Raw genomic sequence first — 56,545 nt, 5'->3', positions numbered from 1 at the left:
CCGCCGCTTCACCGCAACAGGCAGCACCCCGAGGCCACGACAGCCAGCCCGCACAAACCAGACCCCACCCCAACAGGTGTCTAGATCGGGAAGTGGCCGCGGCGCCAGCGCCAGTGGCGGCCGGCCTTCAGGTGGTCCACAACGGCGCGCTGGAGCACGGTGCGGCGCGGCAGCTGGTCGAGCGGCGTGGTCAAGCTACGGAACACGAACCGCAGCACCTCGACGTCGGCGTCCAGCCCTTCCGGCTCCTCGTACGGCTCCAGCTCGAACCTCCGCTGGAACCGGACGATGTTGGAGTCCGCGGGCAGGTACTCCTGCAGCTGCGGGTCGAGCAGCCACGAGCCGCAGGAGAACGCCGTATAGCGCTCCTCGGGAAAGTGCCGAGGGAAGAACGCGCGGGCCTCGTCGAGCGACGCCGTGACCGCCTCCGGGGTCATCGGGCCCGAGTCGGGGATGTGCAGGTCGATGGCAGTGCCGCCGCGCTGGTGCTGCAACCGGCCCAACTCGTAGAGGCCGCCGCGCGCGTGCAGCGTCAGCCAGCTCTGCATGACCGGCCAGCCCTCGCGGTGCATCCGCCGGTCGACCGCGAGGTTGCGGCCCAGGTCGGCGAGGGTCGCCCACGACACGGCGTCGGCGATGTCATGGTCACGGTGGTACGCCCGGACGACGTCGACCAGGGCCAGGTACGCGTACACGTAGAGATGCCGCCAGGCGGGTCCGCGTTCGCGCGCCAGCTCGGGGCCGGGCGACAGCCAGCCGTGGCCTCCGAGGTCGGCGCGGACCAGCGCGATCGAGCGGTCGAGCAGCCAGCGCAGCTCCGGAGTCCACAGCGGAGAGCCGGGGTCGGGCCAGCCCGCCATGATCTCGGCGGCGTCGTCCGGCTGCACCGCGAGCCGGTCGAGGATCGCGGGCGCGTCGGCCTTGGCGGGCAGCGGAGCCGACGGCCGGTCGCCGGCGAGCCGGTGCACGCGGTCGACCTCCTCGACGGGTACCCCGAGCAGGGCGGCGTTGTGATTCAGATCCACGGGGGCGACCCTACCGGCACCGTCCGGCGCGCCGGGCCCTTCGCCCTGACGGTCGAGATGTGCCGAATACCGCGTCGGCTGCCGGACCGGCGGCCTTGAATAGGGAAAACATTGCCTGAGAGGTAGAAAGTGAATCGGTCACGTATCACCACGCCCGTGCTCGTCGTGCCGGCACTGCTTGTCGCGCTTTCGTCATGGCTGCTCGGCGCCCGGCCGGCGAGCGCCTCGACAAGTTCCCCGCCCGGCGATCAAGTCCTGGAAAGCGTGCTGGTCACCGGGATCGGCGAGGTGTTCGGCGAGCCCGACGTGCTCACCGCCGACTTCGCGGTGGAGGCCGACGCGTCCACGGTCGGCGAAGCTCTGGATCGCGCCACCACGGCGGCCACCCGCACGCGCGACGCGCTCGTCCGCGCCGGGATGGCCAGGGCCGACCTGCAGACGTCGAACGTCGGCATCAGCTCACGACTGAACGACGAGCAGGAAGTCATCGGCTACACCGTGAGTCAAGGGCTCACCGCGACGATCCGGAACCTGCCACGGGCCGGCGCGCTCATCTCCGCCGCCACCGCCGCCGGCGGTGACGCGGCGAGGTTGAACGGCGTGTCGTTCGCCATCGAGGACGACACCGCACTGCTCACCGAAGCCCGCAAGAAAGCGTTCGACGACGCCCGCGGGAAGGCCGAACTTTACGCGCGCGAGGCGGGCCGGCCACTCGGCCGGGTCGTCAAGGTGAGCGAGGCGGCTCCCAGCTACGAGGTGCCGATGGGGCAGAACAGCATGGCCGCGGCGGACTCATCGTTTCCGATCGAGCCCGGCCGGCAGCAGCTGACGGTGACCGTCACCGTGGAATGGGCCCTCGACCCGCCGCCGGCGGGTTGACAGAGCTTTCCTCCGCGACCCGAATGATGGTCTTGCCGGGTGTGCGGTCGCGGGAGGCGACCGCGGAGGCCGCCTCCGACAGCGGTCGCACGGCGCCGACGATGGGCTTGAGCTTTCCCGCCCGGACCCGCTGGGCGAGGTCGATCAGCCGTACGCGGTCGGGTTCGACGATGAAGAAGATGGCTCGCCCGTCCTTGGGCCGGACGGCCGGTGGCATGGCGATGCTGACGAGGGTGCCGCCCGGGCGTACCAGGTCGGCCGATCGCGCGAGGGTGTCGCCGCCGGCGACGTCGAACACCACGTCCACCTCGCCGGCCTGCGCGAGCTCGTCGGCGTCGAGGTCGAGGAAGGTCTGCGCGCCCAGGCCGAGCGCGATGTCGCGGTCGGCGGCCCGGCCGGTGCCGATCACGCGGGCGCCGACCTCTCGGGCGAGCTGGACGGCGATCGAGCCGACGCCGCCCGCGGCGCCGTGGACGAGGACGGTCTGGCCGGTCGTGAGGTGGGCGTGGTCGAACAGTCCCTGCCAGGCGGTCAGTCCGGAAATGGGCAGCGCCGCGGCCACGGTGTGGTCGATGTCGGCCGCGAGAGGGGCGAGGTTGCGAGCCTCGACCGCGGTGTATTCGGCCAGCGATCCGTTGCGGGCCCAGTCGGTCGGTCCGAAGACCCGCTGGCCCACGGTCAGGCCAGTGGTTCCGGGGCCGAGCTCGACCACGGTTCCGGACAGGTCGTGCCCGGGGATGCTGGGAGTCCGGTCACGGCCGGCGCGATCGGTCCAGGTCGCCGGCCAAGTGAGCTCCCCGGGGGGTGAAGCCCGCGGCGTGTACGCGAACGATGACGTCGTTCTCCGCGGCATGGGGGTAGGGCATCTCGGTCAGGGTGAGGCCGCCGACTCCGGCCTCCCGGTCGTTCACGGTGATGGCGCGCAAGTTCGAATCCTTTCAGCTCGGCCAGGGCGAGCCGACAATGCGCTCGACTGTCGTCGTGCGCTGGAAGCCGGGAATGAAGTGCTCGAGGACGTCGGAGTTCACGGTGCCGTTGGTGGTTTCCGGGCGATTCTTCAGCCCCTCGACGTACGTTCGCAGGAATTCGTTCTTGAAGTCCCCTCGTGGATGAGCGGCGAGGATCTCACTCAGCTGATCCTGTTCCAGTTCGTCCCGGCCGAAGCCGACCACGTCGGTCAGGACGCCGAGATAGGTGGCCGCGATCTCCGGAGCCATCCGGCCGGGGATGCCGGGCGTGGTGTGCAGCGCGATCGCCGTCCAGACCCGTTCGGCGGCGGCCGGCGAGAAACCCCGGTCCAGGAGGAATTTGCGCGCGTGGTCGGCGCCATCGAGCTCGAAGCGCTGCTCGACGCCGGAAAAGGGGGTCGACAGGCCCGTGTCGTGGAAAATGGCCGCCAGGTAGAGCAGTTCCGGGTCCGGTGTCACGCCCAGCTGGTGAGCGTGAAGCAGGCCGAAGAGGAAGACCCGCCGGGAATGGTGGTAGATGAGGGAGCTGGTCGTGTCCCGGACCAGCCTGGTCGCTTCGGCGACCGCCGCTGTCCCTGGAATCTCCAGCCCCGCGATGACCTCTGGCATGTCACCCATGCTGCCTGTCGACCGGCCCGCGGCGCCGCCTCGGAGCCACCTTTCGACACGTTGATGGTCGCCGGGTCCGACCTCTATCCGCGCGCCTGCGTCCCCGGCGAACTGGCCGAGGCCGCCCGGATACCGGCGGCTGTCGCCGGCCGGGTCGCGTCGGTCTGCACCGGGGCGTTCGTCCTGGCCGCCGCCGGGTTCCTCGACGGCAAGCGCGCGACCACGCACTGGAAGGTCACGCACGAGCTCGCCGCCACATGAGCACCCGGCACCTCACCCGGCTCTTCCACGACGAGATGTCCACGACACCAGCCCGCTACGTGGAAAATATCCGTTTCGACCTGTCCCGGGCGTTGCTCGACCAAGGCCACACCGCGACGCAGGCCGCGGCCATCGCCGGGTTTCCCAGTTACGAGAGCATGCGGCGGGTCTTCGCCCGGAAGCTGTCCATCAGCCCCGCCGCCTACCAACGCCGGTTCAGCACGGCCCGCCGAGCCGGCGCGGAGTAGCCGCAAATGCGCGCGACCGGTCAGTCCAGAGGACTTTACGGTGCGGGTCGTTGCCGCACCTCGGTCCGCGGCGCGAGCTGCACCGTCCAGGTTCGGGCGGCCCCGACGGCCTCCATGGCCCGGCAGAGGAGATCGCAGCCCATCTGCGGCGTGCCTTCGGCGAAGCCGCGATTGATGAAGCTGATCGCTCTCTGGTGGTCGCCCTCTTCGAGGGCGTCCTCGAGCCCGGCGGCCAGGACCGCGGCGAGAGCGGCGTGGAAACTGTCCGCGCCCTTCTCGCGAAGGGTCTTGGTCGGCGGGCGCAACGCTGGTGCAGTGACCGCGGGCGGGGCTAACACTTGGGTCGTTCTCCTCTGCAGGACGCCTCATGGACGCGGCGGTGGCCGGGCGGCACACCGAAGTATCGATGACGGTCGGATCGCTCGGCCCTCGAAACCGAAGGCTGTCCAGTAGGACTGCCGCGACCTGCGCAGCACGCCCGGTAGGCGCTGGCTCGTCATCGACATCGACGAACTGATCCACCACCTACCCTACCCGCACTTCAGGCGGGGCTGCCCGCTGCGGACTCCGGGATTTGACCACATGCCGGTGGTCCGGATCGTCCACGCCCCACGGTGCCGGGCGGTGCGGGAGGAATTGTGTGGTACCTTTACCCCGTTGCAGTTTTGATTTCCGTAGACGTTTTCGGCGCCTGATGGGTTATCTGAACCCATCCAGGCGCTTTTCCGTTTTTCGTGTCGGTTCGGCGCGGGTGATCAACACGGCGGCGTACGAGTCCGCGACGTGCGGTCTCGAACAGCCTGCGAAGGAGCAGACATGGTTACAGGCGTCGTGAAGTGGTTCAACGGTGACAAGGGCTTCGGGTTCATCAGCCAGGACGGCGGCGGCCCCGACGTCTTCGCCCACTTCTCCGCGATCTCGGCGAGCGGTTTCCGCAGCCTCGAAGAGAACCAGCGGGTGGAATTCGACATCACCCAGGGCCAGAAGGGCCCGCAGGCGGAGAACATCCGCACGCTCTGATCCACACACTTACGAACGGCGGCTCGACTGGTTCAGCGAGCCGCCGTTCGGCATTTCCCGGCCGGCCGTCGACTACGAAGCAGCGGCGTCGCCGTAGCGCCGTTCCGCACGCTGAATTATCGACAGACTCTCCGGCCGCTGCTCGCGCCCTCGCTGCCGGCCCTGGTCCCAGCGGGCCACCCAGGCCCGCAGCCTCGCGAGCAGCTGCGGAATCTCTCGCGCGGGAACACGCTTTGCTTCGACAAGACTCACGACACGCGAGACGAAGTTGCTGTCCTCGCGCACACCGCGGGCACGCGACATGGACATGCCGATGAAACACCAACGCAGGATCACGTCGTCCGCTCGCGATCCCCAGTACCCCAGCCGGAAGTTACCCGCCAGGTTCATCACCATCAGGTCCAATTGGGAAGAGCTGGTGGGATCGCCGGGCTCGACCGCATGGTCCATCACCAGCTCGGCGCGATCGAAAATCTCCCCCCAGAACGCGGCATACTCCGGCCGATCGCCGACGAGGCGGATGAGGGTGGTCAGCCGCCACAGGGAATCCGGGTCCGAAGGGTGCCGCCCGACCCAGCGCAAAATGGCGGCGCAGATGTTCCGGCTGATCAAATTTCTCTTGAGGAGCAGCTTGGACACGTAGACGATGCCGTCATCCGCATCGAGATCGGCCCATCCGTCGATCGCCTGGAGCAGATCCGCCGGCACCTCGACGAAGTCGGACCGCTCGAACAGCCGGTGCAGCACGAAGCTCACGCCCGGATTGCGGATGTGCTCCATCACCCACTGGACGGCGTGGGCGACGACCGCTCCCGCCTGATCACCCAGATCGGCGCGTTCCAGCAGGGCCCTGATCACGAAGTCGACGTCGGAGACATGCTCGTGCTGCCGCACCCACCGCACGGCTTCGCGTACGACGGCGCCCGCCCGATCGCCCAGATCGGCGCGTTCCAGCAAGGCCCTGATCACGAAGTCGGCGTCGGAGACATGGCCATGCTGCTGCACCCACCGCACCGCCTCGGCGACGATGGCCTCCGCCCGATCACCCAGATCCGCCCGCTCCAGCAACGGACCGAGGACGAAGCAGGCATCGGCATCGTTGCCGGGCTGCTCGACCCATCGCACCGCCTCGGCGACGACGGCGTCCGCCTGATCACCCAGGTCCGCGCGCTCCAGTAGCGGGCCCAGGACGAAGCCGGCGTTGGAGACGTTGCCGGACTGATGCACCCACAGCACCGCGTGGGCGACGACGGTGGCCGCCCGATCACCCAGATCGGCGCGCCCCAACAGGGCCCTGATCGCGCGGGCGCCGCCGGACGTGGGGCCGTGTCGTTCCACCCACTGCACCGCCTCGGCGACGACGGTGGCCGCCCGATCACCCAGATCCGGCCGCTCCAGCAACGGACCCAGGACGATGCCGGCATGGGAGACGTTGCTCGGCTGCTGCACCCACAGCACCGCGTGCGCGAAGACGGTTTCCCCGAGATCACCGAGATCGGTACGGTCCAGCAGCGCCCTGATTACGAAGGGACCACCGGATGTGAGGGAATGCCGTTCGACCCACCGCACCGCCTCGGCGACGACCGTGCCCGCCCGATCACCCAGATCCGGCCGCTCCAACAGCGGAACCAGCACGAAGCCGGCATCGGCATCATCGGCGGACCGCTTGACCCATCGCACCGCCTCGGCGACGACGGCGCTCGCCTGATCACCCAGATCCGCCCGCTTCAGCAACGGACCCAGGACGAAGCCGGCGTTGGAGACATTGCCGGCCTGCCGCACCCACTGCACCGCGTGGGTGACGACGGCGTCCGCCCGATCACCGAGATCGCTACGGTCCAGCAGGGCCTTGATCACGAAGCCGCCGCCGGACGAGAAGCGGTGTCGTTCCACCCACTGCACCGACTCGGCGACGACGGTGCCCGCCCGATCGCCCAGATCCGTCCGTCTCAGCAACGCGCCCGCCACGAAGCTGGCGTCGGAGAGATGGCGATGCGATTGCAGCCACTCCACGGCGCCGTCGATCAGCCGACTCGCGTCTTCGGGAGCAACGATGCGCAGGCCCTTGTAGAACACGTGCCGGGCATGAGAGGTCCCGGCGTGCTCGGACAACCAGGGACCCATCAGGCTCGACCATCGGTCGATTGCCGTCGCCGCCCACGGCGGCCCGTCGAGAACCGAGCCCAGGGCGTAGCCACCCGGGTCCGGATCGTTCTGCAGGACCTGGCCGACCTCGCGATCATGACGTCGCATCCAGTCGTCACAGAACGCGCCGAGGTCGTCGGCCCGGCCGTCGAGATCGAGGTCGCGGAGCAACCGGCCGAAGCTGACCGCGAACCTGCCGACGGTCCTGGCGTCATGCAGGCACGGTGTCAGAACGTCCTCGGCGACGGCGGGATTGATGCGGGCGCTCGGGGCCTGCAACAGGGTCTGTTCCAGAAGCTGATCCGTCACGAGATCGTGCACCACCACCAGGGTCGTGCCTTCGACCTCGAGCCAGCCCATTTTCAGCAGGACGTCGACGAGTTGCCCGGCCCGCCACCTGTCCAGCCCATTTCGCTCGAGGACGCTTGCCGCCGCCGCCTCGACCGCGGGCCGCTTCTGCGGACAGGCCGCCGTCAGCGCGGCGCTGGCCTTGACGAGCGGCCCGGCCTCGGAGACGTCCAATGCCGACTGCGGTCGCGGTGTGGCTAAGTCGTCCTCCTCCAGGCGCCGCTCCAACCAACCAAGCAGATCACCGGTACGCAGCCTGAGCAGGTCCCCGGAGAAAGTGTCGTCGAGCACCCGGCGCTCGATCTCGCGGGCGATCAGCATGGCGACGATGGGACGGGAGCCACACGCGGCAACCAGCCGGTCCTGCCCGAGCTCGGCCAGCGCCGTCGGCGCCTCCACGGCGAAGATGTTGCTCCGGACCGCCGTCGTGTGTTCGCCGTCCACCCGCAGCTCGACGTTGTCGAAGAGCCGGCGCACATGATCGCCGGCGGCTTTCAGGAGCCAGCCGGGGCGGGCCGATGCCAGCACCCCGACCGGAATGCCCCTGCTCTTCGCCTCGGGCAGCAGCCGCTGCCGGAGCTCGGGGAGATCGATGCCGCGGCACTCGTTCAGGTAGTCGATGACCACGACGGCCGGCGTGGAACTGCTGAAGATCGCTTCGGCGAGATGCTCGTTGGTCGCCAGTGGTTCGCCGGGCATCACATGCAGCGCACGCCAACCGGCCAGCTCGGCCAGTTTCGCGACTTCGAAGCAGGTACGGCTCTTGCCGCTGCCGGCGGGACCGACCAACAGCACACCCCGGTCGTTCGCCCGGCTCTGAAGGCTCTGCAGCAAATTCGCCGGGTTCGAGACGTGATCGCGGCCGGGGTTGACGAACGGCAGTCGCTCATCGGCGAGATTCCGCCGCATACCGACCAGGCCGGCGAGGGCCTCGCCATGGGAAAGCACCGGAGCCATCCGCGGCCCCGATGACGGCACAGACACCGGCAGGGGCCCGGAGAGCACGCCGTCTTCCGCGAGTGTCTCGCGAAAACCGGGCCGGTCGAACGCCAGCGCGATGTTGGAGGCGTCGGCGCTGCTCGTGCCCGCACGCCGCAACCGCCGCGATATCACGCCGACGAGGAAGCCATCTCCGGTGAAGACCGCCGCCCCGGAGAAACCGTTCCACGGGTCGCCCTCGGCCTGCGCGTCCAGCGGCGCCGCGGTGGCGAGACTCAGGTCGAGCAGGCCCGACTTGGCGTTCGACAGGAGCTGGATCGTGCCGCTGACCTGCCTGGCGTCGCGAACGTTGCCGTTACGGGTGGCGAAGTGCGGATAGCCCACGGCGTCGAAGGCCGGCCGCTCGACGCGATCCGGCAGTTGCCCGAAGGCGACCGGTGCGATCTGTCCCGAGGGCGATGGGTCCAGCCGGAGGATGGCGACATCGAGCCCGTTGTCGCCGCGCCAGACAAGCCGCGCGGGTAGGAACTCGCCGCCGGGAAGGCGAACACCATGGTCGGCGGCGTCCGCCGGAAAGAGATGAGCAGTCGTCAGGACCAAATGGGTGCTGATGCGGTACCCACTGCCGTAGTCGCGTCTGCCGGAAGACGTGGACGTGGAGAGGACCTCGGCGACGCGGGCCCGCTGCAATCCCCGTTCAGACATGCGAGCGCCCGATCAGTTCGGGACCTCGGCCACCTGATCCCCGGTCCAGACCTCGCTGCCGTCGGCCATCGCCGGGTGCAGCTGCAATTTGACCGTGTGCGTCGTGGTCGAGGTGTCGGTCGCTTTCAGCCCGGCGTTGACGACCCAGAACTTGACGTCAGCCTTGCCCTCGAGGGCCTCCGCGACCGCGACCTGGAACTCGATGTCCACCGTGCCGAGCCGGAACCGGACCGGTTGCCCGTCAGCGTCCACCATCGATTCGGCCAGCTCGCTCCGCAACGCCCGGATGGCATCCGCAAGTCCGATTTCAGCCACGCGTCTCACTCCAGCCGTCGAACGACAACTCCAGCCCGCGAATATACATGCTGACTCTTTTGGGGTATTCAACCGAAATTGCAGGCCTAACGGGACGAGCGGGTGAACAACGCTAGGTGCAGCATCTCGCGGAGCCTCTCCCCCACCTCGGGCCGCCCCGCGAACGCGTGATCGGCGAGCGCGCCGCCCGCCATCGAGAAGGCCAGCATCACGTCCTCCACCGCGCTTTCACCCGTGACGAAGCGTGCTTTCACCCGTGACGAAGGAGGTGAGGACGCTCGCGCGGCACGAGACTGGGCGTTCGGTCCGGATCAACCGCACGAGGGGGACGGCATGGACGCGCTGCTGGGGACGCTGGCCGAGACGGAGCTGGCGGTGGTGCGGGAGGTGCGGCCCGACCGCCTGACCAGCATGGACGAGGACGAGCTGATCGACCTGCACGCGCGGGCCCGCCGCCAGCGCGACAAGTACGTCAAGCAGTACCGCCGCCGGGCCGCCGCGAGCATCGAGGACGCCGGCGGGCGCGGCAAGGCCCACCCGCGCAACGCCCGGGCCCGCGCCAAGGCCGAGCTCTTCGAGAACATCCTCGCCAGCGTGAGCCGTCAGCTCGCGGTAGCCGCCCAGGCCAGCGCCGACGCGCTGCACGCCGAGCGCATCGCCGACGAGCAGGCCCGCCCGGCACCGCCGCCGCCCCCGGCGCCCCGCCTGGCCCCGCAGCGCTCGACCACGCGCCCCAAGTCGCCCGACCTCCAGAAGCGCCGGGCCTCGACCCGCGCGACGAACGCCCGCCGCCAGGCCCGCCGCGACAGCACCTGACCGGCCGCCCCGCCGCGACAGCACCTGACCCGCCGCCCCGCCGCGACAGCACCTGACCCGCCGCCGCGGCCCGGCCGTACATGGCCTGCCGCACAACCAGCAATCATCCTAGGAGGCTAGGCAATTAGATGGGGCAACCAGATGAGGCCGGTCAAATGAAGGAGGAGACACAAAAAGCGAGGAGCCCTAGCTCCCCGCCACTCTTAACGTATATCGCAACCGGGGGCTTGCGGCAAGACCCCGGTCACGGCGCAGAATCGTCGTCCTGAGCAGTAAACCTGCGGAAATGGGGGCTTCGCGTATTGCGACCGGAAACGACCGCCAGTGTCTTCGACCTTCCCGCACGCCTCGCCGCCAAGGCGGATCCCGCGCTCACCGCCGCGGACGAGAAGCATTTCGCGGCGATCGCCGCCAGCCTCGAGCAGTCGATCGCCGACCTGACCGAACGCCTCGAAGCCGAGAAACGCGCCCCCGGCGGCATCGGCCGCCGCGCGCTCGACCGCGACCAGGAGATCCGCCGCCTGACCGCCCGCCTGCGCACCCTGAGCCGCTACAGCCTCGACCTCTGCCTGGGCCGGATGGATCCCGCCGACGGCGCCGAGCCCGTCTACGTCGGCAGGCTGGGCCTGACCGACAGCGACGGCCACCGGCTGCTGGTCGACTGGCGCTCCCCCGCCGCCGAGCCGTTCTTCGGCGCCACCCACGCCAACCCGATGGGCCTGACCACGCGCCGCCGCTACCGCTGGACCCGGGGCCGCATCACCGACTACTGGGACGAGGTGTTCACCCCCGAGGACCTGCGAAACCCCGAGGGCCTGCGGAACAGCGCCGCCCTCGACGACCAGTCCGCGTTCATCGCCAGCCTCGGCGCCAACCGCTCCGGCCGCATGCGCGACGTCCTCGGCACCATCCAGGCCGACCAGGACGCGATCATCCGGGCCGGGTCGAGCGGCGCGCTCGTCGTGGACGGCGGTCCCGGCACCGGCAAGACCGTCGTGGCGTTGCACCGCACCGCGTACCTGCTCTACTCCGATCCCCGGCTCGGCGAGCGCCATGGCGGCCTGCTCTTCGTGGGCCCGCACGAGCCCTACCTGGCCTACGTGGCCGACGTGCTCCCCAGCCTCGGCGAGGAGGACGTGCAGACCTGCACGCTGCGTGATCTCGTCCCCGCAGGCGCCACCGCGACCGAGGAGAAGGACCCGCGGGTCGCAAGCCTCAAGTCGTCGGCCGCACTGGTCCGGGCGATCGAGGCCGCCGTCCGCTTCTACGAGGAGCCCCCGGTCAAGGCCATGACCGTCACGGCCGGCGATGCCGACCTGCGGCTGAGCGCCGCCGACTGGGCGGAGGCGTTCGCGGTCCCCGGTCCGGGCACGCCGCATAACGAGGCACGCGACGAGGTGTGGGAGGAGTTGCTCACCGTCCTCGCCGACCGCTACGAGGGCGAGGAAAACCATGATTTCGTACGGGCTGAGCTCGCGCGAAACCGCGAGTTGGCCGCGGCCTTCCACCGCGCGTGGCCGCTGCTCGACCCCGAGGACATCGTCGCGGACCTGTGGTCGGTGCCGGCCTACCTCCGCAAGTGCGCCCCCTGGTTGAGCAACGACGACATCCGTACGCTCCAACGCGCCGACGCGAAGGCCTGGACCGTCGCGGATCTGCCCCTGCTGGACGCGGCCCGGCAGCGCCTCGGCGACCCGGAATCGTCGCGCCGCCGACGACAGCGGGACGTCGCGGCCCGCGAACACCGCGCTGGCATGGCCCGGGTCATCGACGACCTGCTCGAGGCCAACACGTACGACGACGGTGAGGGCCTGTGGACGATGCTGCGCGGCGAGGACATGCGCAACTCCCTCGAGGACGACACGGTCCTCCCCCGCGCCGAGCCCGACCGGCTGGACGGCCCGTTCGCGCACATCGTCGTGGACGAGGCGCAGGAACTGACCGACGCCGAGTGGCAGATGCTGCTGCAGCGCTGCCCGTCGCGCAGCTTCACCATCGTCGGGGACCGCGCCCAGGCCCGGCACGGGTTCGCCGAATCGTGGCGGGAGCGGCTCGAACGCGTCGGTCTCGACCGGGTCGCCGTGGCCTCGCTGACCATCAACTACCGGACGCCCGAGGAGGTCATGACCGAGGCCGAGCCGGTGATCCGGGCCGTGCTGCCCGATGCCAACGTGCCGGTCTCGATCCGGCGGAGCGGCCTGCCCGTCGTACGCGAAAGTGTCGTCGAATTGCGGAAGATCGTGGACGCCTGGCTGGCCGGGCACGCCGAAGGTGAAGGGGTCGCGTGCGTCATCGGGGACCCCGGTTTCGCGGGGACGGAACGCGTGCGGTCGCTGACACCCGAGCTGGCGAAGGGGCTCGAGTTCGACCTGGTGGTCCTCGTGGATCCGCAGCGGTGGAGCGCGGTCGACCAGTACGTCGCGATGACGCGCGCCACCCAGCGGCTCGCCATCCTCACCAGCGACCCCGCCTAACCAGCGACCCCGCCTAACCAGCGGCCGGCCTAACCAGCTGACCACTCTTCGGCGGTGAGGAGCGGCACGGGCTCGGGGCGCTCCGCCGTCGTGGTCAGAGCGATGCGGCGGCCCTGTTCGGCCGAGCGGAGCAGCGCCGTCATCGCGTCGAGCACGTGCAGCGCCAGCGCCCCCGACGCCCGCGGTGACCCGGCCGCGATCTGATCGATCAGGCCGATGCCCCGGGTCGCGCCCACATAGCCGGCCGAGACCGGAACCGAACGCCACTCGGAGGCGCCGAGCTCGAAGACGCGCACGTCCCCGTCGAACTTGTTGGGATCGGGGACGGCGATGGTGCCGGTCTCGCCGTGGATCTCGAGGGGCGCGGCGGTGGTGTGGACCGCGTCGAAGCTGGTGGTGATCGTCGACAGGGCGCCGCCGGCGTGCTCGAGCACCCCGGTGACGTGGGTCGGCACCTCGACCGGGATGCGCTCCCCGGTGCGCGGGCCGGTCCCGATGGTGCGGGCGTCGCGGGTACGGCTCGCGGCGCCGGTCACCGAGCGTATCGGGCCGAGCAGGTGGACCAGGGCCGACAGGTAGTACGGGCCCATGTCGAGCAGCGGCCCGCCGCCGGGCAGGTAGTAGAAGTCGGGGTGTGGGTGCCAGCGCTCGTGACCGGGCGTCACCATGACGGCCGACGCGGCGACCGGGCGCCCGATGCCGCCGCCGTCGATGAAGGCCCGCGCGGTCTGGATTCCGGTGCCCAGGACCGTGTCGGGCGCGCACCCGACCGTCAGCCCGGCGGCGGCCGCCGTCTCGACGATCGCGGACGCGGCGGCCAGTGACGCGGCGAGCGGCTTTTCGCCGTACACATGAAAACCGTGACCGATGGCACCCAGCGCAACCGAGGCGTGCGCGGCCGGGACGGTCAGGTTGAGCACCGTCTCGACGTCGCTGTCGAGGAAAGTTTCGATCGGCAGGGCGCGCGCCGAGGGCAGAGCGGCGGCCACGGCCGCCGAGCGGGCGGGATCCAGATCGGTCACCGCGGCGATGGTCACCCTCGGGTGACGGGCCAGCGTCCGCAGGTACGCCTGGGAGATGTACCCGAGGCCTACGATCCCGACGCGGTGCGGCTCGCCCACAGCATGCCCCTCTCGATGACGGCGCGGACGTTCGGGTTCTCGAGGACGTCGAGGCTGTGGCCGGGCGTGGTGACGACGATGCGGCCCTCGCCCCATCGGCGGGTCCAGATCGCCGGCGAGGTGATCGGGCGGTGCCACGGGTGCCAGGGCCGGACGGGGTGGGTGGTGGTGGCCAGGACGTCGATGAGGTCGTCGTGCAGGACCCAGTACTGCTCGGTCTCGAGCTCGAAGTCGTCGAGCCCGGCGGTGATCGGGTGCTGCCTGCCCAGATCGGTCACGTTCACGGAATAGCGCAGGAAGTTGTCCGTCTCGGTGCCGCCGCACGACGCCGGCTCCTTGCTCGGGTGGGTGGCGAACTGGCCGCCGATGAGCTGCAGATAGTCGGAGGAGGCGCGGAAGGAGTCGGCTATGCCGCCGTGCCAGCCGGTGAATCCGGTTCCGGCCTGCACCGCCGCTCGCAGGCCGGCCACCTCCGCGCGCTCGATCGTGGACATCGTCAGGCACTGCACGATCAGATCGGTATCGGACATCTCGGATTGATCGGCATAGATTGCCGGGGACTCTTCGATCCGTACGTCATAGCCGTTGTTCTTGAGGAACGGGACAAACAGCTCGGTCGCCTCGACCGGCCGATGCCCCTCCCACCCACCGCGCACCACGAGAGCTTTCACCCCTCCTGCCTACCAGATCTCTCAGACATAGACATTTCTCGATGTGAGGGTTAACTTTCCCGGGAAAGCGCTTGCCTATCATCCACCGAGTAGGGGAACGCGAGAAAATGAAACGTGTCAGCATCCTCGCCGCCGCGGTCATGCTCGCCGCGGCCGGCTCCACCGCCGTGGTGGCCCAGGCCGCCGAGACGGCTCCCGCCCCCGCGCCGACCACCGAGAACCTCGACCGCGGCCTCATCAGCATGCGGACCACCGGCGGCAACTTCCTGTCCTGGCGGTTGCTCGCGTCCGACCCGTCCGGAGTTTCGTTCGACGTCTACCGCGGCGCACAGAAACTCGTGACGACCTCGCACACGAACTTCACCGACACCGCGGCGCCCGCCTCCGCCTCCTACCGGGTCGTGCCCTCGGGCGTGTCCACGCTGGCGGCCGCCGCACCCACCGCCACCCTGGCCGCGAGCTCGATGGACGTCCCCATCCAGGTCCCGTCCGGCGGCACCACCCCCGACGGCGTGTCGTACACGTACTCCGCGAACGACGCGTCCGTCGGCGACCTCGACGGCGACGGCGCCTACGAGATCGTCCTCAAGTGGGACCCGTCCAACGCCAAGGACAACTCGCAGTCGGGCTACACGGGCAACGTGTTCGTCGACGCGTACAAGCTCAACGGCACCCGGCTCTGGCGGATCGACCTCGGCCGGAACATCCGCGCCGGGGCGCACTACACCCAGTTCCAGGTGTTCGACTACGACGGCGACGGCAAGGCCGAGGTCGCCATAAAGACCGCCGACGGGACGAAGGACGGCACCGGCGTGGTCATCGGCAGCTCGTCCGCCGACTACCGCAACTCCTCCGGCTACGTGCTCTCCGGCCCCGAGTTCCTGAGCGTCTTCAACGGCCAGACCGGCAAGGCGATGGCCACCGTCGACTACGTGGTGGCGCGCGGGACCGTCTCGGCGTGGGGCGACTCGTACGGCAACCGCGTCGACCGTTTCCTGGCCGGCACCGCGTACATCAACGGCTCGTACCCCAGCCTGATCACCGCCCGCGGCTACTACACCCGCACGACGATCGCGGCCTGGGACTTCCGCAACGGCGCGCTGACCCGCAAGTGGTCGTTCGACAGCAACTCCTCGACCAACGGCTCGAAGTGGACCGGCCAGGGCAACCACCAGCTCTCCGTCGCCGACGTCGACAGCGACGGCAAGGACGAGATCATCTACGGCGCGATGGCCGTCGACGACAACGGTTCCGGCCTCTGGGTGAACGGGCAGGGCCACGGCGACGCCATGCACGTCGGCAACCTGATCCCCTCCCGGGCCGGCCTCGAGGAGTTCAAGGTCGACGAGAACAGCGGCAGCCTCGCCGCCTGGATGGCCGACGCCCGCACCGGCGCGATCATCTGGTCGAACCCGTCCTGCGGCTGCGACAACGGCCGCGGCGTCTCGGACGACATCTACGCCGGCAGCCCCGGCGCCGAGTCGTGGTCGTCCGCGGTCTCCGGCCTCTACAGCAGCACCGGCCAGAACATCGGCCGCAAGCCGTCCAGCGCCAACTTCGTGATCTGGTGGGACGGCGACGCCCAGCGGGAGCTGCTCGACGGCACCCACATCGACAAGTACGGCACCAGCGCCGACACCCGGCTGCTGACCGCCAGCGGCGTGCACTCCAACAACGGCACGAAGGCCACCCCGTCGCTGCAGGCCGACATCCTCGGCGACTGGCGCGAGGAGGTCATCTGGCCCACCACCGACAACACCAAGCTGCGCATCTACAGCACCACCGACGCGACGAGCATCTCGCACGTGTCGCTGATGCAGGATCGGATGTACCGCGAGGCGGTGGCCTGGCAGAACACGGCCTACAACCAGCCGCCCCACCCGTCCTTCGCGATGAGCAACTGAGGCTCTCGCGGCGGCCGTCCCCGGTTCGGGGCGGCCGCCGCGGTATCGGTGAATGCGGCCGATGAGCGGGCCGATGGTGGTTGGCTCGAAGGCATGGAACGTCCACGGGCGCCCGCGCCGGAAGGCGGCGTGCCGGGGCGCCGGCCCGGTGATGCAGCTGAGCCTGGCCGCGGATCCATCGGTCGCCTCGATCACCACGTATCCGGCCCGGCGCAGAATTTGTGCGGCGATCATGCGGATGTCGTCGTCATCCTCCGCCAACACCAGGGTCGTCATGCTGACCTACGACGTAGGTAAATAGCCCGCCCGGATTCCCCCGACGGGGTGAATCCGGCCGCGCCTTGCGCCGAAGCGTCATGATCGGTCAAAGGAGGACCGGCCATGGCCCGATACAAGATGCTTTTCGGCCTGCTAGCCGTCCTCGCCCTGCTCGCCGCCGCCGATCCCGCGCCCGCCCGTTCCGGCGGCGGTTTCTCGGCATACACCAACATCGCGTACGCGTCCGCGCAGCCCGCCGGATCCCGCGGCCACCTCCTGGACCTCTACGTCCCCGACCGCCCCGGCCGGTCGGCGCGCCCGCTGCTGATCGTCATGGGCGGCAGCGGCTGGTACGGCGACGACGGCAAGGCGTACGCGAAAGATGTCGCCCCGTTCTTCACCGCCGCCGGTTTCGTGGTGGCCGGCGTCTCCACCCGCTCGAGCCGCCAGGCCCGCTTCCCCGCGCAGCTCCATGACGTGAAGGCCGCGATCCGCTGGCTGCGCGCCCACTCGAGATCCTTCGGCATCGACCGCCGCCGCTTCGCCGTGATGGGCGACTCCTCCGGCGGCTGGACCGCCGCCATGGCCGGCCTGACCGGAAACGATCGATCGCTCGAGGGCCACGTGGGCGTCACCGGCTTCCCCAGCGACGCCCAGGCAGTGATCGACCTCTACGCCCCCATCGACTTCCGTCAGATGGACGCGCACATGATCCCCGGCGCGTGCGCCACGTTCAACAGGTCGTTCGGCCTCACCAACTGCCACGCCGACCCGCATTCCCCCGAATCGGCGCTGCTGGGCTGCCCGATCCTCACCTGCCCCGCTCAAGTGCAGAAAGCCAATCCCGTCACGTACGTCACTCGCACCGCCCCGCCGTTCCTGATCGCCCACGGCGGCCGGGACCTGCTGGTGCCACCCGAGCAGAGCGAGCTGTTGTTCGCCGCCCTGTCGGCCGCCGGCGCGCCCGCCACGCTGTACCTGACCCCCGGCGTAGGCCACAGCAGGGGAATCGTCTCGTCCGCACACCCCGAGGCAACCGTCCGCCGGACTCCGGCCGCGGGCCCGGCGTCGAGCCGCCCCACGCTCGAGACCATCGAGCGCTTCCTGCACCAGGCGCTGAGGCTCTGATCCCGCCCGTTTCGCGCAGCGTTGATGAGGGTCTGGCGCCGTGACACCGGCCGGGCGAGGGCGTATCAATGGCCACAGCGCCGTAGCGGCGCCCCACTCGGTCGGCGGCACGGGGGAAGGCTCATGGTGGAGAAGGTCGGGGCACGGTTCGAGGTCCTGGACGAGCGTTTCGCGCGGGTCAACGGCGACGAATGGATGGAGCGCATCTTCGCCGAGGGCCGCTGGACCGAAGGCCCCGCGTACGTGCCGGCCGGGCGATACCTGGTCTTCAGCGACATCCCCAACGATCGCGTGCTGCGGTGGGACGAGACGACCGGCGCGGTCGGCGTGCTCCGTCAGCCGGCCGACTACGCCAACGGCCGCACGCTGGACCGGCTCGGCCGGCTGGTGAGCTGCGAGCAGGGCACCCGCCGCGTGACCCGGGTCGAGCACGACGGATCGCTGACCGTGCTGGCCGACCGGTACCGGGGCGGGCGGTTCAACAGCCCCAACGACCTGGTGGAGCATTCGGACGGCAGCATCTGGTTCACCGACCCCAGCTACGGCATCGACAGCGACTACGAGGGCAACCGCGCCGACACCGAGCTCGACGGCTGCCACGTCTACCGGATCGGCCCGGACGGCGCCGTCCACCGCGTCGCCGACGACTTCGACCGGCCGAACGGGCTGGCCTTCAGCGCCGACGAAGGCGTCCTGTACATCGCCGACTCGCGCCGCAAGCACATCCGCCGGTTCACCGTCGCCGACGGTGGCGTCCTGTCCGGCGGCGACGTCTTCGCCGACTGCGACGCCGGGACGTTCGACGGGCTGCGCCTCGACACCGAGGGCCGCATCTGGGCCGCCGCCCACGACGGGCTGCACTGCTTCGCGCCGGACGGCGCCCTGCTCGGCAAGCTGCACGTGCCGGAGATCGCCTCCAATCTGGCGTTCGGCGGCCCTCGCCGCAACTTCCTCTTCATCACGGCCACGTCCTCCGTCTACGCCCTCAAGGTCAACATCAACGGCGCGACGTATCCACGCTGAGCCAGGGCCGGGCCGGTGTCGCCGAAGGGCGATACCGCCGATGGCAGGCGGCGAGCAAGATGGGCCTCATGACTGGTGACGCTCCCACCGTGCCCAACCCGCTGCAGCCCGTCGACGAGAGCTGGCAACGCGGACTCGCCATCGTCGCTCATCCCGACGACCTCGAGTTCGGCACCGCCGCCGCCATCGCCCGCTGGACAAGGCAGGGCAAGCACATCACGTACGTCCTTCTGACCAGTGGCGAGGCCGGGATCGACGGCATGGACCCCGCCGACGCCAAGGTGACCCGGGAGGCCGAGCAACACACGTCCGCCCGGATCGTGGGCGTCGACGACGTCGAGTTCCTGGGGCTGCCCGACGGCGTACTCGAATATGGTCTTGATCTTCGAAGGACGCTCAGCCGGGTGATCCGGAAACACCGGCCCGAAATCGTGATCACGGGCAACTTCCGGGACAGCTGGGACGAAGGCGGCAACGCCCTCAACATGTCCGATCACATCGTGACCGGCCGGGCCGTGCTCGACGCGGCACGGGACGCCGGGAACCGGTGGGTCTTCCGTGAGCAGATCGAACAGGACGGGCTCGAGAAGTGGGGCGGCGTTCGCGAGGTGTGGGCGGCCGGCTCCCCCAAGTCGACGCACGCCGCCGACACCACCGACACCTTCGACCTCGGCGTGCAGTCGCTCGAGGCGCACGCCGCCTACCTGCGCGGGCTCGGCGCCGGCGACTTCGACTCCGAGGAGTTCCTCGATGGCTTCTCGCGGCAGACCGGCGCCCGCCTGGGCACGAAGTACGCCGCGAGCTTCGAGGTGTTCAAGCTGATGCTGTTCTGAACCGACGTGTCTAAACGGACGTGGCCATCGGGCCGCCCAGCCAGGCGGTCGCGTCGGTGAAGGCCGCGATCAGGTCGATGTCGCCGCCGGAGTGGTCGGCGTACGCGCGGTGCAGGTTGAGCACCAGCCGCTCGGCGTCGGCCCAGCCGGCGAACTCGCCCAGATCGGCCTGGTTCGCGGCCTCCAGCGGCGACAGGTTGCGCGTCATGGCGTCCTCGGCGATCGCGAGGACCAGGCGGTAGTAGCGGCGGTGCTCGTCGAGGACCCGCTCGATGCCGGGGCCTGCGAGCACGGGCCCGTGGCCGGGCACCAGCACCGTCGGGCCCAGGGCGGCGAGCCAGTCGATCGCGGCGAGCGCGCCGGTCACCGAGCCCATGAAGACGAGCGGCGTGAGGCCGGAGAAGACCAGGTCGCCCGAGTAGAGCAGCCTCTCGGCGGGCAGCCAGGCGACCAGGTCGCCGGTCGTGTGGGCCGGGCCGCCGGGGTGCATCAGCTCGACCCGGCGGCCGCCGGCGTGCACGGTCAGGCCCGACGACGTGGTGACGTCGGGCAGGCGGCGCGTCACCGGGCCCCAGTCGGGCACCGGCTGCCAGAACGGCGGGCAGCCGTCGATGACCGGGTCGATCCGCAGGCCTTCGCGCATGCGCTCATGGCCGATGATGACCGTCTCGGCGGGAAGCAGGCTGTTCCCGTACGTGTGATCGCCGTGCTGATGGGTGTTGACCGCGATCTTGATCGGGGCGCCGCCGGTCGCCGCCCGCACGGCGTCGAGGAAACGCGTGGTGCGCGCCGCCGTGGCGCAGGTGTCGATCAGCAGCACACCGTCGTCGCCCGCGACCACCCCGGCGTTGTTGATCCACCAGGTGCCGTCGGGCTGGACCCAGGCGTACGTGCCGGGCGTCAGTTCCTGCAGCTGTGCGGCCGGAGTGGTCATGCGATCGAGGCTATGCCACCAGCCCGCCCCCGCACGGGCACCCGTTCCGCAACCGGCCCCACCTGTACTGTTGTCATGCGGCAAATCAGGGGACTGCCCGCCGACCCCGTCCTGCGCGCGCTGGCGCTGGCCGGCGTGCTGCTGGTGCCGTGGTTCCTGTTCGGGCCGTTCCCCGCCGTCACCAGCTGGCTGATGCAGGCCTGCATCGACGTGCTCACCGTGCTGCTGGCCTCGCGGCTGTACCGCATGCCGGGGATCGGCCGGCACGGCCGCCGTTTCTGGGGCGCGATCACCGCCGCCATGGGGTGCAGCGCGATCGCCGACACCTACCAGACGATCCTGGTGGCCGGCGGGCACCCGGCCTCCGACGTCAGCCCCGTGCAGAGCGGCTTCGTCGTGAGCGGCATGGCCATCGTGGTGGCCACCATGCTGTTCCATCCGCTCGGCGGCACCGGCCGGCAACGGCTGCGGATGTGGCTCGACGCGGCGACCGTGCTCACGGCGGTCGTCGTCTTCCTGTGGTACTTCCTGCTCGCCGGCCGGGTCGCCGACAACCTCGCCGCCGCGGCCACCGCCGCCGTGATGCTGCTCGTGACGTTCGGCCTGATCAAGCTGATCTTCAGCGACTCGGCGCCGTTCCACCGCAACGCCGGCATCGTCGGCATCGTCGGCGTGACCGGCACCGCGGTCGGCGCGCCGGTGGCCGTCCTGCTCACCGGCCATTCCGACGCCCGCGTGCTGTACCTGGCGCAGCTGATCCCCTGCCTGCTGGTCCCGTTCAGCCTGCGCATGCAGGAGGTCCTGAACCGCCGCCGGGCCGGGCGCCGGGTCGCGGTCGCGCGTCAAGGTTTCTCCCGTCTTCCGTACGCGGCGGTGGCCGGCACCCAACTGCTGCTGGTGGCGGCGCTGGCGGCGTTCGACCCGGACATGCGGATCTGGGGTGTCGCCGCGGGCGTACTGGTCAGCACCGGCCTGGTCCTGGCCCGCCAGCAGGCCGCATTCCACGACAACGAGCAGCTGGTCACCGAGATCAGCGCGAGCCGGGAATGGTTCAGCGCGCTGGTCCAGCAGGCGTCCGACCTCACGGTCGTCGTCAACGAGGACGACACCATCCAGTACGCGAGCCCGGCCGCCGAACGCGTGCTCGGCGCCCAGGCCGGCGACCTGTCCAGCGAGACCCTCGGCACGCGAATGCACCCGGCGACCAGCCGATCCTGGACGCCCTCAACGAGCAGCTGGCCGACGGCTCCGCGGAGGCCGACCTGCGCCTGCTCCAGGACGACGGCACCCATCGCTGGCTGCACGTCATCGCCACCGACCTGCGCGACAACCCGAGCGTGCGCGGCATCGTCTGGAACGGCCGGGACATCACCGACGCCCGTCGCCTGCAGGACGAGCTGCGCCAGCAGGCCACCCACGACGCGCTGACCGGCCTGGCCAACCGGGTGCTGCTGCAGCAGCGGGTGCGTGAGGCCGCCCCCGACCGGGATATCTGCATGCTGCTGATCGACCTGGACGGCTTCAAAGAGGTCAACGACTCGCACGGCCACCACGCCGGCGACGAGGTGCTGGTCACGGTGGCCCGCCGGGTCACCGCGCTGCTGGGCCGCGCCGGCACGGTGGCCCGGCTGGGCGGTGACGAGTTCGCGGTGCTGCTGCCGGCCGCCGACCGGTCGCGCGCGCAGATGCTGGCCGACCTGATCGCCGCGGCCGTGGCCGAGCCGATTCAGGTGCCGGGGGCGGTGGTCACGGTGGGCGCGAGCGTCGGGGTGGCATGCGGCAAGCCGACGGACGCCGACGGCCTGTTGCGCGACGCCGACGACGCGATGTACCGCACCAAGCAGTCTCGCCGCACTGCGGCCTAGCTCACGCGGCGCTGCGGACTTCCTGGAGCATCGCGGTGATCTCGGCGGGTGGCAGGGGGCGGGCGAAGAGGAAGCCCTGAGCGTGGCGGTAGCCCAGCTCGTACAGGCGTTGCGCCTGTTCCGGCGTCTCGACGCCCTCCGCGACGGTCCGCAGGCCCATCGTCTCGGCGATGCCGGTCAGGGCGGTCACGATCGCCTCCTGTTGCGGGGTGCCGCCGAGGCCGTCGACGAACGACTTGTCGACCTTGATGGCGTCGACCGGGCAGGTGCGTAGCAGGCCGAGGGACGAGTGGCCGGTGCCGAAGTCGTCGAGGGCGATGCTGACGCCCAGCTCCGAGAGGGCGTTCACGGTGGCCAGGGCCCGCCCGCCGCCGAACACGGCGGTCTCGGTGATCTCGATGGTGAGCTGCTCGGCGGGCACGCGGCGGCGGGTCAGCGCGGCGGCGACCAGGTCCGGGAGCCCGGGGTCGAGCAGCTGCCGGGCCGAGACGTTGACGGCCACCGACCGTAGCGCGCCGGGGCCGTGCTCGCGGCGCCACGCGGCGGCCTGCGCGCAGACCGTGTCGATGATCCAGGCGCCCAGCTCGACGATCAGCCCGGTGTCCTCGGCGACGGGGATGAATTCGGCCGGGGAGACGACGGCGCCGTCGGGGCGGGTCCAGCGGATCAGCGATTCCACGCCGGTCAGCCGGCCGTGGGGCAGCTCGACGATCGGCTGGTACAGCATGTGGAACTCGCCGGCGGTCAGGGCCCGGCGCAGGTCGGCGGCGATCGTCGCCTGCCGGCTCAGCCGGCGCTCGAGTGAGGCGTCGTAGCGGACCAGGCGGCCGCCGGACGCCATCGCCGCCCGCAGGGCCAGCTCGGCCCGCCGGTACAGGCCGTCGGCGTCGCCCTCGGCGATGCCGACGAACACGTCGACGAGCACCTCGTGACCGGCCGCCTGCAGCGGCTCGGCGCCGGCCGCGAGAAGCCGGCCGGCGAAGTCCCGCGGGCCCGCGGCCGGCAGTTCCCCGGCAAGCGGGCTCCCAGCAGGCGGGTCTCCGGCAAGCGGGCTCCCAGCAGGCGGGTCTCCGGCAAGCGGGCTCCCAGCAGGCGGGTCTCCGGCAAGCGGGTCTCCGGCAAGCGAGCCCTCGGCAAACGGGCCCTCGAAAGGCGGATCCGCTAGCAGGGGGTCCCCGAAGAGCAGGACCCCGAACTCGTCGCCACCCAGGCGGGCGACCACCGCCCGGTCGTCGGCGAGCTGGGCGAGCCGTGTGAGCCGCGACGCGTACGCGATCAGCAGGGCGTCTCCGACGTCGGGCCCCAGCCCGTCGTTGAGCGCCCGGAACTCCCTCAGGTCGATCAGCACGACGGTGCGTGCCCCGGCGACGGCGTCCGCGAAGTACCGGCGGTTGACCAGGCCGGTCAGGTCGTCGTGCATCGCCTGGTTCGCGACCGTGCTCAGCAGGGTGGCGTTCTCGGCGAGCGCCACCGCCTGGCGGGCCACCACCAGCAACAGCAACAGGGTGGTCCCGCCGACCTGGACCACGCTCAGGTGCCCGGTGCGCAGGAAGACCGTGGCCAGCAGCAGGCTGGTCAGGCCGGTGGCGACCAGCGGAACGGCGGTGCCGCGCCGGGGCGTTGCCGGAGGCGCCATCCGCACGGGGACAACGGCGGTGTGCCGACGCTGGGCGCCGGCGGCGAGCACTCCGAACATGCCGACGAACGGCAGCACGGCGGCGCTGCCGTTCAGGTGCGGCCACGGGCTCAGCAGCGACATCAGGACGGTGGACAGCGGGCCGCAGAGCCCGACCGGCGCCAGCCACCAGAGGGCCGCGCGGGGCACCGGGCTCCGGCTGGCCGACATGATCTTGATGACGACCACGACGCCGGCTACGGCGATCGCCATCATGGCGATGTTCAGCCACCACGCGGACGCGGTGAGGCCGAAGCGGTCGATGAACCAGCCGACGTACTGGGAGGCGGCGATCCCGGCGGTGACCGCCACGACCGCCACATCGAGCACGGCGGTGGTCAGCTGTCGCCAGCTGCGTCCGCCGCCGGGCAGGCGCAGCATCGCCGCGATGGCCAGGATCGTGCCGATGACGTACAGCAGCAGGGTGCGCGCGCCGATCGGCGGCATCCCGGAGTAGTCGGTGGCGCCTACGTCGACGGTCTGGCTCAGCGCGGCCACCGTCACGGCGCCCATGCCGTAGGACAGACGCCGCCAGAACGTGCGCAACGCCCCATCGGTCAGCGCGGCGGCGCCCCGGAAGGCGGCGACCGCGAGCGCCGGGCCGCCGACAGCGGGCAGCCACACCAGCAGCTTCGGGAAGCCGGCCCGGGTGCCCAGCGCGATCAGCAGGATGTCCGCCACCGCCAGCACGACGGCGACCGGCACGAACCAGCCTCGCCAGCGGTTCACCACCTCGCCCCCTCGGGTTGTCTGCCATCAAGATCGGCAGGTACGGGGTCGAGTTGACTGTGACGTGCGCCTAACCGGAGTGGGCGAAGCCGAAGCCGGCGGCGCGCAGCTTGGCCGAGCTGACCGGGACCGCCGGTGTCGCGATCCCGGCCCGGTAGGTCACAGGGGGCCGGCCGCGTCGGGAACCACGGTCAGTCCCGCGCGGGCCACGATCTCCTGCAGCGCGGCCACGTGCGCCTCGAACGCGCGCCGGCCGACCGGCGTCAGCCGTACCGCGGTGCGCGCCCGGCGGCCCACGAAGCTCTTGTGGATCTCGACGTAGCCCGCGTCCTCGAGGGTCGTGAGCTGCTTCGAGAGCGCCGAGTCGGACAGGCCGGCGGCATCGCGCAGGTACTGGAAGCCCGCCCACTCGGTCGCGGCCAGCAGGCTCACCAGCGACAACCGGGTCGGCGCGTGGATGAGCTCGTCGAAGCCGGGCGCGGTCACCGCGACCCCGCCAGCGGCCGCGACATCATGAGCCGCCGCAGGAACCCCATGAGCAACGGGCCGCCGACCGCCAGCCCGATCGCGACCGGGATGGTGGCGAGCGTCGCCGGGAACGGCACGCCGGCGGTCTCGAGCGTGAGCCCGAGGCCGAGCCCCACCCCGACCATCAGGGCGCTGAACCCGAAGATCGCCACGAACCCGCGCACCCCCAGCAGGGAGGCCCTGACCTGCACCCGCGCCCGCCGCACGACCATCACGATCAAAATCGACAGGCCTATGGCGTACGCGACGGAGCCAAGCGCGACGAGCCACGGCCGCTCGCTTTCCACCGCGGCCACGAAAGGCACCATGAGGACGCCTATCGACGGCCAGAACCACGAAGGGACGGAACTGGCGTCGATCGCCTGGGATCGGCGCACCCGCACCTCGGCGAGGGCGAGCTCGGCATCGATGGGATCCATCATGACTTCCCCCTCAGGCATCTACTTTCCTAATTGGAAAGTCTATACCGATGGGAAACTACTTTCCAAGCCCTTCGATGTGATCGGCAGTGTCCGCGACCCCATCGCGGATTGCCGTCATCTGCCGAATGCCGAGATCCGGGGCATACCAGCCATGGCGCCCCAGCTTCGTCGGCGCGCTGTGCCGTTCGCGTTCCGCCTCCGGCTCCGCGACCTCGGCGGCGTAGAGGGGCCGCCTCCTGACGCAGCAGCGGGACGGCGTCTCGGCCTCAGGCGGAATCGCGGGCGATGACCTCGCCGCGGGTGGGGGTCAGGCCCTCCGTGTCGAGGCCCAGGGCGGCGCGGGCCGCGCGGCGGCCGTGGGCCTCGGCGTCGATGTGGATGGTCGTCAGGGCCGGGGTCGCCAGGGCGCCGTACTCGGTGTCGTCGAAGCCGATCACGGCCAGGTCGGCCGGGACGGACACGCCGAGGTCGTGCAGGGCCGTGAGGGTGCGCAGGGCCGTGTCGTCGTCGTAGCCGGCTATCGCGGTCACCGACGGGTGGCCGGCGCGGAAGGACGCGAGCGCGTCGGCCCCGGCGGAGCGCGGGCGCGGCACGACGAGGGAGACGAGGGGCGGAATGCCCGACGCCTGGGCGGCCTGGTCGGCGAAGCGCAGGCGCACCTCGCCCAGGGGCGGGTCGGCCGGGGTGGCCAGGGCGATCCGGCTGTGGCCGCGCGCGGCCAGGTAGCGGATCTGCATGGTGGCGTGGGCGGCCAGGCCGTCGTGCCGGCAGCCGCCGACGTCGTCGAGCTCGTGGCCGGTGCGGTAGATCTCGCCGAAGCGCAGCACCGCCCGGGGGCGGATCGCATCGAGGATCTGCCTGGTCGCCGCGTCGGTCGGCGGTCCGTGGCGCACCAGCAGGACGTGGTCGTGGGCGGCCAGCTCGTGGTCGAGGCCGCGGATGTAGCTGCGCGAATAGTTTCCCTCGAGGCCGCTCTCGATGTGCAGCACGACGATGCGGGACGCGCCCTCGCGCAGCGCCCTCGCGATGCCGTGCGGCTTGTAGCCCAGGTCGCGGGCCGTGCGCAGGACGCGCTCGCGGGTGGCCGGCGAGATCGTCTGGTTCGGGGTCTCGTTGAGCACGAAGCTGACCGTGGCCCGCGAGACGCCACTTGCGGCGGCCACGTCCTTGAGCGTGGCGCGGCGGGTCTCGGTCATGGCTGAACGTTACCGGGGCTTGTCATTCCCCGAAACATGCCTGTAGCTTTCGTCACTAGCTCGATTTAGTGCTAGCTCGATTAAGTGCCCATCTACCAGGAGGAAGAGTGAACCTTCAGGACGGGATCGACAAGGCCGGCTCACCGATGCGGATGCTCTGGAAACCGGGCGCGCAGCCGTGGAACCCGGAGGTCGTCGAGAAGGAGTACGTCGGCTGGCGCGATGAGCAGAAGGCCTGGCACGAGGGCGTCGCGATCTCCGACCTCTCCCACCACATGTACGACCTGTTCATCGAGGGGCCCGACGCCACGAAACTTCTCGCCGCGGTCAGCGCGAACAACTACGAGAAGTTCGCGATCGGGCAGGCCAAGCAGATCGTCCCGGTCAACGCTGACGGGCTCATCGTCACCGACGGCATCCTCCTGCGGCGCGGCGAGCAGGAGTACACGCTCAGCGGCGTCCCGGCCTCCCAGCACTGGGTGCAGTGGCACGGCGAGCGGGGCGGCTACGACGTGAGGTTCCGGACCGACCCCTCGTCGGCGTTCCGGGCGCCGAGCGGCGACCCGGTCCTCTTCCGCTACCAGCTCCAGGGGCCGCAGGCGCAGGAGCTCGTCGAGAGCGTCTTCGGCGGGCCGCTGCCGCCGACGAAGTTCTTCCACACCGCCGACGTCACGCTCGACGGCCGCACTTTCCGCGCGCTGCGCCACGGCATGGCCGGGCAGCCGGGTTACGAGTTCATCGGCGATGGCGCGGACGCCCCGTACGTGAAAGAGGCTCTGCTGAAAGCCGGCGAGAAATTCGGGCTCGTGCACGTCGGTGCGCTGGCCTACACGACAGCCTCGGTCGAGAGCGGCTGGATCCCGTCGCCGACGCCCGCCATCTACACCCACCCCGAGCTGGCGGAATACCGTCGGTGGCTGCCGTTCTTCGGGATCGAGGGGCAGCGCCCGCTGCACGGAAGTTTCTACTCCGACGACATCGAGGACTACTACGTCACGCCCTACGAGCTCGGCTACGGCCGCTTGATCCACCTCGACCACGAGTTCCTCGGTCGCGAGGCACTGCGAAAGGCCCGGGATTCCGTACGGTTCCAGAAGGTCACCCTGGTCTTCGACAACGACGACGCGCGGGAATTCCTCGAGGGCGACAACGGTTTCGTGCTCAGCTACGCCCGCAACCGGATCGAGACGAAGGACGGCCTGGCCGGGACCACGTATCACACCGCCTCGCTCGCGCCCTACGACGCGGTCATCGCGCTCTCGCTGGTGGACGCCGAGCACGCCACCCCCGGCACGCGGGTCGAGGTCGTCTGGGGCGACCACCCGGGCGCCGGCACCCCGGCCGACGCCGAGCTGGGCCTGCCCCGCATCCGCGCCACCGTGCAGCCCGCGCCCTACAACGAGCACGCCCGCACCCAGTACCGCAGGGACTGAAAGCATGACCGAGACACCCATCGCGAGCGAACAACGGCTGCTGCTGAGCGACTTCTCGCTGGAGATGACCGGCAAGGACGTCGCCGAACTGCGGGAAGCGACGATCCCGCCCGGCACCCGGATCAACGTCACCTTTCTCGGCAACGAAGACCTCGCGATGCGGGTGGCCGCCGCTCGTGCGGTGAAGCGCCAGGGCTGCGTTCCCGTGCCGCATGTCTCGGCCCGGCGGCTGACCTCCGAGCAGGAGCTGCGAAAGTTTCTCGCGGCCTTGCGGGCCGAGGGCGCCGCAGACGAAATTTTCGTGGTCGGCGGCGATCCGAGCGAGCCGCACGGGCCGTACGACGACGCGCTGTCGGTGATCGAGTCCGGCGCCCTGGAGGAGTACGGTGTCGGCAAGGTGAGCATTACCGGATATCCAGAAGGACATCCTGATATTTCAGACATAGAGCTTTGGTCGTCATTGAGCGAGAAGTACGCGGCGATCACGCGACGGGGTATCCGGGCCGAGATCATCACCCAGTTCGGCTTCGACGTCGACCCCGTTCTGGACTGGATCGAGACCGCCCGGGAGAAGGGCATCGACGCCCCGGTGCGGATCGGGGTCCCCGGCCCGGCCGGCGTCCGCCGCCTGCTGCGCTTCGCCGGCCGCTTCGGCGTCGGCGCCGGCGCGTCGATCGCCCGCAAGTACGGCCTGTCGCTCACCAACCTGATGGGCACGGCCGGCCCCGACCGCTTCCTGCGCACCCTCGCCACCGATTACCACCCGGCCCGCCACGGCAAGGTCGGGCTGCACTTCTACACGTTCGGCGGCCTGCGGGCCACGTCGGACTGGATCACGAACTTCAGGAAGGAGGGCTGACGTGACGATCACCCAGGAAGCCCCGCTTCAGGCGCCGTCGCCCACACATACCCACAACCAGGCCTCGCTGATCGTGCACGGCCGCGACCGCACCGGCATCGTCGCGGCGGTCGGCGCGGTGCTGAGCAAGCACAAGGCCAACATCGTTTCGCTCGACCAGTACAGCGACAACCCCCACGGCGGGGCGTTCTTTCAACGTACGGTGTTCAGCCTCGACAACCTCAAGGCGGCGCTGCCGCACATCGACGACGACCTGAACTCCCAGCTGGGCAAGGGATTCGAGCTCGAGTTCCGGCTGCGGGACCTGTCCATCCCGCACCGGGTGGCCATCTTCGCGTCGAAGGCCGACCACTGCCTGCTCGACCTGCTGTGGCGGCACCGCCGGGGCGAGCTGCCGATCACCATCGCCATGGTGATCTCGAACCACCCGGACACCGCCGGCGAGGTGCGCGCGTTCGGCATCCCGTTCTTCCACGTGCCGTCGGCCGGCCCGGACAAGTCGGCCGCCGAGGCCCAGCACCTGGGGCTGCTCAAGGGCAACGTCGACTTCATCGTGCTGGCCCGCTACATGCAGATCCTCTCCGGCGGCTTCATCGGCAAGGTGGCCGTGCCGATCATCAACATCCACCACTCGTTCCTGCCGGCGTTCATCGGCGCCGGGCCGTACGCGCGGGCCAAGGAGCGCGGCGTGAAGCTGGTCGGCGCGACCGCGCACTACGTGACCGAGGACCTCGACGAGGGGCCGATCATCGAGCAGGACGTGGTGCGGGTCAGCCACGCGCACACCGTCGCCGACCTGCAGCGCCGCGGCGCCGACGTGGAGCGCGACGTGCTGTCGCGGGCGGTGCTGTGGCACAGCGAGGACCGCGTGATCCGGCACGAGAACCACACGATTGTCTTCGCGTGATGACCATCAGGAACACAATGGACACTCCATGACACCATGAGCGTCGATGAGCACGACGCCCTCCCCCGCCGAGCGGGCCCGCAACGGCATCCGATCCTGGGTTCGCGCCACCGGCGCCGGAGTGCGCCGCGCGACTCCGTACGCGATCCTCGCCTTTCTGTCCGCGTCGGCGGTCGCCCCGATCGCCGGCGCGGCCCTGGGCGCCCCGGCCGAGTACTCGGCCGCGCTGAACCAGCTCGGCGGCATGGGCAGCAACTACCTCGCCGACGCGCTCGCCACGACGGCCGCCCGCATGGATCCCCGCGAGCAGGACTGGCGGGACGCGGTCGCCGAGGAGCTGCTGTCCCGCCTGGAGGCCGGCGACACCGGGCTGCGGGACGAGCTGACCGCCCTGCTGCACGCGATCGGCGCGGTCGAGGCCACCCTGCTGGCCGCCGACGCGGAGAGCAGGCAACAGTTCGCCGCCGCCTTCGAGAGCCTCCAGGCCCTGGCCGTGGACACCCGGCGGGTGCTCGACGAGATCCGCCTCGGGCTCAACCGCCAGATCGAGGAGCAACGGCGCGACACGACCCGGGTGCTGGGCGCGCTGGCCGCCACGACGTCGCTGATCCGCTCGCTGCGCCCCGGCTCGACCGAGCCCTCTTCACCCGGGCGACATCTCGGAGATGTCGCTCCCTATCCCGGCCTCGCGTCCTTCGACATCGGCGACGCGCCCTTCTTCCACGGCCGCGAGCAGCTTGTCCGGCAGCTGCTGGGCCGCCTCGACGAACACCTGCTCGGCGGCCCGCCCCTGGTCGTCGTGGGCGCGTCCGGGGCCGGGAAGTCCTCGCTGCTCAAGGCCGGCCTGCTCCCCCTGGTCGCCGACGACGGACTCGGCGAGGGCAGCGGCGCCTGGCCCTGGCTGATCATGACGCCCGGCGCGACCCCGCTCGCGACCCTGCGCGCCGGCCTGCCGCCCGAGGGCCGCCGGATCATCCTGGTCGACCAGTTCGAGGAGCTGTTCACCCAGTGCCCCGACCCGGCCGAGCGCGCCGCGTTCGTGGCGGCGCTCACCGCCGTACCCGAAACGCTGGTGGTCATCGCGGTTCGCGCCGATTTCTATCAGCAATGCACCGAGCTGCCGCCGATGGCCGCCCTGCTCGGCCCCGGCCAGGTCGTGGTCGGGCCGCTGAGCGACGACGAGCTGCGCCGGGCCATCGCCTCCCCCGCCCGCGACGCCGGACTCGCGGTCGAGCCCGGCCTGGTCGAGGTGCTGCTGCGCGACTACGAGCCGGGCGCGCTGCCGCTGCTCGCGCACGCGTTGCGCGCCACCTGGGAGCGGCGCGAGGGAGACACCCTGACGGTGGCGGGCTATCACGCGACCGGCGGGATCCGGCGGGCGGTCGCGGCGAGCGCCGAGCGGGTGTACGCGACGCTGGACGAACCCGGCCGCGAAGCGCTGCGCGCGGAGCTGCTCGGCCTCGTGACCGTTGTGGACGGCCTCGCGGTGCGCCGGCGGGCAATGCTCGCCGAGGTGACCATGCCGGTGCTGCGCCCGCTGATCGCCGAGCGCCTCGTGACGGCCGGCGACGACACGGTCGAGATCAGCCACGAGGCGCTGCTGGACGGCTGGCCCCGGCTCGCGGGCTGGCTCGCCGGCGCCCGCGAGGAGATCCTGCTGCGGCAGCGCCTCACGCAGGCGGCGCACGACTGGGCGGCCGCAGGCGAGGACCCGGACGCCCTGTTCCGGGGTTCCCGCCTGGCCGAGGCCCGGGAGTGGGCGTCCGGGCGAGCGGACCTGCCCGACCCGCAACGCCGCTTCCTGACCGCGTCCGCGGCGGCGGCCGAGGCCCGCCAGCTCGCCGAGCGGCGCACGACCCGGCGGCTGCGCCGGTTGGTGGCCAGGCTCGCGGTGGCGCTGCTGCTCGTGGTGGCGGGTGGGCTGGTCGCCCTCGACCAGGGCCGGCAGGCCCGCGCGAGCGGACGGCTGGCGACCTCGCGGCAACTGGCAGCCGAGTCGCGCAACGAGCACTGGCCCAAACCGCTGTCCGCGGTGGACAAGGCACTGCGGGCCTGGGAGATGTCGCCGACCCCGCAGGCCCGCAACGCGCTGATCTTCGCACAGCAGACGCAGATGATCGGCCGGCTCGGCGGCCGCACCGGAGCGGCGGACGTGGCGGTGAGCGGCGACGGCCGGTTCGTGGCGGTCGGCTACCTGGACGGCGAGATCCAGCTGTGGGACGCGGCGAAGCTCCAGCGGATCGGTCCGGCCATGCTTCACCCCACCGAGCACGAAAGGGAGAACACGAACCTGCAGTGGCTCGCGTTCTCCCCGAATGGCAAGTACCTCGCCTCGGCCACGATCGAGAACCGGGGCGTTGCCCTGTGGGACGTCACGACCGGCACATTGCTGCGCCGGTTCGACGCGTTCGGCGCGGTCGCCTGGCTGCCCGACTCCTCGGCCCTGCTGTCCACCCGCTCCGGCGTCACGACGGCGATGATCGGCGAATGGAATCCGGCCACCGGGGCGCTGCGCAGGTCGATGCCCGTCCCGGTGCCGCCGGGACTCGGCCTGGCGGTCAGCGCCGACGGCGCCTATCTGGCCCTCGCCGGCCCGGCCGGCGGCGCGCTCCTGGACCGTGCCGGGGCGACCACGCTGGCCCGGATTCCGGACGCCGCCGGCGTGTCTTTCTCGGCCGACGACACGCTGTTCAGCGTCGGGCTGAAGGACGGCAGCCCGGCCGAGGCGCGGCATCCCTCGACCGGGTGGAAGGTGGAGTACCTCACCGCCCAGAGCGGCGCGTTGCCGCAGCCCGCCACGCACCTGGCCGTCGACCCGGCCGGCGGCTGGCTCGCCACCGGCTCGAACGATCCGGTGATCCGGATCTGGGACCCGCGCACCGGCCGCCTCCGCACGACGATCCCGGCGGACGCCGACGAGGGTCCGCTCGGGCTCGCCTACGGGCCGGACGGCTCGCTCGCGGCCGCCTTCAACGACGGCCAGGTGCTGGTCTACGACAGCCGGCAACGCCTGCGCCGCACCCTGCGGGTCGGCGCCGGCCTCTTTCCGGGAAGCCTGGCTTTCTCCGCCGACGGCGCCATGCTGGCGGTCGCCACCAATCCGCTTGCCGCCGCCACCAAGCGGAACGACAAGGTCCAGGACGGCGACGAGCCCGATGTGATCGTGTGGGACACCCGCACGTACGCGAAGGTCGCGGAGCTGAGGCTGCCCGGCCACCTCTCCATGCAGCCCGCCTTCACGCCGGACGGGAAATACCTGCTGGTCACCTCCAACCGCAGCGATGCCGAGAAGCGCCAGCAGAACGGCGCAATCTGGCGCTTCCGGACGCCCGGCCTCACCCTCGTCGATTCGCGGGAGATGCCGTCGCACCCACTCAATGAGATGGCCGTCGACCCCGGCTCGACCACCGTCGCGGTCACGGTCGATCGGACGGCCCGGCTGTTCACCGTGGACGGTCTCGCCCCGCTGCGGGACGTCGGCACGCAGACGGCGCCGACCACCCGGGTCGTCTGGTCGCCCGACGGCCGCCTGATCGCGACCGCCACCGACACCACCGACGGGCTGATCCTGCTCTGGGACGCCGCAACCGGGGAGCAGGTGGCCGAGGTGCGCGGCAACAGCAACAACTGGGGGCAGATCCGCTTCACCGCCGACAGCCGCACGCTGATCGCCGGGCTCAACGATTGGACGGTCGGGATCTGGCGGCTCGACCCCGATGACGCCGTGCGGCGGCTCTGCGCGATGGTCGCCCCGGCGGATCGGGCCGGCGGCAGGGAACCGCCGGCCCTCTGCCGCGATTAGCGCCGCAGGCCGCGGAAGGCGGTGACGAAGGTGCTCGACGGGGTGCCGATGCCGGTCACGGTGTCGTAGCCGGGCGTCACCTTCAGCGAGCCGTCGTCGCCGAGGGTGGTCAGGCACGGCTCGGACTCGGCCTCGCCCATGCAGTAGCGGACGCCCGCCATGATGGGCGGGTCCGCGGGGTCGACCGGGCGGATGTCGTGGAACGCGCCGGTGCGGGCCAGCCGGTACAGCGCCGGGTTGACGAAGCCGAGGGCGTGGCCGGTGGCCTGTTTCGCGTCGGCCTGCAGCGCGGCGAGGATCGGCGACGAGCCGCTCGTGCCGCCGCCGGAAGGGTGCTCGCCGTACACCGGCGGGCCCGGGTCGGGGCCGGTGTCGAAGGGACCCGTCCCGCGCTCGGCCGCCCCGGCGGAATAGTCCGGCGCGGTATAGCCGACCAGCCAGTACGTGCCCGCGTCGGCGGCCACGTCGGGGACGACCCGGCTGCCGCCGGCGAGCCGGTCGGGCACCACGCCCCGCTGGTAGGCGGGCTCGGCCAGCTTGGCGCTCAGCCCGCCGCCGGCGCCCATGTCCAGCGTGCCGGGAAGCGCGGACGTGTACCCGTCCGGTCCGATGCCCGCGACGGTGTCGCCCCAGCCCCACTCGGCGAGCCGCCGGCCGTCGCGGCCGAGCGCCAGGCTGGTGCCGCCGACACCGGTCGCCCACGGGTCGGAGGTGGGGAACGGCACCTCGCCCTTCCCGGTCTCGTTGCCGTAGTCACCGGAGGCGAAGTTCATCCCGATGCCCTCGATCGCGCCCTGCTGGAGCATCAGTTCCCACCCGGCGATCAGCGCCGGCGAGACACCGTCCTCCATCAGCGGCCAGGAATCGGTGACCACGTCGGCCAGGTGGTCGTCGACGATCCGGTAGTACGCGTCGAGCTGCGAGTAGCCGTCGTACTTGCAGCCGTCGCTGACGAACACCATCTTGGCGTCCGGGGCGATGATGTGGATGGTCTCGACGTCGAGCGCCTCCTCGGGGTTGTCGCCGTCGGGCCACTCGCTGCAGTCGAAGTCGGCCGGGAGGTTCTCCGAGTACTGGCCCGGGGCGAAGCCGGCTACCCCGTGGGCGGCGAAGAACCGGTTCGCGTCGGCCTCCATGGTGGGCGAGCGTCCATCGAGGACGACCGCGACGGTGGCGCCCTTGCCGGTGTACGGGCTGCCGGTCACGCCGTACGCCTGCCTCATCTGCTGCGGGGTGTAGCCGCACACCTGCGTGGGTGCGGTCGGGTGCCCGTACGCGTCGGGGATTTCGACTTTGTGTTCGGCCCACCAATGCGAGCAGGGGTAGGTATCGGCGGCGGCCTTCCTCGGCGCCGCCGCCTTCTTGGGACCGTTGTCGATCCAGGTGGTCAGGCCGTCGACCGAGACGATGTCCCGCCCGAACGACGCGGGCACCGAGACGTCGCCGCCGGGCGCCACCGTGCTCGACCAGTCGCCCTCGTAGACCCGGAACGTCGCGCCGAACGCCGCGCCCGCCTCGGCCACGGTCGCGTCGGCCGCCAGGTAGTGGGCGTTGCTCGCGGTCACGGTCATGCCCTGGCCGGTGAGCCAGTCCCGGGCCTTGGCGATCTGCGCGTCGGTGGCGGCGAACCGCTGCCGATAACGCGCCGGGGACAGATAGCGCGCGTACGCGGGGGTGCCCGGGGTGGCCGCGGCCATCGCCGCCCGCGCGAGACCGGCCGGGTCCTGACCGGCCAGGAAGACGCGCAGGTGCAGTTCGGTGTTCGGGTCGGCGGCCGGCCCGGCCTCGCCGAGCTGCCCGGCGATCGGCGACGGAAGCACGACCCGACCCTGCGGCGGGGCGGCGATCGCCGCCCCGCCCGGCACGATGAGCACCCCGCCCGCGAGGGCGACGGCCGCGGCGTGCCACGGATGTAGTGGTTTCATACCTCCATAGATGATCGGCGGCCGCCGATTCGTTGCTACGCGTTGGGGTCGAACGGAATTCCGGCCGGTTCGGAGACGCCGAGCAGGTACTCGAACGAGCCGTCCTTGATCTTGATGGTGGCCGAGCCGAAGTCGGCGGCCATCAGCTTGTCGCGCAGCTCGACGGCCGGCCAGCCGTTCCAGTCGACCAGGGGCGGGTAGCGCCAGTTGTGGTAGTGGTTCTCCGGCGGCTCGTCGTTCGTGTTGGCCAGCCGGAAGAAGTGGGTCGACGCGCCGTCCTTGTGGTAGACGACCTTCGGGTGGCTGCCGTCGAAGCGGACCTGCGAGCGGGCGTACGTGACCTGGGAGCTGTGCTGGGTGGTGGTGACGTAGTCGACCTGGTTGGACGACTGGTTGACCCACGAGATGACGTGTTCCCAGTCGTGCCGGTGGCCGCCGAGACCGCTGCCGGCCACGGCTTGATCCTTCTCGAAATAGCTGGCGTACACGATCGCGCACCAGCCGTTGTTGCACTTCGAGCGGGCGTACGTCTGGGAGTTGTCGAGGTCCCACTGGTCGCGGCAGCTGCCGTTGACGGCGCCGGTGGTCTTCAGACCGCCGTTGAGGGTGCCGTCGGGACCGATCGCGGGGACGGCGTAACAGCCGTCGGTGTCGTAGTCGTAGGCCGGGGAGAACGACTGTTCGTACCCGCCGGCGTTCTGCGGGAGGTTGTGGGGAGGGTCGGCGAAGGCGGGTGTGGCGGGGACCACAATGAGGAGCCCGGCGATTGCCGACGCAACAAAGATCCGGGCGGTGGGACGGGTACGGCGCATGAGTCGGTGACCCTTCGTCGCATTTCGCCGTGATTGGCGATGGTTCCGAGATCGTGACCGGTCGAATCGAGCCGAGTCAATAAGATCCCGTTCCGGAACTAGAGGATCACAACCGGTCACAACGGTTCCGTTGCGTACCAACGGCCGATTGACTATCGCAACGTGAAGATATATCTGTTTCTCTGCGATGTCGGCGCCCGGCAGCGCTCGTTCGTGTGTCTTTCGTGGTTCGGAGGAGTCTGACGCATGCCGGGACAGCCCGCACGCCCCAACGGCAAGGTGCCCGCCTTCAACGGCAAGAAACGCAAGGCGCCTTTCTGGGCTAAAGCGGTCACCACGCTCGGCGCGTTCCTGGCGGTGCTCAGCGTCAGCGGCATCGTGGGCGTCAACTACTTCATGGGCCAGCTCACCCACGACATCCAGACCACCTCGAGCGTCCTCGACGGCGAGAGCGGCAGCAGCGTCACCGCCAAGGGCAAGCTGCCCGACGGCGCGATGAACCTGCTGATGCTCGGCCTCGACACCCGGCAGGGCTGGGAGGAGAAGGGCGAGACGTCCCGCTCCGACACCATGATGATCCTGCACATCACGGCGGCGCACGACCAGGCGTACATGATCTCGATCCCCCGCGACATGGACGTGCACATCCCGGCCGACAGCACGCTCGGCACGAGCGCCCAGATCGGGAAGATCAATGGCGCGTACGCGATCGGGTCGGAGAACAAACGCGGCTGGACCGGCGGCGCGAAGCTGGCCACCAAGACCGTCCACGAGCTGACCGGCATCGACTTCGACGGGGTCGTGGTCATCGACTTCGACGGCTTCAAGGGCATGCTCGAGGCCATGGGCGGCGTGTACATGTGCGTCGACAAGGACGTCTGGTCGAGCCACTACATCATCGTGAACGGCAAGGTTCAGTACGCCGTCGGCGCCGACCCGCAGACCGCGCCCCGGAACGCGCTCTGGTTCAAGAAGGGCTGCCGGAACATGCAGCCGTGGGAGGCGCTCGAGTTCTCCCGCATCCGGCACTCCGCCAACGGCGACTACGACCGGCAGCGCCACCAGCAGCAACTGTTGCGCGCCATGGCCAAGAAGGCGACCAGCGCCGGCATCATCACCAACCCGACCAAGGTGGCGAACATCCTGAAGGCGGCCGGCTCGTCGCTCAAGATGGACACCCACGGCGTCGAGGTCTCCGACTTCATCTTCGGCCTCAAGGGCCTGGCCGCCGCCGACCTCATCCCGATCAAGACGAACAACGGCACGTACGCGAAGTCCGAGCTCGGCAACGGCGAGGGCATCGCCCAGGTCACCAAGGACCTGTTCAAGGCCACCGCCGACGACCAGCTCCGCGACTTCCTGGGCCAGCACCCCGAGATGCTCATCAGCGACGGCTCGGCCGGGTAGGGCCTGTCCTGTCGCTCCCGCGTGAGGGACAGGACAGGCCCTAACGCCAGACACCGTCGAGGCGGCCCGTCCAGCCGTTGAGGATCGGGGCGGGCTCGGCGCCGAGAACGTCCGCCAGCAGCGTCGCGTAGACGTCGCGGAAATCGGTCGTGTATTTCAGGTCGCCCTCGTCGAGGTCGGTCAGGCTGGGCGGCTCGCCGGAGAGGCCGCCCTTCACTCCCGCGCCGAGCAGGAACATCGACGAGGCCGTGCCGTGGTCGGTGCCGTCGGAGGCGTTCGCGGTGACGCGACGGCCGAACTCGGAGTAGACGGCGACGACCACGTTGCGGCCGGCGTCGGTGCGCGACATCCGGCCGGCGAAAGCGGACAGGGGCTTGTCGAGCTTGGTCAGCTGGGATTCCTGGGCCGCCTTCTCGTCGGCGTGCAGGTCGAAGCCGCCCAGCGACACCGAATAGACCCGGGTGGCGGCGCCGGCCTCGATGCACTTGGCCACCAGGGCCAGCTGAGCTTCCAGAGGCTGGGTGGCGCCGCCGGTGGCGGTCGCGGCCGGCTCGTCGTCGGAGTCGTCGGCCTCGGACGACGAGACGTCGGCCATCAGGTCCTGGATGCGGGTGAGGTCGGCGAAGCAGGTGGCTGCCCGGGCGCGTTCGGGGGGCTCGGCCGGGTCGGTGCGGCCGAGGGCGGTCAGCTGGTCCGCGGTCACGAACGCGGGGAGCTTGAGCTCGCCGCCGGGGACGGTGGCGCCGGCGCTGTGGGCGCCGGCCAGCAGCGGCGGGAGCACGGGCTCGAAGGAGACGGCCAGGCGCGGGTCGCCGCCGGACGCGTCGAGCCAGCGGCCCAGCCAGCCGGTGTTCTCGGGGTGGTCGGGGCGGGCGGTCTGCCAGATGTCCATCGAACGGAAGTGGCTGCGGTCAGGCTTGGGATAGCCGACGCCGCGGATCACGGCGAGACGACCCTTCCCGTACGCCTCGTGCAGGCCCTTCATCGCGGGATTGAGGCCGAACTCGTCGTCCAGGCGCAGGACCTGGCCGCCGTCGTAGGCGAGGGCGGGGCGGGCCTTGGCGTAGGCGGGATCCGCGTACGGTACGACGGTGTTGAGCCCGTCGTTGCCGCCGTAGAGGGTGACCAGCACCAGCGTGCGGGCCGAGGGGTCGCGGTCGCCGGCGGTGCGCAGGATGTCGGAGAGGGCGTAGACGCCACCGGCAGCCGCGGTCAGGGCGCCGCTCGCGATGAGAAACCGGCGGCGGGTGATCTTGTCCATCCCGGATGCCTCCTCAGTGGACGGTGTATTCGGGGGTGGCCAGGCCGATCGCGAGCAGCCGTCGTGGATCCTTGGCGGCGGGGGTGAGCACGGCGGCGGTGCGGCCGGTCCAGGCGTCGACCGCCAGGAGCCGGGCCAGGGCGTCCAGCCGATCCGCCGTCGCTGCCTCGGCGAGGTCTTCCAGAACCGCCGGGGCCAGCGCCGCGAGGGCCTGGCCGGTGCGCAGGCGGGCCTGGGCCGCCGCCGTGGTGAGCCAGGCCTCCCCCGCCGGCCAGCCACCCACGCTCGGCGGGCGGAACGGGACCTGGCCGAGCGCGCGCAGGCCGGCCAGGATCTGCTTGCGGCCCTTCGCGGGGTCGACGCCGAGCTGGCGCACCGCGCCGACGACCCACTCGACGGGCTGCTTCACGAGGTGGCCGGCGGTCTGCGGGAACGCCGGGTCGAGGGCCAGGGCGCGCAGCATCGCTGTGACGTCATTGCCGGCGGCGGACAGAGCGGCGGAGAGGGCGGCGGGCGCCGGCTGCGAGGTGGAGCCGTAGCGCAGCCAGACCCGGCCGGCCAGGAACGGTACGTGCGCGGGGTGGCGCACGAGCAGGTCGGCGAAGCCGTCCACGTCGAACGGGCCGGCCCGGCCGAGCAGGGTGACCGGCGCGGTGGCGTGCCGCTTGGCGTCGAGGCGGCTCGTGCCCGTCGTGCGGTCGACGACCCAGCCGGTGAGCACCCGGGCGGCGGCCTTCACATCGTCCTCGGTGTAGTGGCCGACGCCGAGCGTGAACAGCTCCATGACCTCGCGGGCCAGGTTCTCGTTCGGGGCCTTGCGGGTGTTCTTCTGCCCGTCGAGCCAGAGGATCAGCGCCGGGTCGCGGAGCATGGCGCGCACGAGCGGGCCGGTGGTGCCCACCCCGTACCGCCGGAGGGTCTTCTGTTGTTCGAGCATGAGTCCCGCCGAGCGCACCTTCTGCACGCTCGTCGCCCAATGCCCGTGCCAGAAGAAGGTCAGCTTCTCGGCCGCGCTGCCGCCATGGGCGGCCATCTGGCCGGCCCACCACGCGAGAGCCTCGGTGGCCTGCTGCGTGGCGGCCTGGCGGGCCTTCTGCCGTTCCTCACGGGACGCGCCCTTGGCGAGCGATCGCACCGGGTCCGGGCCCAGCGCCGGGAAAGCGACCGCGGCGGGCGCGAACAACCGGTCCACGGTCGCCGGCAGCCCGTCCCGCAGGGCCGCGTCGACCTCGGCCGCGGTCGGCCCGAACGTCAGCCGCCGCAGAATGTGCGCCACCACGTGCCGGTCCGTCATGCGGCAAACGCTAGGCCCGCTGTGTAAGCGTCAGGTAAGGGTCAGGTCAGCGAAGCGTCCGGGAAGGACACCTGCACCCGCAGGCCGTCGTGGCCGGTGGAGTGGGCCGCGATCGTCCCCTCGTGGGCGCGGACGATCGAGCGGGCGATCGACAGCCCCAGCCCCGCGCCGCCGCTGTGGTCGATGCGGGTGCCGGCGAGGCGGTGGAACGGCTCGAACAGCCCGGTCACCTCCTCGGGCGGCACGTCGTCGCCGGTGTTGACGACGACCAGGGCCGGGTTGCCGCCGACCGTCACGTCGATGGTCCCGCCCGGGCGGTTGTACTTGATCGCGTTCTGCACGAGGTTGGTGACCAGGCGCTCCAGCAGCACCCGCTCGCCGGTCACCACCCTCGTCTGCAGCTCGCTGGTCATGGTGAGGCCGGCCTCGACGGCACGCGACGCGTGCGCGTCGAGCACCTGCTGGGTGACCTCGTCGAGCCGCACGGGAGCGTGGGACACCAGGCCGCGGTCGCTCTCGGCCAGCACGAGCAGGCCCTCGATCAGGCGCTCGTTGCGCTGGTTGGTCTCCAGCAGCTGCGCGGCGAGCAGCTCGATCTGGTCGGGCTTGAGATCGCGGGCCATGCCCACCTCGATCAGCGTGCGCTGCACGGCGAGCGGGGTACGCAGCTCGTGCGAGGCGTCCGCGGCGAACCGGCGCTGCGCGTCGTAGCCCACGGCGATCCGGTCCATCATGTCGTCGATGGTGCGGCCGAGCGCGGCGAGCTCGCCGCGGCCCTGGCCGGGCCGCAGTCGGTGGCCGAGGTTCTGCGGGCCGACGTCGGCGATCATCGGGATCAGGTCGCGCAGTGGTTGCAGACACCAGCGAATCGCGGCGAGGCACGCCGCCAGCAAGGCAACGAGCACGAGTACGCGGGCCGCGAGCGGGACGATGCTGGGATGCCGGAACAGCTGGGCGCAGAAGTAGGAGGTGTTACCGTCCGGGACGCCGCGACATGGTGACGGGACGAAGTCGAACCACAGGTGGAGCAGTTCGTCGGCGACGCGCGGCACGAACAGGGCAGCGACCAGCACGACGGCGCAGACCAGCAGCATCCGCCGGGCCGGTGAGCGGTTCGTCACTTCGTCACGTGCCCAGCCGGTACCCGAACCGGGGCACGGTGTGGATCACCGGCGGGTCGCCCAGCTTCCGGCGCAGCGTCATGATCGTGACCCGGACCGAGTTGGTGAACGGGTCGGCGTGCTCGTCCCACGCCTGCTCGAGCAGGTCTTCGGCGCTGACCACCTGGCCGGCGGCGCGCAGCAGCACCTCGAGGACGGCGAACTCCTTCGGCGACAGCGAGAGGACCAGGCCGTCGCGGGCCGCGGTGTGCCGGGTGGTGTCCAGGGTCACGCCGTCGTGTTCGAGGACCGGCGGCAGGGCCGGTGCCGACCGCCGGGACAGCGCCAGCAGGCGGGCGACCAGCTCGGCGAACGCGAACGGCTTGGTCAGGTAGTCGTCGGCGCCGAGGCCGAGGCCCTCGACGCGGTCGCGGATGCCGGCGGCGGCGGTGAGCAGCAGCACCCGGGTGTTCGCGCCGGAGTCGACGATGCGGCGGCACACCTCGTCGCCGGTGTGGCCGGGCATGTCGCGGTCGAGGACGGCCACGTCGTACCGGTTGAGGTCGAGGCGTTCCAGGGCGCTGTCCCCGTCGTACACGACGTCGACCGCCATCGCCCGCTGCCGCAACCCCTCGGCCACGGTGTCGGCGAGCATCCGCTCGTCGTCGGCCAGCAGCACCCGCACGTGCACGTCCTCCACTCGTCGCCGGATGCGCCAGGCTCGCACAGCGGGGATAAAGGTTTCGTAAACGCTCCGCTGACGCCCGCCCGACGGCCTCGGCCGCAGCATCAGTCACCGTGTCACGAAACTACCTCGCCATCGCGCTGACAGCCGCCGCATTGATCGTTGTGCCCGCGCAACCCGCGGCGGCGATCGCCCACGGCGACCACGTCCCGGCCGGCAAGTACGGGTTCGCCACCAAGCTGACCATGACCGGCATCCCGACGACCGACGGCGGCACCCGCGACAGCTGGTGCTCCGGCGCGCTCATCGCGCCACGCTGGGTGATCACCGCCGGGCACTGCTTCCGCGACGCCGCGGGCAAGCGGGTCAGCCGTACCGTGGCCCACCGCACGACCGCGACCCTGAAGGGCCGGGAGGCCGAGGTCATCGCGGCGTACCAGGCGCCGGACAACGACGACGTGGCGCTGGCCGAGCTCGACGCACCCATCACCGGCGTGGCGCCGATCCGGCTCGGCGCCACGCCGCCGAGGGTCGGCGACGTGCTGCGGCTGACCGGGTACGGCCTGACGACGGGCGACGAGTCGGCCGGGTCACCCGGACTGCGGACCGGGCTGTTCGTCGTGGGACAGGTGCGCGACTCGCTGCTCGACGTCTCGGGCCGCCGCCCGCGCCGCGACACCAGCGCGTGCCTGCACGACTCGGGCGGGCCGTACTTCTCGGAGGCGAAGGACGGGACGGCGACCCTGCGGGCGGTGGTCAGCACCGGGCCCGGTTGCCCGCACCCCGGGGCCGACTTCGCCGCCCGCACCGACCAGCTCGGCAGCTGGATCGCGTACACCACCAGTCAGGAGAGCGCCGGTTCGCGATACACGCCGATCCTGGTTGGGGTGGGCCTGGTCATCGCGCTGGCCGTCGTGACGGCGTTGGCGCTCACACTCCGGCGCGGAGGGCGACGAGCAGGAGCACGACGTTTCTAGACACTTCTTGGGGTGGGGGTCTGTTTGAGCGGGCTTTGGCTGTGCTGGCCGAGCCGGGCCGGTGTCGGAAGCAGCAGCCACGGATGACCGCGACGGGCGGCACTCGTCACCGTCGGCCGCCCTCGATCAACTGCCAGCACATGGACGGATCTGCCGGGCGCTGGCGGGCCGCGCGGGTCTCCGCTGTGGTCGGCGCCGATTTCGCCCCGGCCCGTCCCACGCCGATGCGATCGGTATTCGCCATCGTCGGTGGAGCCTCTTGAATGGTGTTTTCCATTGCGGAAGAATGACGCGGAACAGCGCTGACGGAATGGTAGGCTCGGCGGCCGAAATATGGTCGCGCCGCGGGTCGGGTGGTGTGTGGTTCTGGTCGGTGGAGGCCAGCTGCTCGCCCGCGGCCGGGCATGGCCTGCTCGGTGGGTGCGGCCTGCTCGGTGGGTGCGGGCTGCGTGACCCGCCCGACCGCGGCGGGCACCGCCGGGGTGGGCCGCGCGATCTGGTTGCCCACCGGGTGCACCACCCGCTGCGCTGATGAGCCGAGGCCCTGGCCGGTGCGGGCGGGAGCGGTCGGCCCCACCGGCGCCACGGGCCGCCCAGGTGTGCCGGCGCGGCCCGACCAGAGCCGCCGCTCGGCCGCCGTCAAGGGTGAACCGTCGTCACCGCCGTGCAGTCGGCGCAGCTTACGAGCGTGCCGCTCGACAAGCCCCCACGCGCGCTGCCGGGCATGCACACGGCGGAACTCTTCACGCGCCGGCGAATAACGGCGCGACCGGGTCGGATCACGCATTTCCGCCAGCTGGGACCTGGTGAAGAACTCCATCTGCCGCACCCCAGAATTATCCCACCTCAAAGAATCCGACGGTAAGCCCGGAACCGTTTTGGATCATGCCATTCTCGCCCCGGAATAGCCGCCGCCAACAATGGTGATATCCGGCCCTGCTCCCGAAATGCTGGACAGCCCAAGCCGCGACGGCCGCTGCTGCCGCGACCAGGCAGGCACCGGGCGATGGCATCCCCGGCCCGACCACCATCACGCCGTAACCGGCCGCACCTGAAGCCATCGCACCCCGACCGGACGCCACGGCGCAGGCGCGCGTATTGGTGAGCAGAGCGTGGTGGGCGAAGCCGATGTGAGCTCCTACCCAACGGACCATCGCGGCGTGGTCTCCACGACGGCTACCGCGCGGTCGCCGAGTCGCGGACGTTCACCGTCTCGTAAAGGCCGCGGTCTGCTGGAGGCCGCGGTCGATGAAGGAGATCAGCCACTCGAAGCTCTCGTCGACGCTCGTGTCCATCTCGAAGCCGCCGGCCGACTCGATCACCGCGAAGCCGTGGAACAGGCTGCGCAGCAGGCGCAGCGCGTGCACGGTGTCGGCCGGGTCGAGGGGGTAGCCGGTCAGGACCGCCGCCAGGGAGTCGAGCACCCGCGCGCCCGCCACGGCGACCGGGTCGTCGGGCGAGCCGGCGTCGAGGCGGATGGTGGCCGCGTAGCGCCCGGGGTGCTCGATCACGAAGGCCCGGATCGTGCGGGCCGCGGCCGCGAGCGCGTCGCGGCCGGAGCGGCCCTGCAGCGCGTCCCGCAGCGCGTCGCCCAGCTCGGTGAGTGCCAGCACGGCGATCCGGCGGTTGAGGTCGGCCTGGCTGCTGACGTGCTTGTACAGCGACGGCGCGCGCACCCCGAGCCGCTCGGCCAGCAGGCCCATCGTGACGTTGGCCGGCCCGACCTCGTCGGCGAGCCCGGCGGCGCACGCGACCACGGCCGCCGGGTCGAGTCCGGCCCTAGGCACGGGCGTACGCCTTGAGGAACGGCAGCAGCAGCGCCACGGTCTCGTCGGGGAACTGGGTGTGCGGGTAGTGGCCCGCGCCCTCGATCATCTCGACCTTGCCGATCCCGGCCGGCATCGCCGCCACGATCGCCTCGCCCTCGGCGCGCGGGTCGGCCCAGTCGGGGTCGAGCGAGCCCTCGACGATCAGCGCCGGGCACCGGACGTTGCCGAGCTGCTCCCCCGCGTCGGCCGGAGCGGACTGGCCCATGCGCTGCATCGCCTTCATCCGGCCCGGCTCGCCGAGCATGGTCGCCATGGCCCGCAGCTGCTCGGCCCAATCGGCCGGCCTGCGCCCCGGGACGGCGACGTCGAGATATTTGTGCCACCACTTCACGCTGCCCAGGATGCCGGTCAGCACCAGCCGCGTCATGCCGGTGCGGTAGCGCTTCACCCGCAGGTCGCCCAGGCGGATCGCCTGCTTGCGGGTGAACGGCGCCAGCTCGACGGCGCCCTCGACCAGCTCGGGCGCCTGGGCGGCGGCGATGGTGACCGCGCCGCCCGAGATCGAGTGCCCGACCAGCACGGCCGGGCCACCGAGGTGCCGCACCAGGGCGATCAGGTCGCCCGCGATGTCGGTGCGGGTGTACGACGGCCAGACCGCGCTCGACTCGCCGGCGCCGCGCAGGTCGGCCGCGGCGACGCGATAGCCGGCCGCGACCAGTTGGGGGACGACGAAGCGGTAGGACGCGCGGCTGTCGCCCATGCCGTGCGCGAGGACCACCAGCGGCCCGGCGCCGCTGATCTCGTACGCGATCGTGCCGCCGTCGACGGTGAGGAACTCGGTCATCTCTGCCTCCATGGCTAATGTCGTTAGCTAAAAGCTAATGCCGTTAGCCAAGTTCGTCAAGCCCCGTAGTTGTAGGACCCGCCGGTGCCGGGGACCTTGGTGGGCAGACCCCGCCGGGCCCGCTCGCCGCGCAGCGTGACGTCGACGATGTCCCACGCCGTGCCCAGCACCAGGATCGCGATGACGCCTGCCGACAGCCAGCCCTTGACGTCGTCGCCCGAGCCGAGGTCGGCGAACTGCTGGAACTCCGGGTTGAAGAAGCGGTCGGTGGCCAGCAGCCACACCACCGGGACCGTCGACAGCAGCGACAGGACCGCGTTGACGACCGAGACCGTGCGGTTCCACGTGCCGAGGCGCCAGACCCAGACCGTGCAGGCGCCACGCAGGGCGAACGCGACGATCAGGAACGGCCACCAGAACGACCAGTTCGCCGGGTCGAGCACCGGGACGTCGGTGAGCGCGAACTGCTGCAGGATCAGGGCGGCGATCAGCAGGACCGGCCACGCGACGCCGGCCGCGAGCTGGGCGGTGGTCATGCCGCCGGGCTGGTAGCGGGGCAGATCCTTCGGCGACCAGGTGATGCGGAGGCTCGCCTTGCCGGCGCCGGTGCGCTCGACGATGAAGAAGAGCAGCGTCGTCCAGAAGACCATCTGGATGCCCACGTTGAGGATCGTGGTGACGGCGGTGCCGATGACCTTGCCGATGGCGGGGTCGTCGATGACCTGGATGACCACGACCACCGCGACCACGATCGGCAGCACCGCAGACAACAACGTGAGGGTCAGCTTGCGCCACGGCGTGTAGAGCGCCGGCCCGATCAGGTAATTCGGACGGTCGGCGTAGCTGTCGGCCAGCCGGTCGGGGTCGCCGAGCTCGATCAGCGTGGCCTCGACGGCGGCGTCGCGCGACTCGCCGGAATCGACCTTGGCGTCCACCGCGTCGTCGATGGAGGCGCGCAGCTCGCGGTCGATGTCGGCCCGCTGCTGCTCGGGAACGCGGCGAAGAGCGGTGTAGACGTAGCGGTCGACGAGACTGGTCATTTCCTGTTCCCCCTGGTCGGATCGAGATCGGTGATCGCCTTGTCGAGGCGCGCCCATTCCTCGCGCAGCGCGATGGCGATGGCGTCGCCCTGCGTGGTGGTGCGGTAGAACTTGCGCGGCCGCGCCTCATCGGTGTTCCACTCGCTGGTCAGCAGCCCCTGCGCCTCGAGCCGGCGCAGCAGCGGATAGAGCGTGTTGGCCTCCACCTCGAAGCCGGCCGCGCTCAACGTCTCGAGCAGCGAATAGCCGTAGCCCGGCTCTCGCAGCACGGTCAGGCTCGCCACGACAACCGTGCCGCGCCGCAACTCTTGGAGGTGGCCCGAGAGCGTCGCATCCATTGTCATGCTCAGCACGATACTGTGTCTCACACACTATGACAACCCAATACAGCAATGCGCCGCGCCCGCCGTTGCTTGCGCTACGGCGGCGCGGCTCGCGCTTTGCGTCGTTTTGGTCGGGTACGGGCGGCAGCCTGAACTACGAGGCGCAAGCTACGCGGGCAGCCCGTCCAGCCGCGCCAGGATCTGCAGCATGACCTCGTCGGCGCCGGCCCCGATCGAGGTCAGGCGCACATCGCGCAGCATCCGCGCGGTCCACGTCTCCTCGAGATACCCGGCGCCGCCGTGGAACTGCAGGCACCAGTCGGCGACCTCCCGGATAAGCCGACCGGCCTTGAGCTTGGCGACCGTGGCCATCCGGGTGATGTCCTCGCCGGCCATCAGCGCCTCGCAGGCCTGCAGGTTGTGGCTGCGCAGCAGGTCGACCTCGGCCTGGAGCTCGGTGAGCCGGAACGCCACGTACTGCCTCTCGGCGAGCGGCCGCCCGAAGACCGAGCGCTCGCGTACGAACGAACGGGTGCGGTCGAGGGCGTACTGGCACTGGCCGGCGGTCGTGTACGCGGCGAACATGCGCTCGGTGACGAACTGGCGCATCTGCTGCTGGAAGCCCCGGCCGACCGCGCCGATCGTGTTGGCGACCGGCACGCGGACCTCGTCGAGAACCAGCTCGGCCGTGTCGGAGCAGCGGTTGCCGAGCTTCTCGAAGGTGCGCGCCACCTGCACATCGGTGGTGGGCACCACGATCTGCGACATGCCGCGGTAGCCGCCCTCGTCGGAGGTGCGGGCGAGCAGGCACAGCCAGTCGGCCTGGGCGCCGTTGGTGATGAACACCTTCCGGCCGGTGATCACCCAATCGTCGCCGTCGCGCACCGCCCGCGTGCGCAGGCGGGAGACGTCGGAGCCGGTGTCGGGCTCGGTCACGGCGATCGCGGTGACGGCGGTGCCGGCGATCGCGGGCCTGAGGTAGCGCTCCTTGAGCTCGGCGGCGCCGAAGTCGTGCAGCGACGGGGTGGCCATCATGGCCTGGACGCCGAGGGCCATGCCGACGCCGGCGGCGTGCATGCGGCCGTACTCCTCGGCGGCGACCAGCTGGAAGCTCGGATCGGCCCCCTCGCCGCCGTATTCCGGGGAATACTCGAGGCCGAGCAGGCCGAGGGCCGCGGCCTTGGGGAACAGGTCGTGCAGCGGCGCGCGGCCGGCCGCCTCCCACGCGTCGACGTGCGGGTTGACCTCGGTGTCGACGAACCGGCGGACGCTGTCCCGGAAGGCGCTGTGGTCCTCGTTGAGCCGCATTACCGCACGGTAGCTTTCCGGGCCGCTCAAAAACAAGCGCGCTTGCTTGTTTTTGCCGCTTGTGCGAGCCTCGGCGGATGATCCGCATCGGCAACTGCTCCGGCTTCTACGGGGACCGGCTCTCCGCGATGCGGGAGATGCTGGAGGGCGGCGGCCTCGACGTGCTCACCGGCGACTACCTCGCCGAGCTGACCATGCTGATCCTGTCCCGCGACCTGCGGGAAGACCCGCAGGCCGGGTACGCCCGCACGTTCCTGACCCAGCTGCGCGACTGCCTGCGGCTCGCCCTCGACCGGCGCGTGCGGATCGTGACGAACGCGGGTGGGGTCAACCCGTCCGCCCTGGTCACCGCGATCCGGGAGGTCGCCGCCGAGCAGGGCCTCTCCCCCACGGTCGCGCTGGTGCGCGGCGACGCGCTCGAGCCGGGCTCGCATGCCTATCTGGGGGCCTTCGGGATAGCCCGCGCCATGTCGGCCGACATCGTCGTCACCGGGCGGGTCACCGATGCCTCGCTGGTCATCGGGCCGGCGATCGCGCGCTTCGGCTGGGATTTCTCGTCGTACGACCAGCTCGCCGGGGCGACCGTCGCCGGCCACGTCATCGAGTGCGGCACGCAGGCGACCGGTGGCAACTACCCCTTCTTCACCGAGGTGGGCGACATGCTGCGCCCGGGCTTCCCGATCGCCGAGATCTTCGAGGACGGCTCCAGCGTCATCACGAAACACCCCGGCAGCGGCGGCGCGGTCACCGTCGGCACGGTCACGGCCCAATTGGTGTACGAAGTGCAGGATGCGCGCTACGCCGGTCCGGACGTGACGACCCGCCTGGACAGCGTGACGCTGAGGCAGGAGGCGCCCGACCGGGTGGCGATCTCCGGCGTACGCGGTGAGCCGCCCCCGCCCGATCTGAAGGTCTCCCGGACCCGGATCGGCGGGTTCCGCAACGAGATGACGGTCGTGCTCACCGGCCTGGACGTCGAAGCGAAGGCCAGCCTGTTCCAACGGCAGTTCGAGGCGGCGCTGACGCGGCGGCCGGCCTCGCTGACGTGGACCCTGGCCCGGCTGGACGTCGCCGATGCACCCACCCAGCAGCAGGCGTCGGCGCTGCTCACGGCCGTCGCCCGCGACCCCGACCGGCGCAACGCCGACCGCGCGTTCAGCAACGCCGTCGTCGAGGTGGCGCTCGGGTCCTACCCGGGGTTCTTCGCCACCACGCCGCCGGGTGGGGCACATCCGTACGGCGTCTTCACCGCCGGATACGTCCCGCAGGACGTGCCAGTGCACGAGGTCGTGCTGCCGGACGGCACGGTCGAGCGGATCCCCCCTCCGCCGGCCTTTCGCGATCTTGAGCCGCTGTGGGGGCGTCCGCAAGCCTCCCCCACCCGTTCTTGGGTGGGGCCCACTGAACCACGCGGGTACGACAACTTCGCGGAGTTGTCCACAGCGCCCACCCAAAGGCTGCCCCTCGGCACGATCGCGGGGGCGCGCTCCGGCGACAAAGGCGGCGACGCCAATGTCGGCATCTGGGTGCGCAGCGCCGCGGCGTACCCCTGGCTCGAGAATTTGATCTCTGAGGAGAACGTGCGGGAACTGCTCCCGGAGACCGCCTCGTTGCCCCTGCGCATCACCCGCCTGCCGAACATCAACGCGGTGAACGTCGTGATCGAAGGGCTGCTCGGCGAGGGCGCCGCCTACAACGCCCGGTTCGATCCGCAGGCCAAGGGTCTTGCCGAGTGGCTGCGCTCGCGGCACGTCGACATTCCGGTCTCGCTTCTTCAGGAGGTGCCGTGACCGTCCTGCGGTCCACACTCGACACGTCCACGGCCGGCGCCCGAGCGGCCCGGGAGGCCATGCTCGCGGCGCTGGCGGAGATCGGCGCGGAGACGGCGAAGGCCGTGGCGGGCGGCGGGGAGCAAGCCGTCGCCCGGCATCATGCCCGCGGGAAGATGACCGCCCGGGAGCGGATCGAGCTGCTGCTCGACCTGGACTCGCCGTTCCTCGAGCTGGCGGCGCTGGCGGGGTACGGCTCGCAGTTCGCCGTGGGCGGCAGCGTGGTCGCCGGGATCGGGCTGGTCAGCGGGGTGGAGTGCCTGTTGATCGCGAACGACCCGACGGTGAAGGGCGGCGCGAGCAACCCGTGGTCGCTGCGCAAGACGCTGCGGATGCACGAGATCGCGCTGGCCAACCGGCTGCCGCTGATCGCGCTGGTCGAGTCGGGCGGGGCGGACCTGCCCACGCAGAAGGACGTGTTCATCCCGGGCGGGGCGGTGTTCCGCGATCTGACCCGGCTGTCGGCGGCGGGGATCCCGACGATCGCGCTGGTGTTCGGGAACTCGACGGCCGGCGGGGCCTACCTGCCGGGGATGAGCGACCACGTCGTGATGATCGAGAAGCGGTCGAAGGTGTTCCTGGCGGGGCCGCCGCTGGTCAAGGCGGCGACCGGGGAGGAGTCGGACGACGAGTCGCTCGGGGGCGCCGGGATGCACGCCCGCGTGTCCGGGCTGGCCGATCACTACGCCGTCGACGAGCGCGACGCGATCCGGATCGGGCGGCGAATCGTGGCGCGGCTCAACTGGGAGAAGTCGGGCAGTTCACCCGGCGCGACCAAGCCGCCGCGATTTTCCGGAGGCGAGCTGCTCGACATCGTGCCACCCGGCCTGAAGACCGCCTTCGACCCCCGCGAGATCATCGCGAGGATCGTCGACGACAGCGACTTCGACGAGGTCAAGCCCCTCTACGGCACCTCGCTGGTCACCGGCTGGGCCCGGCTGCACGGCTACCCGATCGGCATCCTCGCCAACGCCAACGGCGTCCTGTTCAGCGCGGAGGCCCAGAAGGCCGCCCAGTTCATCCAGCTCGCCAACCGGTCACGCACCCCGCTGCTGTTCCTGCACAACACCACCGGCTACATGGTCGGCCGGGAGTACGAGCAGGGCGGCATCATCAAGCACGGCGCCATGATGATCAACGCGGTGTCCAACTCGGCGGTCCCGCACATCTCGGTGCTGATCGGCAACTCGTACGGCGCCGGCCACTACGGCATGTGCGGCCGCGCCTACGACCCCCGGTTTGTGTTCTCCTGGCCCAGCGCCCGCTCGGCCGTGATGGGCGCCCAGCAGCTCGCCGACGTCACCTACCTGGTCTCCAAGGCGTCGGCGCTGTCCCGCGGCCGGCCCTTCGACGAGGACGGCGCGCAGGTCGTCCGCCAGATGATCGAGCAGCAGATCACGGCCGAGGCGATGCCGATGGTGCTCTCCGGCATGGTCTACGACGACGGCATCATCGACCCGCGCGACACCCGCGACGTGCTCGGCGTCGCGCTCTCCGCCATCCACTCGGCGCCGATCCAGGGCGCCGAGTCCTACGGCGTCTTCCGGATGTGAGGGAGGTGAGGAAGATGATCACTAGTGTCCTGGTCGCCAACCGCGGCGAGATCGCCCGCCGGATCTTCGCGACGTGCGGCCGCCGCGGCCTGGCAACGGTCGCCGTGTTCTCCGATGCCGACGCGGATGCCCCGCACGTGCGGGAGGCGGACAGCGCGGTTCGGTTGCCCGGTTTGTCGGCGGCGGACACCTACCTGCGCGCCGACCTGATCATCGACGCCGCACTGAAGGCCGGCGCGGACGCCGTCCACCCGGGATATGGCTTCTTATCGGAAAATGCTGCTTTCGCCAGAGCGGTCAGGGACGCCGGCCTCACGTGGATCGGTCCCACGCCCGAGGCCATCGAGGTCATGGGCTCCAAAATCGAGTCGAAGCGCCGCATGGCCGTCGCCGGCGTGCCCGTGCTCGACCGGCTGGACGTCGCGACCATCACAGCCGGCGACCTCCCGGTCCTGGTCAAGGCGTCGGCCGGGGGCGGCGGCCGCGGCATGCGCATCGTCCGGGCGCTCGGCGACCTGCCCGAGGCGGTGGCCTCGGCCGCCCGCGAGGCCGCCGGGGCGTTCGGCGACCCGACCGTGTTCTGCGAGCGCTACCTCGAGAACGGCCACCACGTCGAGGTGCAGATCATGGCCGACGAGCACGGCACGATCTGGGCTCTCGGCGAGCGCGAGTGCTCGCTGCAGCGCCGCCACCAGAAGGTCATCGAGGAGGCGCCCTCGCCGCTGGTCGAGCGGATCGGCGGCGACCTGCGCGCCCGGCTGCTCAAGGCCGGCCGGGACGCCGCGGCCGCCGTCGGCTACCGCGGCGCCGGCACCGTCGAGTTCCTCGCCGACGAGTCCGGCGACTTCTGGTTCCTCGAGATGAACACCCGGCTGCAGGTCGAGCACCCGGTGACCGAGTGCGTCACGGGCGTCGACCTGGTCGGTCTCCAGCTCGACGTCGCGGCCGGGCGCAGGCTGAGCGGTCCGGAGCCGGCCGTCAACGGGTACGCCGTGGAGGCGCGCCTGTACGCCGAAGATCCCGCCGCGGACTGGCGGCCGCAGACGGGAACCCTGGTCACATTCGACATTCCGGCCGCCGACGGCATCCGGCTCGACTCCGGCGTCACGAGCGGCAGCGTCGTGAGCACCCACTACGACGCCATGCTCGCCAAGGTGATCTCGCACGGGGACGACCGGGAAACCGTGGCCCGGCGGCTGGCGGCGACCCTGCGCCGCGCGCGCATCCACGGCGTCACCACCAACCGCGACCTGCTCGTGGCCAGCCTGCTCCACCCTGCTTTCCTGGACGGCACGGCGAGCACCGGCTTCTACACCGACAACCCGCCGGCAGGTCTGGTGCGCGGGCACGGCCCGGATCCGCGGGTCGCCGCGCTGGTGGCGGCGCTCGCGGACGCCGCCACCAACAAGAGGAGCGGCTTTCGCAACATCCCCGTCGGCTACCGCAGCCGCTCGTTCCGGCACGGCGACGACGAGCTCGAGGTGCGCTACCGGTTCGGCCGCGACGGCCTCGAGGTCGACGGCATGGCGGTCTCGCTGATCTCGGCCGGCGCCGGCCGCGTGGTGCTCGACGTCGACGGGGTGCAACGTGCCTGGTCCGTGGGCCGTTTCGGGGACGGCGACGACGTGTGGCTCGTGGTGGACGGCCCGCAGGGCTCGGTGGCGCTGCGCCGGGTGCCGCGCTTCCCCGACCCCGCCACGCAGATCCCGTCCGGCGCGCTGGTCGCGCCGATGCCGGGCACGGTGGTGCGGGTCGGCGCCCAGGAGGGCGAGCCGGTCGCGGCCGGGCAGCCGCTGGTCTGGCTGGAGGCGATGAAGATGGAACATGCCGTCCACGCCCCCGCCGACGGCCTGCTCACCTCGCTGCCGGTCGTCGTCGGCCAGCAGGTCACCCAGGGCACGCCCCTGGCGGTCGTGGCGCCCGCGGAACCGAGCGTCGTGGCGCCCGCATGACCGAGCTCGCCGGCACCAAACAGGACCGCAGCCGCGCCACCCGCCGCCGTCTGCTGGAGACCACGATCCGCTGCCTGGCCACGCACGGCTGGGAGGTCTCGACCGTCGGCTTCATCGCCGGCGAGGCCGGCATCAGCCGGGGAGCGGTTCAACACCATTTCCGTACGCGGGAAGCGCTCATTCTCGCGGCGCTGGAGCACATGTTCGAGGAGCGGGCCGCCCTGCTCGACGCCCTGCCCGAGCCTCACCAGGAGGGTGCCGAGCGGGTCCACGCCGTGGTCAGCGGCCTCGTGGAGGCCATCATCGGCGGCGACCTGTTCCGCGCCGCGCTGCAGGTCTGGACCGTCGCGGCCGCCGATCCCGCTCTGCGCCTCGCCGTGCTCCCCCTCGAGAGGCGCTTCGCCCGCGGCGTCCACCGGCGGGCGGTACGGCTGCTGGGCGCCGACGACGCCGACCCGTCCGTACGCGCCCTGATCCAGGCGACGCTCGACATGGCCCGCGGTCTCGCGCTGGCCGACGTGCTCACCGACGACTCCCGGCGGCGGGCCCGCGTGGTGCGCGCGTGGTCGAGCCAGCTGGCATGCGCGCTGTCCCCGTCCTGATTGACAGCATCGACGCGCACGCATAGGTTCGGCCCTTCCTCGACGGGGGTGACGATGCTTCTCGACGTAGCGCGCCGGAGCGCTGCCGCTGCCCTGCTGCTGTTGGCCGTCGCGGCGTGCGACGGCGGCAGCCCGTCAACGCCCGCGCCGACCGCGGCCCCGCCCGTCTCCACCAGCGCCGAGCCGTCGGCGGCGTCCTCGGAGGCGCCACCCTCGGCCGCGACCTCCGCGCCCAGCATCGGCTCGACGGGCGGCACGAGCCCGGCCACGACCCCGCGCCCCGCCGCCTCCGCCGAGGGCGTCCAGCTGGTCAAGACCGGCGGCATCGCGGGCGTCAGCGAGACCACCGAGGTCAAGCCCGACGGCACCTGGCGTCGCAGCGGTTCCGGCAAGGGCACCACCGCCGGCAGCGGCAAGCTCACCGACGACCAGATGGCCCAGCTCCAGAAGCTCATCGCCGATCCGAAGCTGGCGACCGAGGGCAAGCGCGCCACCGGGCAGGGCCGGTGCAGCGACGCGTTCGAGTACCTGCTCGTCGTCAGGTACCAGCTGATCCACTACACCGCGTGCGGCCAGGCCGGCAAGCCCGAGATCACCCTGAAGATCATCGAACTGCTCCAAAGTGCGACAAAAGGGCGCTAGTGATCACGCCCACCGGGCGGGCACACAGGTGAGGTGCGTACGATGTTGCGCTGCACCACCGAGACGACGGAAACCCGAGGAGCACGATGCCGCTCACTCCAGCTGACATCCACAACGTGGCCTTCAAGAAGCCACCGATCGGTAAGCGTGGATACGACGAGGAAGAGGTCGACGCCTTCCTCGACGAGGTCGAGCAGGAGCTCATCCGCCTGCTCGAGGAGAACGGCGCCCTGCGGGACCGGATGGATCGCGGCGGCGGCGGTCCCGCCCCCGCGAGCGCGGCCTCGACGATGGTGATGAGCTCCGAGCTCGCCGAGCTGTCCGCGCAGCTCGAGCGCCTCGAGGAAGCCCGCGCCCGCGCCGAGCAGAACGCGCGCGGCATGCAGGCCCAGCTCGAGCGGGCCCGCGCGGCCACGCCGTCCGGCTCGTTCGCCCAGGTGGGTGACGACGAGCGGAACTCCCGGGTGCTGATGATGGCGCAGCGCACGGCCGACGAGCACATGCGCGACGCCCAGCGGGAGACCGAGTCGCTGATCAGCAGCGCGCAGTCGAAGGCCGAGCAGATCACCAGCGAGGCCCAGCTGAAGGCCGCGACGATCGACACCGACGCCCGGCGCAACCACACCGAGGCGATGAGCCAGATCGGGGCCAAGCGAGCCGCGCTGCTCGACGAGATCGAGCGGCTGGGCCAGCTCGCGCAGAGCTACCACCAGGCGCTGAGCAACCACGTCAACCAGCAGCTGCAGGAGCTCAACAGCGCACCCGAGGCGCAAGCCTGACTTTCGCGTACGACGAAGGCCGCCCCTCACCAAAAGGGGCGGCCTTCGTCGTACGAAAGTATTGATTCCTTAAGCGCGGAAACGCACCAAAACCGCAATTCAAAAGATCGACAATTACCACTGTTGACATTGCCGGAGAGCAAATTGTAGCGTCAACTCCGCGCTCTTGGTTTCGCCTATGTTACTGGCCGGTTATCCCGTTGGGCCTCGGGCGGAACGTTCCTCTCCCCGCCTCGGGGTGCTGACTCCCCCTCCCCGTGGTCGCCCTCATTTGCATGCTGCCCTGCCACGCGTTGGGCGTGGCGCCGCTGAGAGAGGCGAGGCACGATGCACAAGATATTTCTGGGCCGCACGGCGGTTCGGTTCGGCGCGGTGCTGTTGATGGCGGGTGGTGTGGGCTTGG

51 protein-coding genes are annotated in these 56,545 nt (G+C 71.0%); 25 read left to right on the top strand and 26 right to left on the bottom strand.

What is annotated here, in order from left to right:
• Positions 1-80 precede the first annotated feature (80 nt).
• On the bottom strand, positions 81-1,025 hold the full coding sequence (locus ACIA5D_RS43035; protein WP_396036430.1) for an acyltransferase domain-containing protein: 945 nt from the start codon (positions 1,023-1,025) through the stop codon (positions 81-83).
• A gap of 129 nt (positions 1,026-1,154) precedes the next feature.
• Here ACIA5D_RS43035 and ACIA5D_RS43030 point away from each other — a divergent pair, with 129 nt between their 5' ends.
• Positions 1,155-1,904: an SIMPL domain-containing protein gene (locus tag ACIA5D_RS43030; protein WP_396036429.1), complete on the top strand. Its 750-nt coding sequence runs from the start codon at positions 1,155-1,157 to the stop codon at positions 1,902-1,904.
• On the opposite strand, the gene ACIA5D_RS43025 is transcribed toward ACIA5D_RS43030, so the two are convergent.
• Both ACIA5D_RS43025 and ACIA5D_RS43020 read right to left on the bottom strand, forming a co-directional pair.
• Positions 1,864-2,757 carry an NADP-dependent oxidoreductase gene (locus tag ACIA5D_RS43025; protein WP_396036428.1) on the bottom strand — a complete coding sequence of 298 codons (894 nt, stop codon included), beginning with the start codon at positions 2,755-2,757 and terminating at the stop codon, positions 1,864-1,866. The genes ACIA5D_RS43030 and ACIA5D_RS43025 overlap by 41 nt on opposite strands.
• An 85-nt stretch (positions 2,758-2,842) precedes the next feature.
• Entirely contained in the window at positions 2,843-3,481 is a 639-nt protein-coding gene (locus ACIA5D_RS43020; RefSeq protein ID WP_396036427.1) for an HD domain-containing protein, read from the bottom strand.
• 63 nt (positions 3,482-3,544) lie between these two features.
• On the opposite strand from ACIA5D_RS43020, the gene ACIA5D_RS43015 reads away from it, so the two are divergent.
• Together ACIA5D_RS43015 and ACIA5D_RS43010 are read left to right on the top strand one after the other, a co-directional pair.
• Positions 3,545-3,742 (top strand): DJ-1/PfpI family protein, encoded by a 198-nt coding sequence (locus tag ACIA5D_RS43015; protein WP_396036426.1) that lies wholly within the window; start codon positions 3,545-3,547, stop codon positions 3,740-3,742.
• Positions 3,739-3,990, top strand: coding sequence for a helix-turn-helix domain-containing protein (locus ACIA5D_RS43010; RefSeq protein ID WP_396036425.1), 252 nt, complete (start codon positions 3,739-3,741; stop codon positions 3,988-3,990). Before ACIA5D_RS43015 ends, ACIA5D_RS43010 begins: the two co-directional genes overlap by 4 nt.
• 35 nt (positions 3,991-4,025) lie before the next feature.
• On the opposite strand, the gene ACIA5D_RS43005 is transcribed toward ACIA5D_RS43010, so the two are convergent.
• On the bottom strand, positions 4,026-4,328 hold the full coding sequence (locus ACIA5D_RS43005; protein ID WP_396036424.1) for a hypothetical protein: 303 nt from the start codon (positions 4,326-4,328) through the stop codon (positions 4,026-4,028).
• Positions 4,329-4,806: 478 nt separating this feature from the next.
• Between ACIA5D_RS43005 and ACIA5D_RS43000 the strand changes: the two genes are divergently transcribed.
• On the top strand, positions 4,807-5,010 hold the full coding sequence (locus ACIA5D_RS43000) for a cold-shock protein (RefSeq protein ID WP_396036423.1): 204 nt from the start codon (positions 4,807-4,809) through the stop codon (positions 5,008-5,010).
• A gap of 72 nt (positions 5,011-5,082) precedes the next feature.
• On the opposite strand, the gene ACIA5D_RS42995 is transcribed toward ACIA5D_RS43000, so the two are convergent.
• The 3 genes from ACIA5D_RS42995 to ACIA5D_RS42985 all read right to left on the bottom strand — a co-directional run bounded on the left by ACIA5D_RS42995 (position 5,083) and on the right by ACIA5D_RS42985 (position 9,683).
• Positions 5,083-9,147: a serine protease gene (locus tag ACIA5D_RS42995; protein ID WP_396036422.1), complete on the bottom strand. Its 4,065-nt coding sequence runs from the start codon at positions 9,145-9,147 to the stop codon at positions 5,083-5,085.
• Positions 9,148-9,159: 12 nt separating this feature from the next.
• Complete coding sequence (locus tag ACIA5D_RS42990) at positions 9,160-9,462, bottom strand: trypco2 family protein (protein ID WP_396036421.1); 303 nt, start codon at positions 9,460-9,462, stop codon at positions 9,160-9,162.
• A gap of 86 nt (positions 9,463-9,548) precedes the next feature.
• Complete coding sequence (locus tag ACIA5D_RS42985; RefSeq protein WP_396036420.1) at positions 9,549-9,683, bottom strand: hypothetical protein; 135 nt, start codon at positions 9,681-9,683, stop codon at positions 9,549-9,551.
• A 112-nt stretch (positions 9,684-9,795) separates the two neighbouring features.
• Here ACIA5D_RS42985 and ACIA5D_RS42980 point away from each other — a divergent pair, with 112 nt between their 5' ends.
• Complete coding sequence (locus ACIA5D_RS42980) at positions 9,796-10,278, top strand: hypothetical protein (protein ID WP_396036419.1); 483 nt, start codon at positions 9,796-9,798, stop codon at positions 10,276-10,278.
• A 302-nt stretch (positions 10,279-10,580) separates the two neighbouring features.
• On the top strand, positions 10,581-12,752 hold the full coding sequence (gene helR, locus ACIA5D_RS42975) for an RNA polymerase recycling motor ATPase HelR (protein WP_396036418.1): 2,172 nt from the start codon (positions 10,581-10,583) through the stop codon (positions 12,750-12,752).
• Between the two features lie 29 nt (positions 12,753-12,781).
• Here helR and ACIA5D_RS42970 read toward each other — a convergent pair whose 3' ends face one another.
• Together ACIA5D_RS42970 and ACIA5D_RS42965 are read right to left on the bottom strand one after the other, a co-directional pair.
• Positions 12,782-13,873: a Gfo/Idh/MocA family protein gene (locus tag ACIA5D_RS42970; RefSeq protein WP_396036417.1), complete on the bottom strand. Its 1,092-nt coding sequence runs from the start codon at positions 13,871-13,873 to the stop codon at positions 12,782-12,784.
• The gene (locus ACIA5D_RS42965) at positions 13,843-14,544 is read right to left on the bottom strand and encodes a ThuA domain-containing protein (RefSeq protein WP_396036416.1); all 702 of its coding nucleotides are present in this window, start codon (positions 14,542-14,544) and stop codon (positions 13,843-13,845) included. Before ACIA5D_RS42965 ends, ACIA5D_RS42970 begins: the two co-directional genes overlap by 31 nt.
• Before the next feature lie 107 nt (positions 14,545-14,651).
• On the opposite strand from ACIA5D_RS42965, the gene ACIA5D_RS42960 reads away from it, so the two are divergent.
• From ACIA5D_RS42960 to ACIA5D_RS42940, 5 genes are all read left to right on the top strand, one after another.
• Complete coding sequence (locus tag ACIA5D_RS42960; protein WP_396036415.1) at positions 14,652-16,448, top strand: rhamnogalacturonan lyase; 1,797 nt, start codon at positions 14,652-14,654, stop codon at positions 16,446-16,448.
• A 73-nt stretch (positions 16,449-16,521) separates the two neighbouring features.
• Positions 16,522-16,749, top strand: a complete 228-nt coding sequence (locus ACIA5D_RS42955; protein ID WP_396036414.1) for a hypothetical protein — start codon at positions 16,522-16,524, stop codon at positions 16,747-16,749.
• Positions 16,750-16,829: 80 nt separating this feature from the next.
• Positions 16,830-17,834, top strand: coding sequence for an alpha/beta hydrolase fold domain-containing protein (locus tag ACIA5D_RS42950; RefSeq protein WP_396036413.1), 1,005 nt, complete (start codon positions 16,830-16,832; stop codon positions 17,832-17,834).
• A gap of 123 nt (positions 17,835-17,957) precedes the next feature.
• Positions 17,958-18,857 (top strand): SMP-30/gluconolactonase/LRE family protein, encoded by a 900-nt coding sequence (locus ACIA5D_RS42945; protein ID WP_396036412.1) that lies wholly within the window; start codon positions 17,958-17,960, stop codon positions 18,855-18,857.
• Positions 18,858-18,925: 68 nt separating this feature from the next.
• The gene (locus tag ACIA5D_RS42940) at positions 18,926-19,690 is read left to right on the top strand and encodes a PIG-L deacetylase family protein (RefSeq protein ID WP_396036411.1); all 765 of its coding nucleotides are present in this window, start codon (positions 18,926-18,928) and stop codon (positions 19,688-19,690) included.
• Positions 19,691-19,700: 10 nt separating this feature from the next.
• Here ACIA5D_RS42940 and ACIA5D_RS42935 read toward each other — a convergent pair whose 3' ends face one another.
• The gene (locus ACIA5D_RS42935; RefSeq protein ID WP_396036410.1) at positions 19,701-20,624 is read right to left on the bottom strand and encodes an MBL fold metallo-hydrolase; all 924 of its coding nucleotides are present in this window, start codon (positions 20,622-20,624) and stop codon (positions 19,701-19,703) included.
• A gap of 75 nt (positions 20,625-20,699) precedes the next feature.
• On the opposite strand from ACIA5D_RS42935, the gene ACIA5D_RS42930 reads away from it, so the two are divergent.
• A complete protein-coding gene (locus ACIA5D_RS42930) occupies positions 20,700-22,052 on the top strand; it encodes a PAS domain-containing protein (RefSeq protein ID WP_396036409.1) in 1,353 nt (450 codons plus the stop codon).
• On the top strand, positions 21,962-22,489 hold the full coding sequence (locus tag ACIA5D_RS42925; RefSeq protein ID WP_396036408.1) for a diguanylate cyclase domain-containing protein: 528 nt from the start codon (positions 21,962-21,964) through the stop codon (positions 22,487-22,489). The genes ACIA5D_RS42930 and ACIA5D_RS42925 overlap by 91 nt, the downstream gene beginning before the upstream one ends.
• A gap of 1 nt (position 22,490) precedes the next feature.
• Here ACIA5D_RS42925 and ACIA5D_RS42920 read toward each other — a convergent pair whose 3' ends face one another.
• From ACIA5D_RS42920 to ACIA5D_RS42905, 4 genes are all read right to left on the bottom strand, one after another.
• Positions 22,491-24,896 (bottom strand): EAL domain-containing protein, encoded by a 2,406-nt coding sequence (locus ACIA5D_RS42920; RefSeq protein WP_396036407.1) that lies wholly within the window; start codon positions 24,894-24,896, stop codon positions 22,491-22,493.
• Positions 24,897-25,052: 156 nt separating this feature from the next.
• Positions 25,053-25,379: a winged helix-turn-helix domain-containing protein gene (locus ACIA5D_RS42915; protein ID WP_396036406.1), complete on the bottom strand. Its 327-nt coding sequence runs from the start codon at positions 25,377-25,379 to the stop codon at positions 25,053-25,055.
• Positions 25,376-25,843: a hypothetical protein gene (locus ACIA5D_RS42910; RefSeq protein WP_396036405.1), complete on the bottom strand. Its 468-nt coding sequence runs from the start codon at positions 25,841-25,843 to the stop codon at positions 25,376-25,378. The genes ACIA5D_RS42915 and ACIA5D_RS42910 overlap by 4 nt, the downstream gene beginning before the upstream one ends.
• 266 nt (positions 25,844-26,109) lie before the next feature.
• A complete protein-coding gene (locus ACIA5D_RS42905) occupies positions 26,110-27,039 on the bottom strand; it encodes a LacI family DNA-binding transcriptional regulator (protein ID WP_396036403.1) in 930 nt (309 codons plus the stop codon).
• Positions 27,040-27,146: 107 nt separating this feature from the next.
• On the opposite strand from ACIA5D_RS42905, the gene ACIA5D_RS42900 reads away from it, so the two are divergent.
• From ACIA5D_RS42900 to ACIA5D_RS42885, 4 genes are read left to right on the top strand one after another with little or no spacing between them, the layout of a single operon-like run.
• Positions 27,147-28,472: an aminomethyl transferase family protein gene (locus ACIA5D_RS42900; protein WP_396036402.1), complete on the top strand. Its 1,326-nt coding sequence runs from the start codon at positions 27,147-27,149 to the stop codon at positions 28,470-28,472.
• A 4-nt stretch (positions 28,473-28,476) separates the two neighbouring features.
• A complete protein-coding gene (locus ACIA5D_RS42895) occupies positions 28,477-29,331 on the top strand; it encodes a methylenetetrahydrofolate reductase (protein WP_396036401.1) in 855 nt (284 codons plus the stop codon).
• Position 29,332: 1 nt separating this feature from the next.
• Entirely contained in the window at positions 29,333-30,238 is a 906-nt protein-coding gene (purU, locus tag ACIA5D_RS42890) for a formyltetrahydrofolate deformylase (protein ID WP_396036400.1), read from the top strand.
• 46 nt (positions 30,239-30,284) lie between these two features.
• Complete coding sequence (locus tag ACIA5D_RS42885) at positions 30,285-34,040, top strand: hypothetical protein (RefSeq protein WP_396036399.1); 3,756 nt, start codon at positions 30,285-30,287, stop codon at positions 34,038-34,040.
• Here the strand turns inward: ACIA5D_RS42885 and ACIA5D_RS42880 are convergent.
• Together ACIA5D_RS42880 and ACIA5D_RS42875 are read right to left on the bottom strand one after the other, a co-directional pair.
• The gene (locus ACIA5D_RS42880) at positions 34,037-35,965 is read right to left on the bottom strand and encodes a protease pro-enzyme activation domain-containing protein (RefSeq protein WP_396036398.1); all 1,929 of its coding nucleotides are present in this window, start codon (positions 35,963-35,965) and stop codon (positions 34,037-34,039) included. The two genes, ACIA5D_RS42885 and ACIA5D_RS42880, sit on opposite strands and share 4 nt — an antisense overlap.
• 35 nt (positions 35,966-36,000) lie before the next feature.
• Positions 36,001-36,777 (bottom strand): NPP1 family protein, encoded by a 777-nt coding sequence (locus ACIA5D_RS42875; protein WP_396036397.1) that lies wholly within the window; start codon positions 36,775-36,777, stop codon positions 36,001-36,003.
• Between the two features lie 246 nt (positions 36,778-37,023).
• Between ACIA5D_RS42875 and ACIA5D_RS42870 the strand changes: the two genes are divergently transcribed.
• Positions 37,024-38,184, top strand: a complete 1,161-nt coding sequence (locus ACIA5D_RS42870; RefSeq protein ID WP_396036396.1) for an LCP family protein — start codon at positions 37,024-37,026, stop codon at positions 38,182-38,184.
• 40 nt (positions 38,185-38,224) lie between these two features.
• On the opposite strand, the gene ACIA5D_RS42865 is transcribed toward ACIA5D_RS42870, so the two are convergent.
• From ACIA5D_RS42865 to ACIA5D_RS42850, 4 genes are read right to left on the bottom strand one after another with little or no spacing between them, the layout of a single operon-like run.
• A complete protein-coding gene (locus ACIA5D_RS42865; protein WP_396036395.1) occupies positions 38,225-39,445 on the bottom strand; it encodes a DUF1501 domain-containing protein in 1,221 nt (406 codons plus the stop codon).
• Between the two features lie 13 nt (positions 39,446-39,458).
• Positions 39,459-40,739, bottom strand: a complete 1,281-nt coding sequence (locus ACIA5D_RS42860; RefSeq protein WP_396036394.1) for a DUF1800 family protein — start codon at positions 40,737-40,739, stop codon at positions 39,459-39,461.
• Between the two features lie 41 nt (positions 40,740-40,780).
• A complete protein-coding gene (locus ACIA5D_RS42855) occupies positions 40,781-41,860 on the bottom strand; it encodes a sensor histidine kinase (RefSeq protein ID WP_396036393.1) in 1,080 nt (359 codons plus the stop codon).
• Between the two features lie 4 nt (positions 41,861-41,864).
• Positions 41,865-42,524 (bottom strand): response regulator transcription factor, encoded by a 660-nt coding sequence (locus tag ACIA5D_RS42850; protein ID WP_396036485.1) that lies wholly within the window; start codon positions 42,522-42,524, stop codon positions 41,865-41,867.
• A 113-nt stretch (positions 42,525-42,637) separates the two neighbouring features.
• On the opposite strand from ACIA5D_RS42850, the gene ACIA5D_RS42845 reads away from it, so the two are divergent.
• The gene (locus tag ACIA5D_RS42845) at positions 42,638-43,501 is read left to right on the top strand and encodes a S1 family peptidase (protein WP_396036392.1); all 864 of its coding nucleotides are present in this window, start codon (positions 42,638-42,640) and stop codon (positions 43,499-43,501) included.
• Positions 43,502-43,607: 106 nt separating this feature from the next.
• Here the strand turns inward: ACIA5D_RS42845 and ACIA5D_RS42840 are convergent, their stop codons facing one another.
• The 6 genes from ACIA5D_RS42840 to ACIA5D_RS42815 form a co-directional block, all read right to left on the bottom strand.
• Positions 43,608-44,321: a hypothetical protein gene (locus tag ACIA5D_RS42840; RefSeq protein ID WP_396036391.1), complete on the bottom strand. Its 714-nt coding sequence runs from the start codon at positions 44,319-44,321 to the stop codon at positions 43,608-43,610.
• A gap of 385 nt (positions 44,322-44,706) precedes the next feature.
• Positions 44,707-45,288 (bottom strand): TetR/AcrR family transcriptional regulator, encoded by a 582-nt coding sequence (locus tag ACIA5D_RS42835; protein ID WP_396036390.1) that lies wholly within the window; start codon positions 45,286-45,288, stop codon positions 44,707-44,709.
• The gene (locus tag ACIA5D_RS42830; protein WP_396036389.1) at positions 45,281-46,114 is read right to left on the bottom strand and encodes an alpha/beta fold hydrolase; all 834 of its coding nucleotides are present in this window, start codon (positions 46,112-46,114) and stop codon (positions 45,281-45,283) included. Before ACIA5D_RS42830 ends, ACIA5D_RS42835 begins: the two co-directional genes overlap by 8 nt.
• A 56-nt stretch (positions 46,115-46,170) precedes the next feature.
• Positions 46,171-47,154: a permease prefix domain 1-containing protein gene (locus ACIA5D_RS42825; protein ID WP_396036388.1), complete on the bottom strand. Its 984-nt coding sequence runs from the start codon at positions 47,152-47,154 to the stop codon at positions 46,171-46,173.
• Positions 47,151-47,498 carry a PadR family transcriptional regulator gene (locus ACIA5D_RS42820; protein ID WP_396036387.1) on the bottom strand — a complete coding sequence of 116 codons (348 nt, stop codon included), beginning with the start codon at positions 47,496-47,498 and terminating at the stop codon, positions 47,151-47,153. The genes ACIA5D_RS42825 and ACIA5D_RS42820 overlap by 4 nt, the downstream gene beginning before the upstream one ends.
• Positions 47,499-47,645: 147 nt before the next feature.
• On the bottom strand, positions 47,646-48,785 hold the full coding sequence (locus tag ACIA5D_RS42815) for an acyl-CoA dehydrogenase family protein (RefSeq protein WP_396036386.1): 1,140 nt from the start codon (positions 48,783-48,785) through the stop codon (positions 47,646-47,648).
• Between the two features lie 77 nt (positions 48,786-48,862).
• On the opposite strand from ACIA5D_RS42815, the gene ACIA5D_RS42810 reads away from it, so the two are divergent.
• The 6 genes from ACIA5D_RS42810 to ACIA5D_RS42785 all read left to right on the top strand — a co-directional run bounded on the left by ACIA5D_RS42810 (position 48,863) and on the right by ACIA5D_RS42785 (position 56,142).
• Positions 48,863-50,575 carry an acyclic terpene utilization AtuA family protein gene (locus ACIA5D_RS42810; RefSeq protein WP_396036385.1) on the top strand — a complete coding sequence of 571 codons (1,713 nt, stop codon included), beginning with the start codon at positions 48,863-48,865 and terminating at the stop codon, positions 50,573-50,575.
• The gene (locus ACIA5D_RS42805; protein ID WP_396036384.1) at positions 50,572-52,167 is read left to right on the top strand and encodes an acyl-CoA carboxylase subunit beta; all 1,596 of its coding nucleotides are present in this window, start codon (positions 50,572-50,574) and stop codon (positions 52,165-52,167) included. The genes ACIA5D_RS42810 and ACIA5D_RS42805 overlap by 4 nt, the downstream gene beginning before the upstream one ends.
• Before the next feature lie 14 nt (positions 52,168-52,181).
• Positions 52,182-54,119, top strand: coding sequence for a biotin carboxylase N-terminal domain-containing protein (locus ACIA5D_RS42800; protein ID WP_396036383.1), 1,938 nt, complete (start codon positions 52,182-52,184; stop codon positions 54,117-54,119).
• A complete protein-coding gene (locus ACIA5D_RS42795; RefSeq protein WP_396036382.1) occupies positions 54,116-54,721 on the top strand; it encodes a TetR/AcrR family transcriptional regulator in 606 nt (201 codons plus the stop codon). The genes ACIA5D_RS42800 and ACIA5D_RS42795 overlap by 4 nt, the downstream gene beginning before the upstream one ends.
• Before the next feature lie 54 nt (positions 54,722-54,775).
• Complete coding sequence (locus ACIA5D_RS42790) at positions 54,776-55,363, top strand: hypothetical protein (RefSeq protein ID WP_396036381.1); 588 nt, start codon at positions 54,776-54,778, stop codon at positions 55,361-55,363.
• Positions 55,364-55,449: 86 nt separating this feature from the next.
• Positions 55,450-56,142, top strand: a complete 693-nt coding sequence (locus tag ACIA5D_RS42785; protein ID WP_396036380.1) for a DivIVA domain-containing protein — start codon at positions 55,450-55,452, stop codon at positions 56,140-56,142.
• The last annotated feature ends 403 nt before the right edge of the window (positions 56,143-56,545 follow it).

Source organism: Actinoplanes sp. NPDC051513 (assembly GCF_044454685.1).
Classification (GTDB): domain Bacteria; phylum Actinomycetota; class Actinomycetes; order Mycobacteriales; family Micromonosporaceae; genus Actinoplanes.
Note: the sequence above shows the minus strand (reverse complement) of the source record. Positions and strands in the feature narration are given on the sequence as shown.

What these genes read in the sequence shown, in the direction of transcription:
- ACIA5D_RS43025 (WP_396036428.1), bottom strand. Translation starts at nt 2,757, where the DNA reads ATGCCGCGGAGAACGACGTCATCGTTCGCGTACACGCCGCGGGCTTCA.
- ACIA5D_RS43020 (WP_396036427.1), bottom strand. Translation starts at nt 3,481, where the DNA reads ATGCCAGAGGTCATCGCGGGGCTGGAGATTCCAGGGACAGCGGCGGTC.
- ACIA5D_RS43015 (WP_396036426.1), top strand. Translation starts at nt 3,545, where the DNA reads ATGGTCGCCGGGTCCGACCTCTATCCGCGCGCCTGCGTCCCCGGCGAA.
- ACIA5D_RS43010 (WP_396036425.1), top strand. Translation starts at nt 3,739, where the DNA reads ATGAGCACCCGGCACCTCACCCGGCTCTTCCACGACGAGATGTCCACG.
- ACIA5D_RS43000 (WP_396036423.1), top strand. Translation starts at nt 4,807, where the DNA reads ATGGTTACAGGCGTCGTGAAGTGGTTCAACGGTGACAAGGGCTTCGGG.
- ACIA5D_RS42995 (WP_396036422.1), bottom strand. Translation starts at nt 9,147, where the DNA reads ATGTCTGAACGGGGATTGCAGCGGGCCCGCGTCGCCGAGGTCCTCTCC.
- ACIA5D_RS42980 (WP_396036419.1), top strand. Translation starts at nt 9,796, where the DNA reads ATGGACGCGCTGCTGGGGACGCTGGCCGAGACGGAGCTGGCGGTGGTG.
- ACIA5D_RS42960 (WP_396036415.1), top strand. Translation starts at nt 14,652, where the DNA reads ATGAAACGTGTCAGCATCCTCGCCGCCGCGGTCATGCTCGCCGCGGCC.
- ACIA5D_RS42955 (WP_396036414.1), top strand. Translation starts at nt 16,522, where the DNA reads ATGGTGGTTGGCTCGAAGGCATGGAACGTCCACGGGCGCCCGCGCCGG.
- ACIA5D_RS42950 (WP_396036413.1), top strand. Translation starts at nt 16,830, where the DNA reads ATGGCCCGATACAAGATGCTTTTCGGCCTGCTAGCCGTCCTCGCCCTG.
- ACIA5D_RS42945 (WP_396036412.1), top strand. Translation starts at nt 17,958, where the DNA reads ATGGTGGAGAAGGTCGGGGCACGGTTCGAGGTCCTGGACGAGCGTTTC.
- ACIA5D_RS42940 (WP_396036411.1), top strand. Translation starts at nt 18,926, where the DNA reads ATGACTGGTGACGCTCCCACCGTGCCCAACCCGCTGCAGCCCGTCGAC.
- ACIA5D_RS42935 (WP_396036410.1), bottom strand. Translation starts at nt 20,624, where the DNA reads ATGACCACTCCGGCCGCACAGCTGCAGGAACTGACGCCCGGCACGTAC.
- ACIA5D_RS42930 (WP_396036409.1), top strand. Translation starts at nt 20,700, where the DNA reads ATGCGGCAAATCAGGGGACTGCCCGCCGACCCCGTCCTGCGCGCGCTG.
- ACIA5D_RS42910 (WP_396036405.1), bottom strand. Translation starts at nt 25,843, where the DNA reads ATGATGGATCCCATCGATGCCGAGCTCGCCCTCGCCGAGGTGCGGGTG.
- ACIA5D_RS42905 (WP_396036403.1), bottom strand. Translation starts at nt 27,039, where the DNA reads ATGACCGAGACCCGCCGCGCCACGCTCAAGGACGTGGCCGCCGCAAGT.
- ACIA5D_RS42895 (WP_396036401.1), top strand. Translation starts at nt 28,477, where the DNA reads ATGACCGAGACACCCATCGCGAGCGAACAACGGCTGCTGCTGAGCGAC.
- ACIA5D_RS42885 (WP_396036399.1), top strand. Translation starts at nt 30,285, where the DNA reads ATGAGCACGACGCCCTCCCCCGCCGAGCGGGCCCGCAACGGCATCCGA.
- ACIA5D_RS42880 (WP_396036398.1), bottom strand. Translation starts at nt 35,965, where the DNA reads ATGAAACCACTACATCCGTGGCACGCCGCGGCCGTCGCCCTCGCGGGC.
- ACIA5D_RS42875 (WP_396036397.1), bottom strand. Translation starts at nt 36,777, where the DNA reads ATGCGCCGTACCCGTCCCACCGCCCGGATCTTTGTTGCGTCGGCAATC.
- ACIA5D_RS42870 (WP_396036396.1), top strand. Translation starts at nt 37,024, where the DNA reads ATGCCGGGACAGCCCGCACGCCCCAACGGCAAGGTGCCCGCCTTCAAC.
- ACIA5D_RS42865 (WP_396036395.1), bottom strand. Translation starts at nt 39,445, where the DNA reads ATGGACAAGATCACCCGCCGCCGGTTTCTCATCGCGAGCGGCGCCCTG.
- ACIA5D_RS42860 (WP_396036394.1), bottom strand. Translation starts at nt 40,739, where the DNA reads ATGACGGACCGGCACGTGGTGGCGCACATTCTGCGGCGGCTGACGTTC.
- ACIA5D_RS42840 (WP_396036391.1), bottom strand. Translation starts at nt 44,321, where the DNA reads ATGGAGTTCTTCACCAGGTCCCAGCTGGCGGAAATGCGTGATCCGACC.
- ACIA5D_RS42830 (WP_396036389.1), bottom strand. Translation starts at nt 46,114, where the DNA reads ATGACCGAGTTCCTCACCGTCGACGGCGGCACGATCGCGTACGAGATC.
- ACIA5D_RS42825 (WP_396036388.1), bottom strand. Translation starts at nt 47,154, where the DNA reads ATGACCAGTCTCGTCGACCGCTACGTCTACACCGCTCTTCGCCGCGTT.
- ACIA5D_RS42820 (WP_396036387.1), bottom strand. Translation starts at nt 47,498, where the DNA reads ATGACAATGGATGCGACGCTCTCGGGCCACCTCCAAGAGTTGCGGCGC.
- ACIA5D_RS42815 (WP_396036386.1), bottom strand. Translation starts at nt 48,785, where the DNA reads ATGCGGCTCAACGAGGACCACAGCGCCTTCCGGGACAGCGTCCGCCGG.
- ACIA5D_RS42810 (WP_396036385.1), top strand. Translation starts at nt 48,863, where the DNA reads ATGATCCGCATCGGCAACTGCTCCGGCTTCTACGGGGACCGGCTCTCC.
- ACIA5D_RS42800 (WP_396036383.1), top strand. Translation starts at nt 52,182, where the DNA reads ATGATCACTAGTGTCCTGGTCGCCAACCGCGGCGAGATCGCCCGCCGG.
- ACIA5D_RS42795 (WP_396036382.1), top strand. Translation starts at nt 54,116, where the DNA reads ATGACCGAGCTCGCCGGCACCAAACAGGACCGCAGCCGCGCCACCCGC.
- ACIA5D_RS42790 (WP_396036381.1), top strand. Translation starts at nt 54,776, where the DNA reads ATGCTTCTCGACGTAGCGCGCCGGAGCGCTGCCGCTGCCCTGCTGCTG.
- ACIA5D_RS42785 (WP_396036380.1), top strand. Translation starts at nt 55,450, where the DNA reads ATGCCGCTCACTCCAGCTGACATCCACAACGTGGCCTTCAAGAAGCCA.